52 protein-coding genes, 1 tRNA gene and 1 pseudogene are annotated in these 47,276 nt (G+C 68.7%); 38 read left to right on the top strand and 16 right to left on the bottom strand.

The window, feature by feature from the left end; all coding sequences use genetic code 11:
* The first annotated feature begins 49 nt into the window (after positions 1–49).
* Positions 50–511 (top strand): type VI secretion system amidase immunity protein Tai4, encoded by a 462-nt coding sequence (locus tag U4Z31_RS32460; protein ID WP_044846305.1) that lies wholly within the window; start codon positions 50–52, stop codon positions 509–511.
* Between the two features lie 20 nt (positions 512–531).
* Here the strand turns inward: U4Z31_RS32460 and U4Z31_RS32455 are convergent, their stop codons facing one another.
* Positions 532–1,749: a Bcr/CflA family multidrug efflux MFS transporter gene (locus U4Z31_RS32455; RefSeq protein WP_044846218.1), complete on the bottom strand. Its 1,218-nt coding sequence runs from the start codon at positions 1,747–1,749 to the stop codon at positions 532–534.
* 247 nt (positions 1,750–1,996) lie between these two features.
* On the opposite strand from U4Z31_RS32455, the gene U4Z31_RS32450 reads away from it, so the two are divergent.
* The 9 genes from U4Z31_RS32450 (at position 1,997) to U4Z31_RS32410 (ending at position 9,989) form a co-directional block, all read left to right on the top strand.
* Positions 1,997–2,449, top strand: coding sequence for a hypothetical protein (locus U4Z31_RS32450; RefSeq protein ID WP_257768111.1), 453 nt, complete (start codon positions 1,997–1,999; stop codon positions 2,447–2,449).
* A 174-nt stretch (positions 2,450–2,623) separates the two neighbouring features.
* On the top strand, positions 2,624–3,907 hold the full coding sequence (gene hemL, locus U4Z31_RS32445; protein WP_044846220.1) for a glutamate-1-semialdehyde 2,1-aminomutase: 1,284 nt from the start codon (positions 2,624–2,626) through the stop codon (positions 3,905–3,907).
* A 15-nt stretch (positions 3,908–3,922) separates the two neighbouring features.
* Entirely contained in the window at positions 3,923–5,044 is a 1,122-nt protein-coding gene (gene ribD / locus U4Z31_RS32440) for a bifunctional diaminohydroxyphosphoribosylaminopyrimidine deaminase/5-amino-6-(5-phosphoribosylamino)uracil reductase RibD (protein ID WP_321812491.1), read from the top strand.
* Positions 5,045–5,058: 14 nt separating this feature from the next.
* On the top strand, positions 5,059–5,688 hold the full coding sequence (locus U4Z31_RS32435) for a riboflavin synthase (RefSeq protein WP_044846222.1): 630 nt from the start codon (positions 5,059–5,061) through the stop codon (positions 5,686–5,688).
* A 182-nt stretch (positions 5,689–5,870) separates the two neighbouring features.
* Positions 5,871–6,389: a DUF1993 family protein gene (locus tag U4Z31_RS32430; protein ID WP_044846223.1), complete on the top strand. Its 519-nt coding sequence runs from the start codon at positions 5,871–5,873 to the stop codon at positions 6,387–6,389.
* 187 nt (positions 6,390–6,576) lie between these two features.
* Entirely contained in the window at positions 6,577–7,719 is a 1,143-nt protein-coding gene (ribBA, locus tag U4Z31_RS32425; RefSeq protein WP_044846224.1) for a bifunctional 3,4-dihydroxy-2-butanone-4-phosphate synthase/GTP cyclohydrolase II, read from the top strand.
* Positions 7,720–7,772: 53 nt separating this feature from the next.
* Positions 7,773–8,288 carry a 6,7-dimethyl-8-ribityllumazine synthase gene (gene ribH / locus U4Z31_RS32420; protein ID WP_040143614.1) on the top strand — a complete coding sequence of 172 codons (516 nt, stop codon included), beginning with the start codon at positions 7,773–7,775 and terminating at the stop codon, positions 8,286–8,288.
* On the top strand, positions 8,285–8,722 hold the full coding sequence (nusB, locus tag U4Z31_RS32415) for a transcription antitermination factor NusB (protein WP_044846225.1): 438 nt from the start codon (positions 8,285–8,287) through the stop codon (positions 8,720–8,722). Before ribH ends, nusB begins: the two co-directional genes overlap by 4 nt.
* 70 nt (positions 8,723–8,792) lie before the next feature.
* Positions 8,793–9,989 carry a pyridoxal phosphate-dependent aminotransferase gene (locus U4Z31_RS32410; RefSeq protein ID WP_124487764.1) on the top strand — a complete coding sequence of 399 codons (1,197 nt, stop codon included), beginning with the start codon at positions 8,793–8,795 and terminating at the stop codon, positions 9,987–9,989.
* 119 nt (positions 9,990–10,108) lie between these two features.
* Here U4Z31_RS32410 and U4Z31_RS32405 read toward each other — a convergent pair whose 3' ends face one another.
* The gene (locus U4Z31_RS32405) at positions 10,109–11,236 is read right to left on the bottom strand and encodes a transglycosylase SLT domain-containing protein (protein WP_321812490.1); all 1,128 of its coding nucleotides are present in this window, start codon (positions 11,234–11,236) and stop codon (positions 10,109–10,111) included.
* 596 nt (positions 11,237–11,832) lie between these two features.
* On the opposite strand from U4Z31_RS32405, the gene U4Z31_RS32400 reads away from it, so the two are divergent.
* Together U4Z31_RS32400 and U4Z31_RS32395 are read left to right on the top strand one after the other, a co-directional pair.
* A complete protein-coding gene (locus U4Z31_RS32400; protein WP_124487762.1) occupies positions 11,833–13,389 on the top strand; it encodes a UbiD family decarboxylase in 1,557 nt (518 codons plus the stop codon).
* A 34-nt stretch (positions 13,390–13,423) separates the two neighbouring features.
* Positions 13,424–14,098, top strand: a complete 675-nt coding sequence (locus U4Z31_RS32395; protein WP_321798206.1) for a LysE family translocator — start codon at positions 13,424–13,426, stop codon at positions 14,096–14,098.
* Between the two features lie 103 nt (positions 14,099–14,201).
* On the opposite strand, the gene U4Z31_RS32390 is transcribed toward U4Z31_RS32395, so the two are convergent.
* Positions 14,202–14,495 carry a hypothetical protein gene (locus U4Z31_RS32390; RefSeq protein ID WP_044846230.1) on the bottom strand — a complete coding sequence of 98 codons (294 nt, stop codon included), beginning with the start codon at positions 14,493–14,495 and terminating at the stop codon, positions 14,202–14,204.
* Positions 14,496–15,007: 512 nt separating this feature from the next.
* Here U4Z31_RS32390 and U4Z31_RS32385 point away from each other — a divergent pair.
* Positions 15,008–15,937, top strand: a complete 930-nt coding sequence (locus tag U4Z31_RS32385; protein ID WP_321812489.1) for a Rossmann-like and DUF2520 domain-containing protein — start codon at positions 15,008–15,010, stop codon at positions 15,935–15,937.
* A 76-nt stretch (positions 15,938–16,013) separates the two neighbouring features.
* A complete protein-coding gene (locus U4Z31_RS32380) occupies positions 16,014–16,577 on the top strand; it encodes a YggT family protein (protein ID WP_044846232.1) in 564 nt (187 codons plus the stop codon).
* Positions 16,578–16,591: 14 nt separating this feature from the next.
* Here the strand turns inward: U4Z31_RS32380 and U4Z31_RS32375 are convergent, their stop codons facing one another.
* Together U4Z31_RS32375 and crcB are read right to left on the bottom strand one after the other, a co-directional pair.
* On the bottom strand, positions 16,592–16,942 hold the full coding sequence (locus U4Z31_RS32375) for a DUF190 domain-containing protein (RefSeq protein ID WP_044846233.1): 351 nt from the start codon (positions 16,940–16,942) through the stop codon (positions 16,592–16,594).
* A 24-nt stretch (positions 16,943–16,966) separates the two neighbouring features.
* Positions 16,967–17,353: a fluoride efflux transporter CrcB gene (gene crcB, locus U4Z31_RS32370; protein WP_044846234.1), complete on the bottom strand. Its 387-nt coding sequence runs from the start codon at positions 17,351–17,353 to the stop codon at positions 16,967–16,969.
* A gap of 54 nt (positions 17,354–17,407) precedes the next feature.
* Between crcB and U4Z31_RS32365 the strand changes: the two genes are divergently transcribed.
* The gene (locus tag U4Z31_RS32365; protein ID WP_321812488.1) at positions 17,408–17,626 is read left to right on the top strand and encodes a hypothetical protein; all 219 of its coding nucleotides are present in this window, start codon (positions 17,408–17,410) and stop codon (positions 17,624–17,626) included.
* Between the two features lie 137 nt (positions 17,627–17,763).
* Positions 17,764–18,975: a S53 family peptidase gene (locus U4Z31_RS32360; protein WP_321812487.1), complete on the top strand. Its 1,212-nt coding sequence runs from the start codon at positions 17,764–17,766 to the stop codon at positions 18,973–18,975.
* Positions 18,976–19,103: 128 nt separating this feature from the next.
* Here U4Z31_RS32360 and U4Z31_RS32355 read toward each other — a convergent pair whose 3' ends face one another.
* On the bottom strand, positions 19,104–19,988 hold the full coding sequence (locus tag U4Z31_RS32355) for an SIR2 family NAD-dependent protein deacylase (RefSeq protein ID WP_321812486.1): 885 nt from the start codon (positions 19,986–19,988) through the stop codon (positions 19,104–19,106).
* 79 nt (positions 19,989–20,067) lie between these two features.
* Positions 20,068–20,673 carry an NUDIX domain-containing protein gene (locus U4Z31_RS32350; RefSeq protein ID WP_044846237.1) on the bottom strand — a complete coding sequence of 202 codons (606 nt, stop codon included), beginning with the start codon at positions 20,671–20,673 and terminating at the stop codon, positions 20,068–20,070.
* A gap of 81 nt (positions 20,674–20,754) precedes the next feature.
* On the opposite strand from U4Z31_RS32350, the gene U4Z31_RS32345 reads away from it, so the two are divergent.
* The 3 genes from U4Z31_RS32345 (at position 20,755) to U4Z31_RS32335 (ending at position 22,784) form a co-directional block, all read left to right on the top strand.
* Positions 20,755–21,510, top strand: a complete 756-nt coding sequence (locus U4Z31_RS32345; protein WP_044846306.1) for a DeoR/GlpR family DNA-binding transcription regulator — start codon at positions 20,755–20,757, stop codon at positions 21,508–21,510.
* 129 nt (positions 21,511–21,639) lie between these two features.
* Entirely contained in the window at positions 21,640–22,251 is a 612-nt protein-coding gene (locus U4Z31_RS32340; RefSeq protein ID WP_124892506.1) for a chromate transporter, read from the top strand.
* Positions 22,248–22,784, top strand: coding sequence for a chromate transporter (locus U4Z31_RS32335; RefSeq protein ID WP_124892507.1), 537 nt, complete (start codon positions 22,248–22,250; stop codon positions 22,782–22,784). Before U4Z31_RS32340 ends, U4Z31_RS32335 begins: the two co-directional genes overlap by 4 nt.
* 83 nt (positions 22,785–22,867) lie before the next feature.
* Here the strand turns inward: U4Z31_RS32335 and U4Z31_RS32330 are convergent, their stop codons facing one another.
* Entirely contained in the window at positions 22,868–24,028 is a 1,161-nt protein-coding gene (locus tag U4Z31_RS32330) for an enolase C-terminal domain-like protein (protein ID WP_321812485.1), read from the bottom strand.
* A 339-nt stretch (positions 24,029–24,367) separates the two neighbouring features.
* Between U4Z31_RS32330 and U4Z31_RS32325 the strand changes: the two genes are divergently transcribed.
* Positions 24,368–24,556, top strand: a complete 189-nt coding sequence (locus U4Z31_RS32325) for a hypothetical protein (RefSeq protein ID WP_321812484.1) — start codon at positions 24,368–24,370, stop codon at positions 24,554–24,556.
* 62 nt (positions 24,557–24,618) lie between these two features.
* Here the strand turns inward: U4Z31_RS32325 and U4Z31_RS32320 are convergent, their stop codons facing one another.
* Complete coding sequence (locus U4Z31_RS32320) at positions 24,619–24,963, bottom strand: cupin domain-containing protein (RefSeq protein ID WP_027783759.1); 345 nt, start codon at positions 24,961–24,963, stop codon at positions 24,619–24,621.
* A 304-nt stretch (positions 24,964–25,267) separates the two neighbouring features.
* On the opposite strand from U4Z31_RS32320, the gene U4Z31_RS32315 reads away from it, so the two are divergent.
* Together U4Z31_RS32315 and trmB are read left to right on the top strand one after the other, a co-directional pair.
* Positions 25,268–25,342, top strand: a tRNA-Gly gene (locus U4Z31_RS32315).
* A gap of 133 nt (positions 25,343–25,475) precedes the next feature.
* Positions 25,476–26,243 carry a tRNA (guanosine(46)-N7)-methyltransferase TrmB gene (trmB, locus tag U4Z31_RS32310; RefSeq protein ID WP_321812483.1) on the top strand — a complete coding sequence of 256 codons (768 nt, stop codon included), beginning with the start codon at positions 25,476–25,478 and terminating at the stop codon, positions 26,241–26,243.
* Positions 26,244–26,361: 118 nt separating this feature from the next.
* On the opposite strand, the gene U4Z31_RS32305 is transcribed toward trmB, so the two are convergent.
* The 3 genes from U4Z31_RS32305 to U4Z31_RS32295 all read right to left on the bottom strand — a co-directional run bounded on the left by U4Z31_RS32305 (position 26,362) and on the right by U4Z31_RS32295 (position 28,314).
* Positions 26,362–27,192, bottom strand: a complete 831-nt coding sequence (locus tag U4Z31_RS32305) for an undecaprenyl-diphosphate phosphatase (protein ID WP_044846253.1) — start codon at positions 27,190–27,192, stop codon at positions 26,362–26,364.
* A 78-nt stretch (positions 27,193–27,270) separates the two neighbouring features.
* Positions 27,271–27,852 (bottom strand): DUF1439 domain-containing protein, encoded by a 582-nt coding sequence (locus U4Z31_RS32300; RefSeq protein WP_044846254.1) that lies wholly within the window; start codon positions 27,850–27,852, stop codon positions 27,271–27,273.
* Positions 27,853–28,002: 150 nt separating this feature from the next.
* Positions 28,003–28,314 (bottom strand): YkgJ family cysteine cluster protein, encoded by a 312-nt coding sequence (locus U4Z31_RS32295; RefSeq protein WP_044846310.1) that lies wholly within the window; start codon positions 28,312–28,314, stop codon positions 28,003–28,005.
* Positions 28,315–28,484: 170 nt separating this feature from the next.
* Between U4Z31_RS32295 and hemN the strand changes: the two genes are divergently transcribed.
* From hemN to ureG, 16 genes are all read left to right on the top strand, one after another.
* Positions 28,485–29,876 (top strand): oxygen-independent coproporphyrinogen III oxidase, encoded by a 1,392-nt coding sequence (gene hemN, locus U4Z31_RS32290; protein WP_321812482.1) that lies wholly within the window; start codon positions 28,485–28,487, stop codon positions 29,874–29,876.
* A gap of 72 nt (positions 29,877–29,948) precedes the next feature.
* On the top strand, positions 29,949–30,206 hold the full coding sequence (locus tag U4Z31_RS32285) for a hypothetical protein (protein ID WP_044846256.1): 258 nt from the start codon (positions 29,949–29,951) through the stop codon (positions 30,204–30,206).
* 104 nt (positions 30,207–30,310) lie between these two features.
* Positions 30,311–30,967: a protein-L-isoaspartate O-methyltransferase family protein gene (locus U4Z31_RS32280; protein ID WP_124487749.1), complete on the top strand. Its 657-nt coding sequence runs from the start codon at positions 30,311–30,313 to the stop codon at positions 30,965–30,967.
* A gap of 11 nt (positions 30,968–30,978) precedes the next feature.
* A complete protein-coding gene (locus U4Z31_RS32275) occupies positions 30,979–31,302 on the top strand; it encodes a rhodanese-like domain-containing protein (RefSeq protein WP_006758748.1) in 324 nt (107 codons plus the stop codon).
* 549 nt (positions 31,303–31,851) lie between these two features.
* Positions 31,852–33,159: an urea ABC transporter substrate-binding protein gene (gene urtA / locus U4Z31_RS32270; RefSeq protein ID WP_124522153.1), complete on the top strand. Its 1,308-nt coding sequence runs from the start codon at positions 31,852–31,854 to the stop codon at positions 33,157–33,159.
* Positions 33,160–33,292: 133 nt separating this feature from the next.
* Positions 33,293–34,912 (top strand): urea ABC transporter permease subunit UrtB, encoded by a 1,620-nt coding sequence (gene urtB / locus U4Z31_RS32265; RefSeq protein ID WP_321812481.1) that lies wholly within the window; start codon positions 33,293–33,295, stop codon positions 34,910–34,912.
* Position 34,913: 1 nt separating this feature from the next.
* Complete coding sequence (gene urtC, locus U4Z31_RS32260; protein WP_321812480.1) at positions 34,914–36,101, top strand: urea ABC transporter permease subunit UrtC; 1,188 nt, start codon at positions 34,914–34,916, stop codon at positions 36,099–36,101.
* Positions 36,098–36,955 carry an urea ABC transporter ATP-binding protein UrtD gene (gene urtD, locus U4Z31_RS32255; RefSeq protein WP_321812479.1) on the top strand — a complete coding sequence of 286 codons (858 nt, stop codon included), beginning with the start codon at positions 36,098–36,100 and terminating at the stop codon, positions 36,953–36,955. Before urtC ends, urtD begins: the two co-directional genes overlap by 4 nt.
* A gap of 4 nt (positions 36,956–36,959) precedes the next feature.
* Entirely contained in the window at positions 36,960–37,652 is a 693-nt protein-coding gene (gene urtE, locus U4Z31_RS32250) for an urea ABC transporter ATP-binding subunit UrtE (protein ID WP_124521600.1), read from the top strand.
* Positions 37,653–37,825: 173 nt separating this feature from the next.
* A complete protein-coding gene (locus U4Z31_RS32245; protein ID WP_321812478.1) occupies positions 37,826–38,701 on the top strand; it encodes an urease accessory protein UreD in 876 nt (291 codons plus the stop codon).
* A 237-nt stretch (positions 38,702–38,938) separates the two neighbouring features.
* Positions 38,939–39,241, top strand: coding sequence for an urease subunit gamma (ureA, locus tag U4Z31_RS32240; protein WP_006406310.1), 303 nt, complete (start codon positions 38,939–38,941; stop codon positions 39,239–39,241).
* Between the two features lie 14 nt (positions 39,242–39,255).
* Positions 39,256–39,561: an urease subunit beta gene (locus tag U4Z31_RS32235; protein WP_321812477.1), complete on the top strand. Its 306-nt coding sequence runs from the start codon at positions 39,256–39,258 to the stop codon at positions 39,559–39,561.
* A gap of 28 nt (positions 39,562–39,589) precedes the next feature.
* Positions 39,590–41,296, top strand: coding sequence for an urease subunit alpha (ureC, locus tag U4Z31_RS32230; RefSeq protein ID WP_044846265.1), 1,707 nt, complete (start codon positions 39,590–39,592; stop codon positions 41,294–41,296).
* A gap of 18 nt (positions 41,297–41,314) precedes the next feature.
* Entirely contained in the window at positions 41,315–41,941 is a 627-nt protein-coding gene (gene ureE / locus U4Z31_RS32225; protein ID WP_321812476.1) for an urease accessory protein UreE, read from the top strand.
* Complete coding sequence (locus tag U4Z31_RS32220; protein WP_321812475.1) at positions 41,928–42,608, top strand: urease accessory protein UreF; 681 nt, start codon at positions 41,928–41,930, stop codon at positions 42,606–42,608. Before ureE ends, U4Z31_RS32220 begins: the two co-directional genes overlap by 14 nt.
* A 14-nt stretch (positions 42,609–42,622) precedes the next feature.
* Positions 42,623–43,270, top strand: coding sequence for an urease accessory protein UreG (gene ureG, locus U4Z31_RS32215; RefSeq protein ID WP_044846268.1), 648 nt, complete (start codon positions 42,623–42,625; stop codon positions 43,268–43,270).
* Positions 43,271–43,331: 61 nt separating this feature from the next.
* Here the strand turns inward: ureG and waaA are convergent, their stop codons facing one another.
* The 4 genes and pseudogenes from waaA to U4Z31_RS32195 form a co-directional block, all read right to left on the bottom strand.
* Positions 43,332–44,666: a lipid IV(A) 3-deoxy-D-manno-octulosonic acid transferase gene (gene waaA / locus U4Z31_RS32210; protein WP_321812474.1), complete on the bottom strand. Its 1,335-nt coding sequence runs from the start codon at positions 44,664–44,666 to the stop codon at positions 43,332–43,334.
* Positions 44,667–44,703: 37 nt separating this feature from the next.
* A complete protein-coding gene (locus tag U4Z31_RS32205) occupies positions 44,704–45,588 on the bottom strand; it encodes a Kdo hydroxylase family protein (protein ID WP_321812473.1) in 885 nt (294 codons plus the stop codon).
* A 52-nt stretch (positions 45,589–45,640) separates the two neighbouring features.
* On the bottom strand, positions 45,641–46,636 hold the full coding sequence (gene waaC / locus U4Z31_RS32200; RefSeq protein WP_124487740.1) for a lipopolysaccharide heptosyltransferase I: 996 nt from the start codon (positions 46,634–46,636) through the stop codon (positions 45,641–45,643).
* Positions 46,637–46,813: 177 nt separating this feature from the next.
* Positions 46,814–47,276: pseudogene (locus U4Z31_RS32195) on the bottom strand (phosphomannomutase/phosphoglucomutase); the annotation flags it as partial.

Genomic DNA, 47,276 nt, shown 5'->3' with positions numbered 1-47,276 from the left:
TTATTTTTTAGGCGATGTGTTGGATCTGTGCACGCCTCTGGAGGCCGCCATGAGACAAAATCCGCTGCTCCGGCGTGTGATATTTTCGGCACTGACGCTGGCGGCACAATCGGGCCATGCAACGGATACGACATCGTCGCCACAAGCCGGCGCCCGAACCTACGCGCAGAACTACAAGGACATGGTGCTCGCCGAATGTATCGCGACCGCTTATCGGAATGCACCATCCGCTGCGATGGACGCGGGAAGCAGCGCCAGTGCATTAATGGATTGGACCAGCTTCGATCTGGAACGGAACCCCGACGCGGGCAAATCGCTGGTCAATCGTTTTCTTGCACGCGACTATCGCAATCCGATCGTCGAATCCGAAATCAAAGGCATGAGGTTTGATTTTCTGAAATGCCTGGACCTGTACCACAGCAAGGAACTCGACGCTCAGGTCAAACGGTTTGTCATCAACCCGAAGCGCAGCTATCGACTCGATAATCGCTCGTCAGACCGCTCCAGGTGAGGCCGATCCTCCCGCACCGCTCAAGCCCCCGCTTTCACCGGCCGGCCATGCCAGCGCAGCACGAGGTAACGCCCGACGAAACACAGCACACCGCAGACGCCGATCGTCACGCCCATCGCGAACGGCGTGCCGTCGGCGAGTGCGCCGATCGCGACGCTCGCGAGCGCGCCGAGCGCGAGCTGCATCGCGCCGAACACGGCCGCCGACGCGCCCGCGTTGTGCGGATAGCGATGCATCAGGTCGGTCGTGCAGTTCGCGGACAGGATCCCGACCACGCCGACGACGAAGAACAGGCACACGACGATCGACCACAACCCGCCCCACCCCGTCAGCGCGACCAGCGCGACCGCGAGCGACGCGACGCAGCTCACGAGCGACGCGGTCGCGATGAGGCGCAGCGAGCCGACGCGGCCGACGAGCCGCGTGTTCGCGAAGTTGCCGATCATGATCCCGACGACGTTCAGGCCGAACAGCAGCCCGTAATGCTGCGGCGACACGTGGAAATACTCGATGTACACGAACGGCGTCGCGGTGATGTACGAGAACATCGACGCGAACGCCATCCCGCCGCACAGCATGTGCCCCCACGCGACCGGATCGGACAGGATGCGCCCGTACGACGCGAACGACGCGAGCACGGCCGTGCTCTTGCGCCGCTCCTTCGGCCAGGTTTCGGGCACGCGCAGGTACGCGGTCGCCGCGCACAGCGCACCGAACGCGGCCAGCACGACGAACACGCCGCGCCAGCCGGCGAAGCGCAGGATCTGGCCGCCGATCAGCGGCGCGAGCAGCGGCCCGACCGCGGTGACGATCGCGACCATCGACAGTACCTTCGCCGCATCGGTAGGCTCGTGCGCGTCGCGCGCGATCGCGCGGGCGAGCACCGACGCGGCGCCCGCGCCGAGCGCCTGCAGGAAGCGCACGAGGATCAGCATGTCGATCGAGCCCGACACGAAGCAGCCGACACTCGCGAGCGTGAACAGCGCGATGCCGCCGAGCAGCACGGGCCGGCGGCCCCACGTGTCGGACAGCGGACCGTACAGCAGCATGCCGATCGAGAAGCCGGCCATGAAGCTCGTCAGCGTGCGCTGCGCTGCGCCGGGGCTCACCGAGAAGCCGTCGGCGATCGACGGCAGGCTCGGCAGGTACATGTCGGTGGCAATCGGCCCGCAGGCGGCGAGCGCGCCGAGCAACAGGATCAGCCGGGCATCGGGCCGGCGCCGGACGACGTGGGACATGGGTATCCGCAATGGAGGCCCGCGCGCATCTGGGCACGCGTGGCGGTGAAGACGGGAGGCTACGCCGCAAGCGGCGCGTTCAAGCACATGATTGTACGCGCAACTTTTTCGCGTGCCGCGCGCGGTCTGCCGCGCCAGGCTGGAACACGCGCGAATGACCGGCGTCGCGGCAGACCGCGCGCGGATTCGATTAAGCTTGCTGCTCCCCGCCTCTCTTGTCTGATCAATCAGACGCACGACCGACCCGATGACCGCCTTCCTGCTGATCTGGAGCCCCAAGAAATGGCCGTGGCCCGAGCTGCCCGACGTCGCCGCGCGCGTGAAGGCCGGCGAGGCCGTGCACGACGTGTGGGGCTGCGGCTTCGCGCGCGGCATCCTGCCGGGCGACCGTGTGTTCCTGCACCGCGTCGCGCAGGAGCCGAAGGGCGTGTTCGGCTCGGGCTACGTGACGCGCGCGCCCTACGAGGTCCCCGACCCGGCGACGAAACGCGGCTACCGGCTGTGCATCGATTTCGTCTACGACTGGCTGGTCGACGCCCACCAGGACGTCGTGATCCCGCGCGACGCGCTGCGCGCGCATCCGTACTCGGTGCAGACCTGGGACGCGCAGTCTTCCGGCACGTCGATCAAGCCGATGGTCGAAGGCCCGCTCGAGAAGCGCTGGGCCGAGCTGACCGGCAAGCGCCGGTCGCCACGATAAGCGGGCCGGATCGGCCGCGCGCCGTTCGCGCCGGCCAATCTCCCACGCGCGCAAAGGCCGCAGACCGGGCCGCCGGCCCGCCGCGCGCGTCTCCGGTACAATCAGACGATCGTTCCGCTCAGGCGCCGCGGCCCGTGCACAGGCCCCCGCGCCCTTCTCTCGCAGGTTTCGCACATGTCCAACAATCAGATCCTCTTCGAACGCGCCCAGAAGACCATCCCGGGCGGCGTCAACTCGCCGGTGCGCGCCTTCCGTTCGGTCGGCGGCACGCCGCGCTTCGTGTCGCGCGCGCAAGGCCCGTACTTCTGGGATGCCGACGGCAAGCAGTACATCGACTACATCGGCTCGTGGGGCCCGATGATCGTCGGCCATGTCCATCCGGAAGTGCTGTCGGCCGTGCAGAGCGTGCTCGCCGACGGCTTCTCGTTCGGCGCGCCGACCGAAGCGGAAATCGAGATCGCCGAGGAAATCTGCAAGCTGGTGCCGTCGATCGAGCAGGTGCGGATGGTGTCGAGCGGCACCGAGGCCACGATGAGCGCGCTGCGTCTCGCGCGCGGCTTCACGGGCCGCAGCCGCATCGTCAAGTTCGAGGGCTGCTACCACGGCCACGCGGACAGCCTGCTGGTCAAGGCCGGCTCGGGCCTGCTGACGTTCGGCAACCCGACGTCGGCCGGCGTGCCCGCCGACATCGCGAAGCACACGACCGTCCTCGAATACAACAACGTCGCCGCGCTGGAAGAAGCGTTCGGCGCGTTCGGCGACGAGATCGCCGCGGTGATCGTCGAGCCCGTCGCGGGCAACATGAACCTCGTGCGCGGCACGCCCGAATTCCTGAACGCGCTGCGCGCGCTGTGCACGAAGCACGGCGCCGTGCTGATCTTCGACGAGGTGATGTGCGGGTTCCGCGTCGCGCTCGGCGGCGCGCAGGCGTACTACGGGATCGCGGCCGACCTCACCTGCCTCGGCAAGGTGATCGGCGGCGGGATGCCGGCTGCCGCGTTCGGCGGCCGCCGCGACATCATGGCCCACCTCGCGCCGCTCGGCGGCGTGTACCAGGCCGGCACGCTGTCGGGCAACCCGATCGCGGTCGCCGCGGGCCTGAAGACGCTGCAGCTGATCCAGGCGCCCGGCTTCTACGACGCGCTCACCGCGCAGACGAAGCGCCTCGCCGACGGCCTCGCGGCCGAAGCGCGCGCGGCCGGCGTGCCGTTCGCGGCCGACTCGATCGGCGCGATGTTCGGCCTGTACTTCGCCGAGCGCGTGCCGACGAGCTTCGCGGAAGTCACGAAGAGCGACACCGAGCGCTTCAACCGCTTCTTCCACCTGATGCTGGACGAAGGCGTGTACTTCGCGCCGTCCGCGTACGAGGCCGGCTTCGTGTCGAGCACGCACGACGACGCGGTGATCGACGCGACGCTCGCGGCCGCGCGCCGCGCGTTCGCGGCGCTGGCCGCCTGACCCGGGTCCGCACGCATGTTCTCGGATACCGATTTCGCCCACATGCAGCGCGCGCTGACGCTCGCGGCGCGCGGCATGTATACGACCGCGCCGAACCCGCGCGTCGGCTGCGTGATCGTCAAGGACGGCGACGTGATCGGCGAAGGCTTCACGCAGCCGGCCGGCCAGGACCACGCGGAAGTGCAGGCGCTGAAGGACGCGCGCGCGCGCGGCCACGACGTCGCCGGCGCCACCGTGTACGTGACGCTCGAGCCGTGCAGCCACTTCGGCCGCACGCCGCCGTGCGCGAACGCGCTGATCGAAGCGCGCGTCGCGAAGGTCGTCGCGGCGATGGAAGACCCGAATCCGCAGGTGTCCGGGCGCGGCCTCGGAATGCTGCGCGACGCGGGCGTCGACGTGCGCTGCGGGCTGCTCGCGCATGAAGCGGGCGAACTGAACATCGGCTTCGTGTCGCGGATGACGCGCGGCCGCCCGTGGGTGCGGATGAAGACGGCCGCGTCGCTCGATGCACGCACCGCGCTGCCGTCCGGCGAAAGCCAGTGGATCACCGGCGAGGCCGCGCGCCTCGACGGCCACGCATGGCGCGCGCGCGCGTGCGCGATCCTCACCGGGATCGGCACCGTACGCGAGGACAACCCGCTCCTGACCGTGCGCGGCATCGACACGCCGCGCCAGCCGCAGCGCGTGCTGGTCGACAGCCGCCTCGACCTGCCGCTCGACGCGCGCCTGCTCGAAGGCGCGCCGCTGCTGATCTTCTGCGGCCGGCTCGATGCCGCCGGCGAAGTGCGCGCGAACGTGCTGAAGTCGCGCGGCGCGGAAATCGTGCCGCTCGCGAATGCACACGGCAAGGTCGACCTGCCCGCGATGCTGGCGGCGCTCGGCGCGCGCGGCGTCAACGAGCTGCACGTCGAGGCCGGCCACAAGCTGAACGGCTCGCTGCTGCGCGAGCAGTGCGTCGACGAGCTGCTGGTCTATCTCGCGCCGAGCCTGCTCGGCAGCGACGCGGCCGGCATGTTCGACCTCGCCGCACCGGCGAGCCTCGACGCCCGCACGCGGCTCGCGTTCCACAGCGTCGAGCGGATCGGCGACGATCTGCGGATCCTGGCGCGTGTCGCGCCGCCCCCTGCCACGCATTGAACGGAGCCGTCACGATGTTTACCGGAATTGTCGCGGCCGTCGGCCGCATCGAATCGATCACCCCGCTCGGCGCGTCGCCCGACGCGGGCGTGCGGCTGACCGTACAGGCCGGCGGGCTCGACCTCGCCGATGTCGCGCTCGGCGACAGCATCGCGATCCAGGGTGCGTGCATGACGGTGATCGCCAAGACCGGCACCGGATTCGACGTCGACGTGTCGCGCGAAAGCCTGAACCGCACGGTCGGGCTCGCGCAACCCGGCGAAGTGAACCTCGAGAAGGCGCTGCGCGCGCACGACCGCCTCGGCGGGCACATCGTGTCGGGCCACGTCGACGGCCTCGGTACCGTGACGCGCTTCGCGCCGGTCGGCGAGTCGCACGAGCTGCGCATCGTCGCACCGCGCGAGCTCGGCCGCTATCTGGCGTACAAGGGCTCGATCACGGTCAACGGCGTGAGCCTGACCGTCAACACGGTCGACGATCGCGCCGACGGCTGCGAATTCTCGATCAACCTGATCCCGCATACGGTCGATGTCACGACGCTGCGTCACGTGAAGGCCGGCGACAAGGTCAATCTCGAAATCGACATGATCGCGCGGTATGTCGAGCGGATGATGTCGGCATCACAGGGCGTGCATCAGGACTGATCCGGCGGTTCCGCCCCTGGGCAGGGATTGGCGGCTGGCGGCTCGGCGCGGCACCTGGCCTGATGGCCAACGACGCGCACGCGCCATCCCGTCGCGCTAAGATGCAACGGCAGCGTTTTCGGCGCCGCGACGCACGGTGCGCCGCGTCCCGGCTGCCCCCTTTTCCTCCAGGAGTCGTCCCCATGTCCATCTCGATGTACCAGGCTTCGCTGCCCGTCCTGATCCGCGGCCTGACCAACCTGCAGCACATCCTCGGCAAGGCGCAGGCGCACGCGGCCGAGAAGCAGATCGACCCGTCGGTGTTCATCGGCGCACGCCTCTATCCGGACATGCTGCCGCTCGTCCGCCAGGTGTACATCGCGACCGACACGGCCAAGGGTTGCGCCGCGCGGCTCGCCGGCGTCGACATCCCGAGCTTCCCCGACGTCGAGCAGACGTTCGACGAACTGCATGCGCGCATCCAGAAGACGATCGACTATCTGAAAGGCTTCGACGCCGCGCAGATCGACGGCAGCGAAGCACGCCAGGTCGTGCTCAAGATGCGTGTCGGTCCGATCGAGTTCACCGGGCAGTCGTACCTGCTGAACTTCGTGCTGCCCAACTTCTTCTTCCACGTGACGACGGCGTACGACATCCTGCGTCACAGCGGCGTCGAACTCGGCAAGCTCGACTACCTCGGCGGCCGCAACGACCACGCGTGACGCACGGCCGGGTCCCGGCCAGCCTGCGGCTGCCTGACATCGGGCGGGCCGCGGCGGCCCGGGCAGGCCCGCCTCGCAGGCCGGTCGCACCGCGTTTCGGCGCGCTCGCCGGCCGCGCGCAGCCGGTGCCAGCCGAAACGCGGTCCGGCTGGCGTAAAATACGCACTTTCCTCTTTCTCGCCCCCTTATGACGCTCGCCTCCACGCTCGACATCATCGCGGAGTTGAAAGCCGGCCGGATGGTGATCCTGGTCGACGAAGAAGACCGCGAAAACGAAGGCGACCTCGTGATCGCCGCCGAATTCGTCACGCCGGAAGCGATCAACTTCATGGCCAAGTACGGCCGCGGCCTGATTTGTCTGACGTTGACGCAGGAACGCTGCAAGCAGCTGCACCTGCCGCTGATGACCTACCGCAACGGCACCCAGTACGGCACCGCGTTCACGGTCAGCATCGAAGCGGCCGAAGGCGTGACGACCGGCATCTCGGCCGCCGACCGCGCGCACACGATCGCCACGGCGGTCGCGCACGACGTCCGTCCCGAACACATCGTGCAGCCCGGCCACGTGTTCCCGATCATGGCGCAGCCGGGCGGCGTGCTGGTGCGCGCCGGCCACACCGAGGCCGGCTGCGACTTCACCGCGCTCGCCGGGCTCACGCCGGCCGCGGTGATCTGCGAGGTCATCAAGGACGACGGCACGATGGCGCGCCTGCCCGACCTGCTCGAGTTCGCGAAGGAGCACGGCCTGAAGATCGGCACGATCGCCGACCTGATCCAGTACCGCAGCCGCACCGAATCGATCATCGAGCGGATCGCCGAGCGCACGATGCAGACCGCGCACGGCACGTTCCGCGCGGTGCTGTACCGCGACCAGCCGAGCGGCTCGCCGCACATCGCGCTGGTGCGCGGCACGCCGTCGCCCGACGTCGATACGCCCGTGCGCGTGCACGAGCCGCTGTCGGTCCTCGACCTGCTCGAGACGGGCGTCTCGACGCACTCGTGGACGCTCGACGCGGCGATGCGCGACATCGCGGAACGCGACCTCGGCGTGATCGTGCTGCTCAACTGCGGCGACACGAAGGAACATCTGATCGACGTCTTCAAGGCGTTCGACGAGGAAGAAAAGGCCGCTGCGCTGAAGCGCCGGCCGGTCGATTTCAAGACGTTCGGCATCGGCGCGCAGATCCTGCGCGATGTCGGCGTCGCCAGGATGCAGGTGCTGTCGAATCCGCGCAAGCTGGGCAGCATGTCCGGCTACGGCCTCGAAGTCACGGGCTTCATTCCGATGCCCGGCGGCGAAGCCAAGTCCTGCCCGGCGTCCCACGCGTAACCCGCCACGACGCTTTCGCCCTATAACCGTTCATCCACACCACGGACCAGATCATGGAAATCGGACAATACCAACCGAATCTCGAAGGCGACGGCCTGCGTATCGGCATCGTGCAATCCCGCTTCAACGAACCCGTCTGCAACGGCCTCGCCGATGCGTGCGTCGAAGAACTCGAGCGCCTCGGCGTCTCCGGTGAAGACGTGCTGCTCGTGTCGGTGCCCGGCGCGCTGGAAATCCCGCTCGCGCTGCAGAAGCTCGCGGAAAGCGGCCAGTTCGACGCACTGATCGCGCTCGGCGCGGTGATCCGCGGCGAGACGTACCATTTCGAACTCGTGTCGAACGAAAGCGGCGCGGGCATCACCCGCATCGGCCTCGACTTCAACCTGCCGATCGCGAACGCGGTCCTGACGACCGAAAACGACGAGCAGGCCGTCGCGCGCATGACCGAAAAGGGTCGTGACGCCGCACGCGTCGCGGTCGAGATGGCCAACCTGACGATGGCACTCGACCAGCTCGGCGACGACGAGGACGAAGAAGAAGACGAAGACGACGAAGAGGAGCGCGCATGAAGAAGAGCGCCCGCCGACAATCGCGCGAGCTGGCGACGCAGGGCCTGTATCAGTGGCTGCTGTCGAACGCGGCCCCCGGCGAGATCGACGCGCAACTGCGCGGCGCGCTCGGTTACGACAAGGCCGACAAGGAACTGCTCGATGCGATCCTGCACGGCGTGATTCGCGAGCATGCGACGCTCGTCGAAGCCCTCACGCCGTCGCTGGACCGTCCGGTCGACCAGCTGTCGCCGGTCGAACGCGCCGTGCTGCTGATCGCGACGTTCGAGCTCACGCATCATGTCGAAACGCCGTACCGCGTGATCATCAACGAAGCAGTCGAACTCGCGAAGACGTTCGGCGGCTCCGACGGCTACAAGTACGTCAACGGCGTGCTCGACAAGCTCGCCGCGAAGCTGCGCCCCGCCGAAACGCAGGCGCGCCGCAACGGCTGATTCCGCAGGTGGACGGGCGCGCGAGCGCCCGTTTTTCGTTCTCCCTCCCCCTCCCCGCTCTGCCCGACCGATGAATACCACCGCCGATTCGCTCGTCACGCTCGCCGCACGCGTCGACGCGATCCAGCCCTTCTACGTGATGGAACTGATGAAGGAGGCACAGCGGCTCGAGTCCTCCGGGCGCGACGTTATCCACATGGGCATCGGCGAGCCGGACTTCACCGCACCGGAGCCCGTCGTCGAGGCGGCGGCGGCCGCGTTGCGCCGCGGCGTCACGCAGTACACGAGCGCGCTCGGCATCGCGCCGCTGCGCGAAGCGATCGCCGCGCACTACGCGCGCGCGTACGGCCTCACGATCAGCCCCGAGCGGATCGTCGTGACGGCCGGCGCGTCGGCCGCGCTGCTGCTCGCGTGCCTCGCGCTCGTCGGCCGCGACGACGAGGTGCTGATGCCCGACCCGTCGTACCCGTGCAACCGACACTTCGTCGCGGCGGCCGAAGGCCGCCCGGTGCTCGTGCCGAGCGGCCCGGAAGCGCGCTTCCAGCTCACCGCGGACGACGTCCGCACGCGCTGGGGCAGCCGCACGCGCGGCGTGCTGCTCGCGTCGCCGTCGAACCCGACCGGCACGTCGCTCGAGCCGGACGAACTGAAGCGGATCGTCGAAGCCGTGCGCGCACGCGGCGGCTTCACGATCGTCGACGAGATCTACCAGGGGCTCAGCTATGACGCGGCGCCCGTGTCGGCGCTGTCGTACGGCGACGATGTCGTCACCGTCAACAGCTTCTCGAAGTACTTCAGCATGACCGGCTGGCGGCTCGGCTGGCTGGTCGTACCGCCCGCGCTCGTGAGCACGTTCGAAAAGCTGTCGCAGAACCTGTTCATCTGCCCGTCCACGCTCGCGCAGCACGCGGCGCTCGCGTGCTTCGAACCGGCGGCGCTCGACATCTACGAGGCGCGCCGCCTCGAATTCAAGCGTCGCCGCGACTTCATCGCGCCGGCGCTCGAACGGCTCGGCTTCACGGTGCCCGTGATGCCCGACGGCGCGTTCTACGTCTATGCGCATTGCGGCGGCGTCGCCCATCCGGCGGCCGGCGACAGCGCGGCGCTCACGCAGGCGATGCTGCACGACGCGGGCGTCGTGCTGGTGCCGGGCATGGATTTCGGTGTGCATGCGCCGCGCGACTATATCCGGCTGTCCTATGCGACCGCCTATTCGCGCCTCGAAGAGGCCGTCGAGCGGCTCGCGACGCTGTTCGGCCAGCACTGAGGTCCGAGCGGCCCTCCCGGCCGGCGTGCCGGGCGCTACCGTCCGCGCCAAAACGAAAAGGCACCCGAACGGGTGCCTTTTTGCGTGGGTCCTGCCGGAACCGCGGGGCGTTGCGTGACTTACGCGCCGAGTTCCGAATGATCGCCGTGCGCCTGCTTCGCGGTGTCGACGCTCGCGTCGTCCTGCTGCGGCGCGCCCTTCGGCGCCGCGGCGGCCTTCGCGGCGATCGGCTGCGCGGTGTCGAGCGTCGCGTGCACGCGCTTCGTGCTGCCTGCCGCTGCCGTCACGGCCGCGGTGACGATCGGCTTCGACGGCTGGGCCGGCGCCTGCGGCGCATTGACCGGCACGCTGCGGCCGTGCGCGACGTCGCGCAAGCGGCCGCGCTCGGCCATGACCTTCGAGCCGTACACGGTGTCGTCCGGGTTGGTCGAGCCGTTGTACAGACGCAGGCCGTTCGCAAGCGAGCCGCCGCGGGCGATGCAGTCCTTCAGCACGAGCGCGCCGACCTGCAGGTTCGCGAGCGGCTGCAGCGCGGTGTCGGTACCGCCGAAATATTCGAACTTGTCGGAATGGACCTTCGACATGACCTGCATCAGGCCTTGCGCGCCGACGCCGCTTTCCGCGTACGGGTTGAAGCCCGATTCGATCGCCATCACGGACAGCAGCAGCAGCGGATCGAGGCCGACGTCGTGGCCGGTCTGGAACGCGGCCTTGACGAGCTGGCCGAGCGGCTCCTGGGCGACCCGGTAACGGCGCGACAGGTAGGTGGCGACGAGCGCCTGCTGGCGGTTCGACGCGAGCGCACGGTCGTCGCGCGCATCGGCCGGGACCCGCTGGGACGGAATCAGTTTCGCGAGCGCGACAGGTGACGGGCCGTTGCGGGCCGCATCGGACGCATCGCTCTGCGCGGCGGTTTCCGGTGCCACGTCGAGACCGACGGCGAGCGCATCCGTTTCGGGGGCGTCTTCCTGCTGCGGCTGCGCGCCCGCGGGCGCGAAGTTCGGCAGCGGATGGCCGGTCAGCAGACGGGCCGGACCGGCCTGCACGGCCGCGGATACGACCGGCATCAGCTTCGCGGCGAGGTTCCCGCGCACGGTCGGCAGCAGCCACAGGGCCAGTGCGATCGCGACGGCAAAACAGCCGACAACGCTGAATAAATGGTGACTGACACGCGTCCCGCGACGCAGCATATTGCGCACGATCTGTGCATGCTGCTCACTGGGACGCCACGATAACCAAGCGTTCATTCAGATCATCTCCCATGAACATGACTCGTGCGGCTCGCTCGGCTCGATGGCGAGACAGAAAACGCGCCGCGGAATCACGACGCCGCACGCCTTGGTCGGACGTGCGGGCATCGGGGAAACGGTATAAGTACCGTTCGAGGCCACGGTATAAGACGGCCGGCACCTTCGCACACTGGGCGAGGCGGGCATACGCGGTGGCACCCACGCAAAAAACCAGCGTCTGGTGGCGCTGGCTGGGACTACGACAAAGGCCGTCGAATACGCCGTGCAGGTTTCGGCGGACGGTGACGCGCTGCGTCAAAGATCGGTGATTGGCGGCTCGAAGCCTTTTACCCTGCAGCCAATGTGAGCGGATTCTAGCAGGGTTTTATAGATCGTCAACACTATAAAACCTCCAAATTATAACAAAAAGTAATTTTGAACCGCCCTTCAGATCGCGAGCCCCCTGCCGTAGGGGCTCTGCGCCCGGTCCACTTTTTTCTCCGCCCGGGCGTGCGCGCGGCGGCCCGGGTAAAATCGGCGGTCGATTCGGGGCCGCAGCCGGCCGCTGCGCCCGCCCATCGCTGCCCGCCTTGCGGGTGGCCCGGACCTTGTTCATGAAATACAAAGACTTACGCGATTTCATCCAGCGCCTCGAGGCGCTCGGCGAACTGCGGCGCGTCACGCAACCCGTGTCGCCCGTGCTCGAAATGACCGAGCTGTGCGACCGCGTGCTGCGCGCCGGCGGCCCGGCGCTGCTGTTCGCCGCGCCGCCCGGCAATGCGTTCCCGGTGCTCGGCAACCTGTTCGGCACACCGCGCCGCGTCGCGCTCGGGATGGGCGTCGATGCCGGCGACGACGCCGCGCTCGGCTCGCTGCGCGACCTCGGGCGGCTGCTGTCCGCGCTGAAGGAGCCGGATCCGCCGAAGAGCCTGAAGGACGCCGGCAAGCTGCTGTCGCTCGCGAAGGCCGTATGGGACATGGCGCCGAAATCGGTGTCGTCGCCGCCGTGCCAGGAGATCGTCTGGGAAGGTGCCGACGTCGACCTGCACAAGCTGCCGATCCAGACCTGCTGGCCCGGCGACGCGGGACCGCTCGTCACGTGGGGCCTCACGGTCACGCGCGGGCCGAACAAGCCGCGCCAGAACCTCGGCATCTATCGCCAGCAGCTGATCGGCCGCAACAAGCTGATCATGCGCTGGCTCGCGCATCGCGGCGGTGCGCTCGACTTCCGCGAATTCGCGCTGAAGAACCCCGGCAAGCCGTATCCGGTCGCGGTCGTGCTCGGCGCGGATCCAGCCACGACGCTCGGCGCGGTGACGCCGGTGCCCGATTCGCTGTCCGAGTATCAGTTCGCCGGCCTGCTGCGCGGCAGCCGCACCGAGCTCGCGAAGTGCCTGACGCCCGGCGTCGACACGCTGCAGGTGCCCGCCCGCGCGGAGATCGTGCTCGAAGGTTTCATTTATCCGCAGGAAGGCGCGCCCGCCCCCGCCCCGGCCGGCGCACCGCCGCGGCCGGCCGGCAACGCGTCGGCCGCTTATGAGCACGCGCTCGAAGGCCCGTACGGCGACCACACCGGCTACTACAACGAACAGGAGTGGTTCCCGGTGTTCACCGTCGAGCGCATCACGATGCGCCGCGACGCGATCTATCACTCGACCTATACCGGCAAGCCGCCCGACGAGCCGGCCGTGCTCGGCGTCGCGCTCAACGAGGTGTTCGTGCCGCTGCTGCAGAAGCAGTTCACCGAGATCACCGACTTCTACCTGCCGCCGGAAGGCTGCAGCTACCGGATGGCGATCGTCCAGATGAAGAAGAGCTACGCCGGCCATGCGAAGCGCGTGATGTTCGGCGTGTGGAGCTTCCTGCGGCAGTTCATGTACACGAAGTTCATCGTGGTCGTCGACGAGGACGTGAACATCCGCGACTGGAACGAGGTGATCTGGGCGATCACGACGCGCGTCGATCCCGTGCGCGACACCGTGATGGTCGACAGCACGCCGATCGACTATCTCGATTTCGCGTCGCCCGTCGCGGGCCTCGGCTCGAAGATGGGGCTCGACGCGACCAACAAGTGGCCTGGCGAGACGAACCGCGAATGGGGCCGCCCGATCGAGATGGACGCCGCCGTGAAGGCGCGCGTCGACCGCCTCTGGCAGGAGATCGGACTGTAAGTCCGCGCGTTGAACGCACCCGACAAGAACGACGATGAGCTTTCCTCCCGCCTCGATGCTGTCCGACGGATTCTTCCTGTCGCTGTCGCTGTGTCTCGACATCGGCCTCGTCAACGTCGCGATGCTGTCGCTGACGCTGTCGCACGGCTTCCGGCCCGGCTTCTGGCTCGGCGTCGGCTCGTGCGTCGGCGATCTCGTCTATGCGGCGCTCGCGCTCGCGGGCATGGCCGTGCTTCTGCAGTTCGAGGCCGTGCGCTGGATCGTCTGGATCGGCGGCGGTGCGGTGCTGCTGTTCCTCACGTGGAAAATGACGCGTGAAGCGCTCGCGCCGGCCGGCGGCACCGACGACGGCGATGCGGACGACACGCCGCAGCCGCGTGCCAGTGCGCGGCGCAGCTTCATGCGCGGGATGCTGCTCGCGATGTCGTCGCCGAGCGCGATCCTGTGGTTCGCGGCGGTCGGCGGCGCGCTGATCGCGAAAGCCGGCGCGACCACGCCGGCCACGGCGTCGGTGTTCCTGTCCGGCTTCTTCCTCGGCGGCCTCGCGTGGACGCTCTTCATGTGCACGCTCGCGAGCCAGGGCCGCAAGCGCGCGGGCGCGGGGCTGATGCGCGCGTGCCACGTCGCGTCGGCGCTGCTGTTCGCGTATTTCTCGTACAGCGTGATCGTCGGCGGCTATCGCGACCTGATTGCGCACGCCGTGGCGTAACCGGCGCGCACAGGATCGCGCGCCCAATGAAAAACGGCGCAACGCCCCACGCGGGACGTTGCGCCGTTTTGCCGCGCGCGGTCAGGCCGCCGCGCGGAATGCGTCAACGACGCCAGTAGCCGTGGTGGCCCCAGCCGCCGTAACCGTGACGCCAGTACGGACGGCCGTAGTAGCCGCCGACGACCACGGGGGGCGGTGCATAGTAGGCCGGCGCCGGCGCGTAATACACGGGCGGGGGCGGCGGTGCGTAGTACACGGGCGGCGGCGCCGCATACACGGGATACGCAGGTGCGATCGGAACCCCGATGCCGACCCCGATCGACACGTGGGCCTGCGCGGCGCTCGCGGCACCCAGGCCCAGCGCGGCGGCGGCGATGAACGGAATGAGCTTTTTCACTTCGATTCTCCTGCTGGAGCGGTAATTTGTGCGCCCCTGTCGGCAACGGCGGGCATGCACGTCGCATGGATGCAATGTAGCGAAAACCCGCCGCGCGCGTATCGCGCATTTGTTGCAAATTGCAATTCCACCCGGCTGCAAACACCGTGCGGCGTGGCCTTGCGGATCCTCGACATCGCTTGCCGGTCGCGTGATTCCGTCCGACCAGTGAAAGCGCGACACATTGTCCGGTCAGTCTTACCGGATCCGGCAAGCACGTCGGGCACGCTTCGGTAATGAACGATTACAAATTTGAGACAAGACTCCGACAATTCAACGGGGATCTGGCCCCCGCGTGATTCGGGGCCGAATCACGTGATCGTCGCGGGCGGCGAAAACGGCCGCGCGAATTTACCGCTACCCCGTGTCGCACGCCGACGTCCAGGTCGTTCTCGCCCGGCGCCGCCCTTGCGCGGCCGCCCCGTCATTCCTGCGATACTGGCGGCTGCTCCGTTTCCGCTTCGTCACCCACCATGTCCCTTCCCGACACGCCCCGCCTCGGCTTCATCGGCGCCGGCCGCCTGGCGCGCTGCCTCGCCCTGCGTTTCGCGGCGGCCGGCTTTCCGGTCGTCGCGATCGCGAGCCGCACGGCGGAATCGGCCACGGCACTCGCCGCGCGCATCGACGGCTGCCGCGCGGTCGACACGCCGCAGCAGGTCGTCGACGCCGCCGACCTGATCTTCCTCACCGTGCCCGACGACCATCTCGCGTCGACCGCCGCGGCGCTGCGGTTCGACGCGGCGCGCGCGGCGAGCCAGGCGCTCGTCCACTGCAGCGGCGCGTCGGCGGTCGAGCTGCTCGATCCGGCCAAGCGGCAAGGCGCGGCCACGGGCGGCTTCCATCCGCTCTACCTGTTCGGCGGCACCGACGCCGATCTCGCCCGCATCGACGGCTGCTCGGTCACGCTCGAAGCCGACGGCGCGCTGCACGCGACGCTGCTGCGGCTTGCTGACGCACTCGGCTGCCATCCGCTGTCGATTCCGGCCGGCGGCCGGATGCTCTATCACGCGGCCGCCCATTACGCGGCGAGCTTCGCGCTGTGCGGGCTGTCGGAGGCGGTCGAGCTGTGGCGCGGCCTCGGCTTCGACGAGGAAGCGGCGCTGCGCGCGCTGCTGCCGATGCTCGCCGGCACGATCGAGACCGCGCGCGACAAGGGCCTCGCGAACGCACTCGCGGGCCCGGTATCGCGCGGCGACACCGGCATCGTCGAGCGTCAGCTCGCGCTGCTCGAGGCGCGCGGCGGCGATCACGCGACGCTGTACGCGCTGATGACCCGCCGCGCGGTCGCGCTCGCGGCGAAGCGCGCCGCGCCGCCGGCCGCGCTGCCGGCGCTCGCGCAGGCCGTCGAAACGTCGCTCGCGCGCACGACCGGGCACCCCTCCCCGCCGCGGGACGAGGCGTGATAAGGTGTCGGCCGATGCGCCGCCATCCGGCGTTGGCGGCCGCACGCTACTCGACTGTATAAAAAGGATGCCAACGATGTTCGGCGAGATCGCCCGTTTTCTGCTCAATACCGTCTTCACGCTGTTCGGCGCCGCGCTGATCCTGCGCGTCTGGATGCAGGCCGTCCGCGTGCCGCCGTACAACCCCGTCACGCAGGCCGTGCTGCAGGCGACCAACTGGCTCGTGCTGCCGCTGCGCCGCGTGATCGCGGGCGTGCGCGGCATCGACTGGGCAAGCGTCGTCGCAGCGCTGCTCACCGCGCTCGTCTATGTGGTGCTGATGGTCGTGATGGCCGGCTTCGACCCGGCCTCGGTGATCGCGACGCTCGTCGTGGTCGCGCTGCTCACCGTCGTGAAGTGGGCGCTCAATCTCGTGATCTGGATGACGATCCTGATGGCGCTGCTGTCGTGGCTCAATCCGCGCTCGCCGGCGATGCCGATCCTCTACCAGCTCACCGCACCGTTCCTGAACCCGCTGCGCCGCGTGATCCCGAACCTCGGCGGCATCGACCTGTCGCCGATCCTGCTGTTCGTGATCGTGCAGGTGCTGCTGATGATCGTCACGCGCGCCGCCGTGTCGCTCACGATCTTCGGCATCTGATCCGACGTGTCGCGCTACGCTGCCGGCCCCTGCGCCGGCGGCGCCTCGAGCGTGTCGATCACGCCGAAATTCGCCGGAATCATCGCGTAGCACACGCGCACTTTCTCGCGCGACACGCGCTCGAGCAGCCGCTGCGCCTCGTCCTCGGTGACGATGAACTCGACCTCGACCGCGAGCGAACCCTGCAGTTCGAAAAAGCGGTCCTCGTGCAGCACCCGATGCCGGCCGAAGCCTGCCATCGCGCGAAACGCCGAACCGCCCGCGACCCCCATCCGGTTTCCCTCCTCCAGCAACCACTCCCACAGCGGCTTCCAGTGCAGCCGGTGCTGCTCGTGCACGTAGAAGCGCAAGAAGACCCTGTCCATCGCGTCCTCCCGGTGCCGGCGCGCTCAGGCCGCCGCGAACCACGCGCGCGCGGTCCACATGCCGAGCGCCGTCAGCGTGAACGATCCAGTCAAGTGTAGGGCAGCCACCGCGAACGCCCATCCGAATTCGCCCTGCACCGCGTGCGTCATCACTTCGACCGAATAGGTCGAGAACGTCGTGAGGCCGCCGAGGAAGCCGGTGATCACGAACAGCCGCCACTCGGGCGGCAGCCCGACGCGGGTGGTAAAAACGACGGCGGCAACGCCGATCACGTAGCCGCCGATCAGGTTCGCGGCGAGCGTGCCGAGCGGCACTGCGGGAAAGAACGCGTTGAGCGCAAGGCTCAGGAACCAGCGCAGCAATGCGCCGAGTCCGGCGCCGACGAAGATCGCGACCATCGAATAGAACAAGGGAACTCCTCGCTGACGAGCCCGCATCGCCGGATGCGGTCTACGCCGAACTGTATGCGCAATCGCGCCGCGACGGCAATGCCGGAGGACCGGCGGACGGGGCCCGGATCGCGTCGCACCGGCATCACGCATTTCGTTATTCCGGCATCCGTGCCGCAATCGATTTTTTCCAATCGATTACGCCGGACATTACAAATCAAACCGGCGTCGATTATTTATCAGATTTTTAATACCGGAAAGATCAGCTTCATCGGGCGGCACGCCAGCGCTTGAACGCCGCATTCCATTGGTATTTCACGTATTTACCCTCATCAGATATTCCCGTATTCGTTCGATATCCGATGCAATTTACGCAGCCGATTTCGTAGAATTGTTTCGCCCCCTACTCCATCGACATGGAGATTCGAAGAATGAACAATATCCGCCTGTCTTCCATGTTGATACCGGCGCTGTGCGCGTCGCTGCTCGCGTCGAGCGTCGCGCTCGCCGGGGACAACGGGCCGCCGCCCTACGTCGAGGGCGCCCGTGCACCCAAGGGATTCGCCCGTCCGCCGTTCCATACGAAACCGCGCGCAAGCACGGCCACGGTGGCCGGCCTCACGCCGGCGCTCACCCGGCACGCGTACGGATTCGACACGATCGCCAACCAGGGCGACGGGATGGTCGTTGCGATCGTCGACGCGTACGACGACCCGAGGATCGAGTCCGATCTCGGCGTGTTCAGCAACGCGTTCTCGTTGCCGGCCTGCACCACGGCGAACGGTTGCTTCACCAAGGTATATGCACGCGGCGCGCGGCCCAGGGCCGATTCGGGCTGGGCGCTCGAGATATCGCTCGACGTCGAATGGGTGCATGCGATCGCGCCGAAGGCGAGAATCGTGCTCGTCGAGGCCGCGTCGGCCAGCTTCAACGACCTGATGGCCGCGGTCGACGTCGCGGTCAAGCGCGGCGCGTCGGTCGTGTCGATGAGCTTCGGCGGCAACGAGTTCAACAGCGAAACCGGCTTCGACAGCCACTTCAACGTATCGGGTGTCACGTTCGTCGCGTCGTCCGGCGACAGCGGCACCGGCACCGAGTACCCGGCGGCGTCGCCGTACGTGGTGGCGGTGGGCGGCACGACGTTGTCCACCGACGCGTCCGGCGCCTACGTCGGCGAGGCCGCGTGGAGCGGCAGCGGCGGCGGCGTGAGTTCCGTCGAGGGCGAACCGGCCGGCCAGACCGCCTGGCCGGCGCCGGTCGCCGGCAAGCGCGGCGTGCCCGACGTCAGCTACGACGCGAACCCGTCCAGCGGTTTCGCGGTGTACGACTCGGTCACCTACCAGGGGCAGGCGGGCTGGTTCCAGGTCGGCGGCACCAGCGCGGGCGCGCCGCAATGGTCGGCACTCGTCGCGATCGCGAATTCGCTGCGCGCGGCGGCCGGCAAAAGCCCGTTGAGCGGTACCTACAACACGCTCTATACGGTCGGGAAAAACGCCTACGGCAGCGACTATCACGACGTCACGACCGGGTCCAACGGCAGCTGCGGCAGCATCTGCAACGCCGCGGGCGGCTACGACTACGTGACCGGCCTCGGTTCGCCGCAAGCACCGGCACTCGTGCAGGCGCTCGTCGGCCAGCCGTAACGGGTGAACGCAGGCCGTGCCGGGGTGCGGCGTTCAATCGCCGAGCCATGCGACAAGCCCCGGCGCTCGTGCAGGCGCTCGTCGGCCAACCGCAACGGGCGAACGCAGGCCGTGCCGGGGTGCGGCGTTCAAACGCCGTGCCACGCGCGGTCGAGCGCGGCGAGCGTCGCGAGCGCGCCGCCCTTCAGCCCGATCACGTCCGCGCGGCGCGCATGGGCTTCGCGTGCGTTGATGCGGATCACGTCGGCGCCGAGCCGTTCGCTCAGCAGCCGCACGGTCGGAATCGCGGTGCCCGCGCCGATCTCGACGACGCTCACCCGTCCTGCCTGCGCGATCCAGTCGTGCAGCGCCCGCTCCTGCGCGTCGTAGCGCTCGCCGAGCCAGCCGTGGTCGCCGAACATCAGGATGTTCGGCCGCGCGAGGCCGCCGCACCGCGGGCAGCGCGGCAGCTCGCCGACCAGCCGGCACGCGGCCGCATCGACGTCGGGCGTAAACGGCGCGGCGTCCCACGTGTCGTCCGAGCAGGGTCGCAGGCATTGCATCGAATGAATCGAACCGTGAATCTCGACGACACGCGCCGGATCGAAGCCGGCCTTCTGGAACTGGCCGTCGACATTGCTCGTCAGCACGAAGCCGCCATTCGGCATCGCGTCCATCCAGCGCCGCAGGATCGCGAAGCCCGCGTGCGGCACCGTCCGACGGTAGAGTTCGAGACGGTGCCCATAGAAGCCCCACGCAAGCTGCGGATGCGCGCGGAACGCCTGCGGCGACGCGATCTCGTGGAATTCGATACGCGCTTGGCGCAGCGCCGGATACGCGCGCCAGAAGCCGTCCGTGCCGCGGAAATCGGGCAGCCCCGAATCGACGCCGATGCCGGCGCCGGCCGTCACGAGCAGCGCATCGGCCCGCGCGAGCGCCTCGACGGCGGACGCGACCAGATGCGCCGGCAGTGGCGCGGCAGCGGCGTTGGAATCGGCGGAACCGGTGGAGTCGGGCGAATCGGAAATCGGCATGATGGCGCAGCGGTAGCGTCGAACGGTGTACGAATGGCGTCGCGCGATCATACGCCCGTTCGAGTGCCGCGCCGCGGCCTCATCCCGTCGTTGCGCGCCCGCCCGCTGGTTCACGCAGCGCGACGTACTGCAGCAGCATGATCGTCTTCGCGTCGACGATCTCGCCGCGCTCGACGGCATCCAGCGCCGCGTGCAGCGGCATCTCGACGACCTCGAGATCCTCGCCCTCCTCCGCGATCCCGCCGCCATCGCCCGTGCGCAGCGACGCATCGTATTCGCCGACGAAGAAATGCAGCTTCTCCGTCACCGAGCCCGGGCTCATGAACGCCTCGAACACCTTGCGCACGCCGCGCACGCGATAGCCGGTTTCCTCTTCGGCCTCGGCACGGATGCGTGCGTCGGGCGTCGCGTCGTCGAGCAGGCCCGCGGCGGCTTCGAGCAGCATCCCGTCGTGTCCGTTGACGAACGCCGGCATCCGGAACTGCCGCGTGAGCAGCACGTCGCCCGTCGCCGCGTTGCGCAGCAGGATGGTCGCGCCGTTGCCGCGATCGTAGGTTTCGCGGCTAAGGCGCTGCCACGTGCCGTCGCGGCGCAGGAAATCGAACGTGACTTTCTTCAGCACATACCAGTCATCGGACAGCACCGTCGTATCGACGATGCGGACGCGGTCCCGCGTTGCGGCCATGGCGGCCTCCCATTCGACAAGTGATGGCTCTCATGGTAACGTGCATATTCGTGCAATTTCAAGAAATTTCGTGCAAACACGATGCTGACGACCCAACGCAAGAAAGCGATCCTCGACGCGCTCGCCCGCGACGGCCAGGTGCTGGCTGTCGAACTGAGCGCGCAATTCGGCGTGTCCGAGGACACCGTGCGCCGCGACCTGCGCGAGCTGGCGGCCGAAGGGCTGCTGCAACGCGTGCACGGCGGCGCGCTGCCGGCGTCGCCGGCCGTCGCGCCGTTCGCGCAGCGCGAGACGCTCGACACGGCGGAAAAGCGGCGTATCGCACGCCGGGCCGCGCAGATGATCGCGCCCGGACAGGTCGTGATCGTCGACGGCGGCACGACGTCGGCCTTGCTCGTCAGCCAGTTGCCGCCCGACCTGCGCGCGACGATCGTCACGCACAGCCCGAGCGTCGCCGTCGCGCTGGCCGCGCATCCGTCGATCGACGTGATCCTGATCGGCGGACGGTTGTACAAGCATTCGATCGTCGCGGTGGGTGCCGCGGCGATGGAAGGCATCGCGCGCATCCACGCCGACCTGTATTTCATGGGCGTCACGGGCGTTCATCCGGTCGCGGGGCTCAGCACCGGCGACTTCGAGGAAGCGGCAATCAAGCGCGCGCTGGCCGCGCGAGCCGGCGAGACGATCGTGCTGGCGTCGCAATCCAAGCTGCGTGCGGCGTCGCAGTTCGTGATCGGCGAGCTCGCGCTCGCACAGGCCATCGTGGTCGAACGGGAAACCGATGCGGCGCTGACCGAGCCGATCGAGGCCGCGGGCGTGACGGTCGTGCGGGCCTAGCCGCGCGCCGGTTTCGGCGGGCGCGCCGACGTCGTTGCGCAAGCATCCTCGCCGGCCCGATGTCAGCGTGCTGACAGGCACCGCTTGCTACCATGGGCGACTGCCCACCCGCCGCGCCTGGTCCGTCCGATGTCTTCGCCCGCCACCCCGATCGCACCCGCGCCGCCCGACGGCGCTGCCCCGCCCCCCGGCGTCCTCGCCCTGTTCATCGCGTTCGCGCAAATCGGCCTCACCAGCTTCGGCGGCGGGCTGAGCGGGCGCATGATGCGCGACTTCGTGCACGAGCGGCGCTGGCTCGACGAAGAGGCGTTCCTCAACGGCCTCGCGCTGTCGCAGGCGCTGCCGGGCGTCAACGTGAAGAATCTCGCGATCTGGATCGGCTACCGGCTGGCCGGATGGCGCGGCGCGGTGGCCGGCTTCACCGGCATCATCGCGCCGCCGGCCGTGCTGATCGTGCTGTTCGGCGTCGCGTTCTCGACGCTCACGCGCTTTCCACTCACGCATGTCGCACTCGCGGGCGCGGCCGCTGCGGCAATCGGGCTGTCGATCTCGATGGCGATCACCGCGGTGCGCCGGCTGCCGCGCCGCGCGCTGCCGTTCGCGGTGACGACGCTCACGTTCGTGTCGGTGGCGGTGCTGCACTGGCCGCTCGTCTGGACCGTGCTGATCGGCGGCACGCTGAGCGTCGCGCTCGAATACCGCCGTGCGGGCGCCGTCGCGGCCAGGAGCGCCGAACGATGACGACCCCGTCACGCTATGCCGCCCTGCTCGGCGTATTCGCACCGCTGTCGATCGCGACGATCGGCGGCGGACAGGCGATCATCGCCGACATCCAGCGGCAGGTCGTCGACGTGCATCACTGGATGACGGCCACGCAGTTCGTGAACGACTTCGCGATCGCGCGGATGGCGCCCGGCCCCGGCTCGCTGCTCGCGACGCTGATCGGCTGGCAGGTGGCGGGCTTCTGGGGCGCGGTGATCGCGACGCTCGCGCTGTTCGGGCCGACCGCGTTCCTGATCTACGGCGTCGCGCATCTGTGGCGGCGGCACCAGGGCGCACGCTGGCAGATCGCACTCGAAGCCGGCCTGCGCCCGGTCGCGGCCGGCATGATCCTCGCGTCGGTCTGGGTGCTGCTGCGCGCGCTCGACGGCGGCTGGGCCGCGCGGGCGATCGCGGTCGGGTCGACCGTGTGCGTGATGGGCACGCGCATTCATGCGTTGCTGCTGATCGTCGTCGGCGCATTGCTGCTGGTCGGCGTGCACGCGATCGGCTGACGGCGGCATCGACGCCAAGCCGGCCCGCCAAAGCATGCACGGCCCGCTTCGCGATCGACGCGCGCCGACACCGGCGGCGCCGGTCAGCGGCCCGCGACCGAGCGAAACGCGCGACAGGCATCGGCATGCAGCTCGAAACCGATGCCCGGCGCCTGCGGCACGGGCGTGTAGCCGGCGTCGACCGTTGCGCCGTCCGCCAGCCCGCTGAACGGATGGAACGCGAACGGGCTGACTTCCGCGCCGCCGAGCCCGAGCGCCGACACGACGTGCAGCGAGAACAGATGACCGCCATGCGGCCAGAACGCATCGCGCCGCCAACCATTCGACACGAAATGGTCGACGATCTGCAGGTAGCCCGGCAGGCCATAGCAATGCACCGGATCGAACACGAGGACGTCGCGGTCCGGGCGCAGGCCGCCGTAGCGCTCGAGCAGCTTCGCTTCCGCGAGCGAGAACAACGCCTCGCCGGCCGCGACCGGCGGCGCGTATTGCGCAGTCAGGTCCGCATGAAGCGGCAGGTCGAGCGGGTCGCACAGATCCTCGAACCACCAGAGTTCGAACGGGGCCAGCCGCGCGGCGGCAGCGGGGCCGCTCGTCGCGTCGTACGCGTTCATCGCGTCGACCGCGAGATGCGAGCTGTCGGCAAGGCAGGCCGCGGCGGCTTCGATGCGGCGTATGTCCTGGTCGATATCCGGGCCGCCGATCTTGATCTTCGCGTGCGTGTAGCCGAGATCGGCGATGCGGCGCATCTCGTCCGACAGGTGCGCGAGATCGTCGTGCGGATAACGGTAGCCGCCGCCCGCGTAGACGCGCACGCGGGGCGCCGCGTCGCGCGCGAGCCGGTCGGCGACGAAGCGATGGAGCGGCAGGCCCGCGATCTTCGCGGCGGCATCCCAGATCGCCATGTCGAGCACGCCGACCGCGACGCAGCGTTCGCCGTGCCCGCCGGGCTTCTCGCCCGCCATCATCGCGCGCCATGCGCGAAACGGATCGAGATTCGTGTCGGCGTCGTCGGCGATGGCGTGCGCGGCGGCCAGCAGACGCGGCGCGAACCGTTCACGAATCAGCCCGCCTTGCGCATGGCGGCCGACCGACGCGTAGCCATAGCCCGTGACCGGCCGGCCATCGCGCACGACATCGGTGACGATCGCGACGACGCTCGTCGTCAGGCCGCCCGACGGAATCGCCGGATCGGCATAGCGGGAAACCGGGATCGCCTGCTCGCGGATGTCGGTGATGCGCATGGTCGGGGTTCCGGGAAAACGTTCGGCGTTCGCGGGCCATGCACGCGCGGCAGCCGGCGTGACGGGCGGATCGCTGCATCATAGGCGCTTGCGCGATGCCCTGCAGGCTCGCGATCGTCGCGACGCGGTGAACTCATGCGACTCGATCGACAGCGTCCGAATCGCGCCGTACCGCATCGGTGTGTGAACGCGTGCTCCGTCATGCGCGAGGCGCGTGACACGTGCACTTGCGCGTCGGCCATGCGCGCACTCGGCAACGCGCGCCGAGATCCAATGGCGCCCCCGCGATTTGCGCTTGTACCGCGGCACCGCCGCGCCGATCGGCATCGCATGCGAAACATGTCGCTGCCGGTGAACAGGCGGGTGAACAGCGCGTCACCCGGCACGATCCGCGCGATAGTGGAACCGGCCGAGCGTGCGACCACGCTCGGCGAGCTGTTTCCGAACCGGAACGCGTTTTATTTCATTGGGCCGGAGTCCGCTGCTGGCGATCCCCGGCTGATTCCGCTGTTCGTCGGTATCGGCTGAAGGTGCGGCTCAACGCGTCGGTGCGACCAGCGCGTTGGCGCAACCAGAGCCGATCCACACGCTCACGCGAAGACGAAGTACTTGCGCACCGTCTCCACCACTTCCCACGTTCCTTTCATGCCGGGTTCGATCACGAACACGTCGCCGGCCTTCAGGTGCACAGGCTCCTCGCCTTCGGGCGTGATGATGCAGTAGCCGTCGAGGAAGTGGCAGTACTCCCATTTCTCGTAGTTCACCTCGAACTTGCCCGGCGTGCAGATCCAGGTGCCCATGATCTTGCTGCCGTCCTTGGACACGTAGGCGTTGAGGTTCACGGTGTGCGGATCGCCGCCGATGCGCTTCCACTTGGTCGCGTCGAGGACCGGGGTCGGGCAGGTTTTGCGCAGAACGGTGATGAAATCGGACATGTCAGCTCCAGACTAACGATCGGGTAAGAGGTCTGTCACGTTAGTTCGAAAGCTGCGCCGCAGCTTGTATGGGTCCGACACCGACTCGTCCATTTTCGACACGGGCCCGCATGCGGGCGCGCCGCCAGCGCATTTTCCGGACGGCCTTGCGTTGACGGACCGCTGCAGACCGATCCTTGACGCTCATTACGGGCGATCAATCGCACCGCCACCGGGCCATGCCGGTTTCAAGGCCGGCGGCCAAAACGCCTCAAAACGCCTTGCTTGCAACATCCGCGCCAAACCCTGTAGAATTACGCGTTCTGCGGGCGTCGTATAATGGCCATTACCTCAGCTTCCCAAGCTGATGACGTGGGTTCGATTCCCATCGCCCGCTCCACCTTCGGCTGCTCGGCAGCCTGCGCAAGAGCCGCCTCGTCGAAGGCGGCTTTTTTGTACCATCTGCCTGTCCATCCGGCAGCACCGCTGCGCGTAACGGGCCCGCGCCCGAACCAAGCCTTTCTCTGTCACCGATGATGCACGACGATCCGAACGAAGCCGGCCTGCCGCCGGACGCCGCCGCCCTTCCCGACGAAGCCGCCGACGGCGCCGACGAAGTCAATCCGCTGCACCGACGCCGCATCCGCAGCTTCGTGACGCGCGCCGGCCGCGTGTCGACCGGCCAGCGCCGCGCGCTCGACGATCTGGGCCCGCGCTTCGTCGTGCCGTACGCCGCTGAAATCCCCGACTGGGACGCCGTGTTCGGCCGCCGCGCGCCGCGCATCCTGGAAATCGGCTTCGGGATGGGCGCGTCGACCGCGGAAATCGCCGCGCATCGCCCGGGCGACGACTTCCTCGGCGTCGAGGTGCACGAGCCGGGCGTCGGCGCGCTGCTGAAGCTGATCGGCGAGCAGGACCTGCCGAACATCCGCATCATCCAGCACGACGCGGTCGAAGTGCTCGAGCACATGCTCGCGCCGGAAAGCCTCGACGGCGTGCACATTTTCTTCCCGGATCCGTGGCACAAGGCGCGTCACCACAAGCGCCGGCTGATCCAGCCGCCGCTCGTCGCGCACCTCGCATCGCGCCTGAAACCGGGTGCGTACCTGCATTGCGCGACCGACTGGCAGAACTACGCGGAACAGATGCTGGAAGTGCTCGGCGCCGAACCGACGCTCGAAAACACGGCCGCCGACTACGCGCCGCGCCCCGACTACCGCCCCGTCACGAAGTTCGAACGACGCGGGCTGCGGCTCGGCCACGGCGTGTGGGACCTGGTGTTCCGCAAGCGCGCCGGCTGAACACGACGCGCAGCGGCACGACGCACGCTGCGCGCCGCGCAATGACAAACGGCCCGACCGGCATCTGCTGCCGATCGGGCCGTTTGTCATTGGAAGCGCCCTCGCCCCCGCACCGGCATCACGCCCAGTTCAGCCACCCGCTGTAGCCCACCAGCAGCACGAACAGGCCGAACGCGATCCGGTACCACGCGAACACGGTGAAGTCGTGCGTCGCGACGAAGCGCAGCAGCCAGCGCACGCACACGAACGCGCTGACGAACGCGGCAACCAGCCCGAGCGCGAACAGGCCGAGCGAGTCGACCGTGAATGCCTGCCAGTCCTTGACGGTTTCATAGAGCGTCGCGCCGAAGATGATCGGAATCGCGAGGAAGAACGAGAATTCGGTCGCGACGCGCCGGTCGAGGCCGAACAGCATCCCGCCGATGATCGTCGAGCCGGAGCGCGACATGCCCGGCACCAGCGCGAAGCATTGCGCGAGGCCGACCTTCAGCGCATCGAGCGGCGTGAGCGCATCGACCGACTGCACGCGCGGCGGCTCGCTGCGTTCGCGCTGCCGCGCCTCGGCCCACAGGATGATCGCGCCGCCGACGACGAGCGCGAATGCGACCGGCACCGGCGAGAACAGCACGGCCTTGATCTTCTTCTCGAACAGCAGGCCGAGTGCGATCGCGGGAATGGTCGCGATCACGACGTTCAGCGTGAAGCGCTGCGCGTCGGGCCGGCTCGGCAGCCCGGACACGATGGACACGATCCGCTGCCGGTATTCCCAGCAGACCGCGAGAATCGCGCCGAACTGGATCACGACGTCGAAGGTCTTCGCGTGCGCATCGTTGAAATTCAGGAAGCTGCCCGCGACGATCAGGTGGCCGGTGCTCGACACCGGGAGGAATTCCGTCAGCCCCTCGACGACGCCGAGGATCAATGCCTTGCAGATCAGGATCCAGTCCATCCGTGGCCCAACTCCGAAGTAGTCGAAAGAAAGGGCCGCGTCACCGCCGCGGCCCGCCCGGCCGCGCGCGGTGCGCCGTCACTTTTCGACGATCGCCACGCGTATGCCGTTTGTAAGAATCGTAATTGTACCGGGTTCGTAGTTCACGCCGGCAAATTGCAGTTGCTCGGGCTTGAACGTATAGATCGGATAGTTGGTCAGCACCTGCGTCGCGAGCAGGCCGGCGGCCGCGCCGACCTGTTGCGCGTACATCTGCGCGTTGCCGTCGAGCACGAGGCTGTCGACGGCCGGCGCCTTCAGCACGACCGAGCGGCTCGGCGCGTCGTAGGCCAGTTGGCCCGACACGGTGAACTTGCCGCTCACCGGTTCGCTCAGGAACGGACTCGCGAAATGCGCATCGAGCTGCACCGCGACGCGGTTCTGGTCGGGCAGCAGGTTGACGGCCGGATTCGCCAGCGACACGTCGACGACCTGCGCGACCGTCTTCTGGTACGGAAACTTGCGCGCGACGGCCTTCTGCACGTCGCCGCGCGAGAACGTGTAGTGATCGGGAATGAACGGAAACGTCGACGCACAGGCGGCGAGCGATACCGACACGCCGATGGCGCCGGCGCAAGCGGCGAGGAAGCGGCGCCGGCCGGGCGTGCAAGATGCGGTCATGCTGAACAATCTCCTGTATCGGGCGAAGCGGCAGTCCGGTTATCGGCTCCGCCCCATGTGGCGCCGGGGACCCAAGTTAGTGCTTCGACGCGCGTCGCCGGTTCCATGCGCGTGCCGGCAAACGACGGCGAGGACAGCGCGGGCTGCGCGTCAGCGGGCCGCACCGGGCGACGGCTGCGTCGCGATCTCGAGGCGCGTCAGCCACGCGAGCGCGTCGTCGCGCGACGCACCGCACATTTCGGCGGACGGCTGCAGCCCGGAACAGCACGCGGGCCGCTCGGGCCGGCCGAAGATCCGGCAGCGCAGGTCGTCGCCGAGCTGCACGCAGCGCACGCCGGCCGGCTTGCCGTCGGGCATCCCCGGAATCGGCGAGGAAATCGACGGCGCGATGCAGCATGCGCCGCACCCCTCGCGGCACGCATGCGGCGGCGGGACCTCGGCGGGCGCCGGACGGACAGGCATTTCGACGGACACTCGACTCTCTCACGAACAACAAAAAACGGTGCGGCAACCGGACGCAGCGTGCGGCAGGCCACCGCGCATTGTGCCACCGCCGGCTGCGACGTTATTACACAATGCAGCCGAAACGCGCGTTCATATACTCCAGAGCATCCAAAAAGCGCGAGACCATCATGAGTTCCGGTTCTGCCGACACACTGTTCCGTCCCGATTTGCTCGCGAAGTACGGCGCGAACGGGCCGCGCTATACGTCCTACCCCACCGCGCTGCAGTTCCGCGACGAATTCGACCCGGCCGACTACGTGCGCGCCGCGGGCGATCCCGGCGCGTCGGCGAGCGACCTGTCGCTGTACTTCCACATCCCGTTCTGCAACACGGCCTGCTTCTATTGCGGCTGCAACAAGATCGCGACCAACAACCGCCGCCGCGCGCGCCCGTATCTCGAGCAACTGAAGCGCGAACTGGCGCTGCAGGCCGCGCTGTTCGATCCCGCGCGCCCGGTCACGCAGCTTCACTGGGGCGGCGGCACGCCGACCTTCCTGTCCGACGACGAAACCGCCGAGCTGATGGCGGCCACCCGCGAACATTTCGCGCTCGCGCCGGACGCCGACGCCGAGTTCTCGATCGAGATCGACCCGCGCACGGTCACGCCCGCGACGCTCGTCCACCTGCGCAACATCGGCTTCAACCGGTTGAGCCTCGGCGTGCAGGATTTCGATCCGGTCGTGCAGCAGGCGATTAACCGGGTCCAGCCGCTCGCGATGACGGCCGACCTGCTGTCGGCCGCGCGCACGACGGGCTTCCAATCGGTCAGCGTCGACCTGATCTACGGGCTGCCGCACCAGACGGTCGCCGTGTTCGCGCGCACGCTCGAGACGATCATCGAGCTCGCGCCGGACCGCCTGTCGGTATTCGGCTACGCGCACATGCCGCACCTGTTCAAGATGCAGCGGCAGATCGACGACGCGACGCTGCCGCCGCCCGCAACGCGCATCGCACTGCTCGGCCTCGCGATCGACATGCTGACGCAGGCCGGCTACGTGTACATCGGGATGGATCACTTCGCGCGGCCGTCCGACGAACTCGTGCGCGCGCAACGCAACGGCACGCTGCAACGCAATTTCCAGGGCTACAGCACGCGCGCGGATACGGACCTGGTCGGCTTCGGCGTGTCGTCGATCGGCAAGGTCGGCGACGTCTACGCACAGAACGCGAAGGACCTGCCGGCCTATGGCACCGCGCTCGACGCGGGCCGGCTGCCGATCGCGCGCGGCGTGCGGCTCACGCCCGACGACCGGCTGCGCCGCGACGTGATCACGCAGCTGATGTGCAACCTCGAACTGCCGTTCTCGCATATCGAGGCGGCGCACGGGATCCGCTTCGCCGATCACTTCGCGCGCGAGCTCGACGCGCTGCGCGGGTTCGAGCAGGACGGCCTGCTGACCGTCGCCGGCGACCGCCTGACGATCCATCCGGCCGGCCGGATGGTCGTGCGCAACATCGCGATGGCGTTCGACGCGTACCTCGGCCAGACGCCGCATCAGCGCTACTCGCGCACCGTCTGACACCGCACGGCCGCATGCGGGCGGCCGGTTTGATAAAGTAAGGGGCTCCACGCCCCTGCAAGAACCCGCACGATGCGCACCACCAAAGCAACCCACGCGGTCGAACGCCTGAAGACCCGTTCCGGCAACCCGCAGTTCGCCGCCGTCGCGATGGCGGGCGGCCTGTTCTACCTGGTCGACCGCTCCGGCGGCACCGCCGAGAAACGCAGCGAGCCGCTGCCGCTCGACGAATTCGTCAGGTTCGTCGACGAATTCGGCCCCAAAAAGCCGCGCAAGGCGAGCAAGCTCGACCTCGCGTTCGAGGCGCAGATCAAGAAGAGCAAGGCGTAAAGGTCTGTTGCAGGCCGTCTGAAGGCTTCGCCGCCGCCCCGTTTGGTACAATCACGAAGTTTCTCTATCCCCGCTGATGGCCGACCTGGCTGCGTGACCACACCATGAATATCGAAAACGCGCGTTTCAACATGATCGAACAACAGATCCGGCCGTGGGACGTGCTGGATCTGGACGTCCTGGGCCTGCTGTCGATCGTCAAGCGTGAACACTACGTGTCGCCCGAACACCGCGATCTCGCGTTCGCCGACCTCGAGCTGCCGCTGCCCGGCGGCCGCAGCAAGATGCTGTTCCCGCGCGTCGAAGCGCGCGTGCTGCAGGAACTGGCGGTCAAGAAGCACGAGAACGTGCTCGTGATCGGCGCGGGTTCGGGCTACCTGGCCGCGCTGTTCGCGCATCGCGCGCAGCACGTGACGGCCGTCGAGATCGATCCGGCCATCGCGAAGTTCGCGGCCGACAACCTGCGCAACGACGGCGTGACGAACGCGGAAGTCGCGCTCGGCGACGGCTCGCTCGGCTGGCCCGACAAGGCGCCGTACGACGTGATCTGCGTCGCGGGCGGCCTGCCGGTCGTGCCGCAGCAGATGCTCGAACAGCTGAAGATCGGCGGCCGCCTGTCGGCGTTCGTCGGCGGCCGTCCGGTGATGAAGGCGCAGGTCATCACGCGCATCGACGAGAAGCAGTACCGCGTCGCCGACGTATTCGAAACCTACGTCGACCACCTCGTCAACGCGATCGAACCGTCGCGTTTCAAGTTCTGAGCGGCGGCCCCATGCAGATCCTGACGCCCGCGATGCTTGCGGAATGGCTTCGCGATCCGGCGCGCCCCGCGCCGGTCGTGCTCGACGTGCGCGAGCCGTGGGAAATCTCGACCGCGCAGATCGCCGGCAGCGTGTCGATCCCGATGCAGCAGATCCCCGCGCGCAGCGAGGAGCTCGACGACGAAGCGGAAATCGTCTGCGTGTGCCATCACGGGATGCGCAGCGCGCAAGTCGCGATGTTCCTCGAATCGCGCGGCTTCACGAAGCTGTACAACCTGCAGGGCGGCATCGACGCGTGGTCGCGTGACGTCGATCCGTCCGTACCGCGTTACTGACCTTCCCGGCGGCGCATCGCGCGCCGCCACGGCGACCGGCGAGTAATAGCCGATCGCTCCAGTCCCGCCGAACGGGCGCGCATCGCGCGCCCGTTTGCGTTTCTGCTGCACCGTTCCATCCTCTTTCGTTTGTTTCCGCACGCCGGCCATCCGCGTCCGCTCGATGACGCGAGGCGGCGAGAACCCGGGCAACGCACCCGTCGAGCGGAGCGCCTCGCCCTTCCCCTGGCACTTCATGACCAAGCCGTGTGCACGCGACGCCGACACGACACGGCCGGATGCGTGCGCATCGATCCCGCGCCGCACCTCCTTCGACGTGCGGCGCACGCGCTCGAACCCGGGCCCCGCCGTGCACCATTTGCGCCCGCGCGAGCGCACCGCAACGGATCGCGCATGCTGCACGACGCGTCATGCGCACCGCGCCGGCGCCCCGCGCCGCCCCGCACAGGCACGCCTGGCGTGCATCGGCGCGACTGGCACATGCCTTGCGTTACTCCGATGCCGGCGCCGCCACGGCGCACGCACATCCAACATGACAAGGGGATCCCGATGAAACGTCGCAGTCTGTTGAAGTTCGGTTCGATGGCCGGTGCACTCGCGCTGGCAGGCAAGAGTCCGTTCGCTCACGCGGCCGATGCGGGCACGGGCCCGATCAAGGTCGGCATCCTGCATTCGCTGTCGGGCACGATGGCGATCTCCGAAACGTCGCTGAAGGACACGGCGCTGATGACGATCGCCGAGATCAACAAGAACGGCGGCGTGATGGGCCGCAAGCTCGAGCCGGTGGTCGTCGATCCCGCATCGAACTGGCCGCTGTTCGCGGAGAAGGCGCGCCAGCTGCTCACGCAGGACAAGGTCGCGTGCGTGTTCGGCTGCTGGACGTCGGTGTCGCGCAAGTCGGTGCTGCCGGTGTTCGAGGAACTGAACGGCCTGCTCTACTACCCGGTGCAATACGAAGGCGAGGAAATGTCGCGCAACGTGTTCTACACGGGCGCCGCGCCGAACCAGCAGGCGATCCCCGCCGTCGAGTACCTGATGAGCGCGGAAGGCGGCGGCGCGAAGCGCTTCTTCCTGCTCGGCACCGACTACGTGTATCCGCGCACGACCAACAAGATCCTGCGCGCGTTCCTGAAATCGAAGGGCGTGAAGGACGCCGACATTCAGGAGGTCTACACGCCGTTCGGCCACAGCGATTACCAGACGATCGTCGCGAACATCAAGAACTTCGCCCAGGGCGGCAAGACGACCGTGGTCTCGACGATCAACGGCGATTCGAACGTGCCGTTCTACAAGGAACTCGGCAACCAGGGGATCAAGGCGACCGACGTGCCGGTGGTCGCGTTCTCGGTCGGCGAGGAAGAGCTGCGCGGGATCGACACGAAGCCGCTCGTCGGCCATCTCGCCGCGTGGAACTACTTCATGTCGGTGAAGAACCCGACCAACACGAAGTTCAAGGACCAGTTCGCCGCGTGGGTAAAGGCGAACAACCTGCCGGGTGGCGCGAAGCGCGTGACGAACGATCCGATGGAGGCGACCTACGTGGGCATCCACATGTGGAAGCAGGCCGTCGAAAAGGCGAAGAGCACCGACGTCGACAAGGTGCGCGTCGCGATGATCGGCCAGACGGTTGCCGGCCCCTCGGGCTTCACGCTCACGATGGACGGCAACCATCACCTGCACAAGCCGGTGATGATCGGCGAGATCCGCGGCGACGGGCAATTCAACGTCGTGTGGAAGACGAAGACCGCGGTGCGCGCGCAGCCGTGGAGCCCGTTCATCGCAGGCAACCAGGGCAAGCCGGACATCGTCAGCTCGATCCCGGCGTTCCTGCGCCGGCAGCGCGCGGCGCTGGCCTGATGCGATGCGGGGCGCGGCGCACCGGCGTGGCGCTCCGCTTGCAGGTCGGTGCGCGAATGCCGATACTCACCGTAACGCATCGCACGCGCACCGCCGCACGAACCCGCTTTCCCACGCCCGACAGGATCTCCCGATGCCTACACGCTTTCGCCGCGCCGCCGTCGCGGTCGTCGCCTGTGCCGCGCTGGCGGGCGCACTGCCGCGCGCCGCGTTCGCCCTGACGGCCGCCGATACCGCCGCGCTCGCCGGCGACGACTTCGACGCGAAGACGGCCGCGGTCGACCGTCTCGCCGCCGATGCCGACCCGCGCGCCGTCGCGTTGCTCAATGCGCTGTCGAGCGGCGACGCGCTCGCGACCGGCGACGGCCGCCTGCTGATCCAGACCGGCGACACCGCGCACGACGCGCTCACGCAAGCCGCGACGCAGGCCGGCGACGCGCAGCCCGTGATGCTGAACAACCTGCTGCGCACGAAGATCGCCGGCGCGCTGTCGGGCCTCGCACTCGCGTCGCCCGACGTGGCCGCGCGCCGCGACGCGATCGATGCGCTGCTGAAGTCGCCCGACCCGGCGCTCAAGCCGATGATCGATCGCGCGCGCGCGAAGGAAACCGATCCCGCGCTGAAGCGCCGCCTCGACGCACTGTGGGCCATCGCCGCGCTGCACGACGCCGATCCGGCGAAGCGTCTGGAAGCCGTGCAGGTGGTGGCCGCGCGCCGCGACCTCGACATGATCGAGCAGTTGCGCCCGCTCGTCGCGAAGAATGCCGACGGCAGCTACACGGAACCCGACGCGCGCGTGCGCGACGCCGCGCAGCAAGGCCTCGACGCATTGCACGCGCTGCAGCGCCGCGGCGAAATCGCCGGCACCGTGTTCGCGGGCCTGTCGCTCGGCAGCGTGCTGCTGCTCGCGGCGCTCGGCCTCGCGATCACGTACGGGCTGATCGGCGTGATCAACATGGCGCACGGTGAATTCCTGATGATCGGTGCGTACGCAACCTATGTCGTGCAGACGCTGATCCAGCGCTACGCGCCGGCCGCGTTCGACTGGTATCCGCTCGTCGCGGTGCCCGTCTCGTTCGCGGCGGCCGCACTGGTCGGCGTCGTGCTGGAGCGGCTCGTGCTGCGGCACCTGTACGGCCGCCCGCTCGAGACGCTGCTCGCGACCTTCGGCGTGAGCCTGATCCTGATCCAGGCGACGCGCATGCTGTTCGGCGCGCAGAACGTGCAGGTCGTGAACCCGTCGTGGATGAGCGGCGGCGTCACCGTGATGCAGAACCTGATCCTGCCGTACAACCGGCTCGCGATCCTCGCGTTCGCGCTCGCGGTCGTGTGCGTCGCGTGGGGCGTGCTGACGAAGACGCGGCTCGGCCTGTTCGTGCGCGCGGTCACGCAGAACCGGCGGATGGCCGCGTGCGTCGGCGTGAAGACCGCGCGCGTCGACGCGTATGCGTTCGCGTTCGGCGCGGGCATCGCGGGCCTCGGCGGCTGCGCGCTGTCGCAGATCGGCAACGTGGGCCCCGACCTCGGGCAGAACTACATCATCGATTCGTTCATGGCGGTCGTGCTCGGCGGGGTCGGCCAGATCGCCGGCACCGTGCTCGGCGGCTTCGGGCTCGGCCTCGTCAGCAAGGCAATCGAGCCGTTCTGGGGCGCCGTGCTCGCGAAGATCGCGGTGCTCGTGATGATCGTGCTGTTCATCCAGAAACGTCCGCAGGGCATGTTCGCCCCGAAGGGACGCAGCGCGGAGGCCTGACATGACTTCAATCACCGATTCGTTGTCGAAGCCGATCGCCGACGCGCCGAAGCCCGCTGCCGCCGCGCGTGCGGAAGAAAAATTCGCGCTCGGCCTGCCGCCCCGCCCCGCGCAGCTGTCGCGTCGCGCATGGCTCGCGCTCGTCGCGCTGTGCGTCGCGATCGGCATCGGCGTGCCGCTCGCCGCGCTGGTCGCGCCCGAGTCGAGCGCGTTCCATCTGTCCGCGTATGCGATGACACTCGCCGGCAAGCTGATGTGCTACGCGATCGCCGCGCTCGCGCTCGATCTCGTGTGGGGCTACTGCGGCATTCTCAGCCTCGGCCACGGCCTCTTCTTCGCGCTCGGCGGTTATGCGATCGGCATGTACCTGATGCGCGAGATCGGCCGCGACGGCAAGTACGGCAGCGACCTGCCCGACTTCATGGTGTTTCTCGACTGGCATCAACTGCCGTGGTACTGGAGCGGCACGCAGCATCTCGCGTGGGCGCTCGCGCTGGTCGTGCTCGTGCCGGCCGTGCTCGCGTGGGTGTTCGGCTTCTTCACGTTCCGCTCGCGCGTGAAGGGCGTGTACCTGTCGATCATCACGCAGGCGCTGACGTTCGCGGCGATGCTGCTGTTCTTTCGCAACGAGACGGGCTTCGGCGGCAACAACGGCTTCACCGACTTCAAGCGCATCGCCGGGTTTCCGATCACGTCGCCCGGCACGCGCACGGTGCTGTTGCTGCTGACCTTCGCGACGCTCGTGCTCGCGTTCATCGTTGCGCGCGCAATCGTCACCAGCAAGCTCGGGCGGGTGGTCACCGCGGTGCGCGACGGCGAGACGCGGCTGATGTTCCTCGGCTACAGCCCGCTAGCGTACAAGCTGTTCGTGTGGACGCTGTCGGCCATGCTGTGCGGGATCGCGGGCGCGTTGTACGTGCCGCAGGTCGGCATCATCAACCCCGGCGAGATGTCGCCCGGCAACTCGATCGAAATGGCGATCTGGGTCGCGGTGGGCGGGCGCGGTACGCTGATCGGGCCGATCGTCGGCGCGTTCGCGGTGAACGGCGCGAAGAGCCTCTTTACCGCGTACTTCGCCGAATACTGGCTGTTCTTTCTCGGCCTGATCTTCGTGCTCGTGCCGCTCCTGCTGCCGCGCGGCATCATGGGCCTCGTCGACACGCTGCTCGCAAAGGGGAAACGCGGATGAATGGCACCGCCCTCTACCAGTTCACGCCGCCGCCCGAGGACGAGCTGCTGGCCGTCAGCGGCAGCGCATCGATGGGCCGCGTGGCGCCGCCCGGCATCGACACGTCGCACGGCACGATCCTCTACCTCGAGGACATCGAGGTGAGCTTCGACGGCTTTCGCGCGCTGAACAAGCTGTCGCTCGCGATCGACGCGGGCGAGCTGCGCTGCGTGATCGGCCCGAACGGCGCGGGCAAGACGACGATGATGGACGTGATCACCGGCAAGACGCGGCCCGATGCGGGCAAGGTGTTTCTCGGCCAGACCATCGACCTCGCGCGAATGAACGAACCCGGGATCGCGCGCGCGGGGATCGGCCGCAAGTTCCAGAAGCCGACCGTGTTCGAACAGCATCCGGTGTGGGAAAACCTCGAACTGGCGATGCAGACCGACAAGGGCTGGCTCGCGTCGCTGCGCGCGCGGCTCGACCGCACGGCGCAGGCGAAGATCGAGGAGACGCTCGCGCTGATCGGCCTCGAAAGCGACGCGTACCGCGCGGCCGGCGAGCTGTCGCACGGGCAGAAGCAGCGGCTCGAGATCGGCATGCTGCTGATGCAGCGCCCCGCCCTGCTGCTGCTCGACGAGCCGGCGGCCGGGATGACCGACCACGAGACGATGGAACTCGCGAAACTGCTGAACACGCTGCGCGGCACCTGCTCGATGATGGTCGTCGAGCACGACATGGAGTTCGTCGCGGCGCTCGCGGGCGACACGGGCCGCGTGACGGTGATGGCCGAAGGCGCGGTGCTCGCGCAAGGCACGCTCGACCAGGTCAAGCGCGACGACGCGGTGATCGAGTCTTACCTCGGACGGTGACGCAATGCTGAAGATCGATGCACTGAACCAGTACTACGGCGGCAGCCACATCCTGCGCAACGTGACGCTGGCCGCCGACGACGGCAAGCTCACCGTGCTGCTCGGCCGCAACGGCGTCGGCAAGAGCACGCTGCTGCGCTGCCTGATGGGCGTCGTCGCCGCGAAGAGCGGCAGCGTGTCGTGGCGCGGCACCGCGCTCGGCGCACTGCCGCCGTATGCGCGCGTCGCGGCCGGGCTCGCGTACGTGCCGCAGGGCCGCGACATCTTTCCGCGGCTCACCGTCGAGGAGAACCTGCTCGTCGGCGCGGCAAGCCGCAAGGCGCCATCGAAAGTGCCCGACCGCATCTACGACCTGTTCCCGGTGCTGAAGGACATGCGCGCCCGGCGCGGCGGCGACCTGTCGGGCGGCCAGCAGCAGCAGCTCGCGATCGGCCGCGCGCTGATGAGCGAGCCGCAGTTGCTGATCCTCGACGAGCCGACCGAGGGCATCCAGCCGTCGATCATCCAGGACATCGGCCGCACGCTGCGCCAGCTCGTCGACGAATCGAAGATGACCGTGCTGCTCGTCGAACAGTATTACGACTTCGCGCGCTCGATCGCGGACCATTACTGGGTGATGAGCCGCGGCGAGGTCATCGCCGGCGGCGATGCGCGGGACATGGAGACGAACGGCGTGCGCGAGCTGATCGCGGTGTAGCGCGCCACGCAGCGCATGATTGCGCCCACGCGTGGCGCCGACGGTCGACGCATGTCACGCGATGGCCGGCGCCGTCGCCGCTCCCCTTCGCCACGTTCGGCAACCCGAACACCCAAGCGTATAGTGTTGCGGTAGCATCCTCGATCACCGCGCCCGTTCCCTGCTTCCCGCCGATGTCCGCCCTCGATTCCCACGCCCCGCTGTCCCGCCCCGCCGTCGCCAAGTCATGGCGCGGCCGTCTCGAACTCGGCTTCGAACGGCACGGCGCGCGCACGACGCTCGTCCATCGGCTGCACGACGGCCCGCTGCGCGTGCAGCGGCCGCTGTATCCGGAAGGCGACGCGATCTGCCACGCGGTCATCGTCCACCCGCCGGGCGGTGTCGCGGGCGGCGACCGGCTCGACATCGACATCGCGCTCGGCGACGGCACGCACGCGGTGCTGACGACGCCCGGCGCGACCAAGTGGTACAAGTCGAACGGCCTCGACGCGACGCAACGCATCGGCATCACGGTCGGCGCGCACGCGAAGCTCGACTGGCTGCCGCAGAACAACCTGTTCTTCGACGCGGCCCACGCCGCACTGGACTTCACGGTGACGCTCGGCGCGGGCGCGAGCGCGATCGGCTGGGACGCGACGCAGCTCGGCCGGCAGGCGGCCGGCGAAACGTGGTCGGCGGGCCGCATCGTGTCGGGTTCGGCACTCGTCGACGCCGACGGCCGGCCGCTGTGGACCGAGCGCGCGCTGCTCGACGCGCACGATCCGCTGCGCGGCGCGCTGCAGGGCCTCGCCGGCTTTCCCGTGTACGGCACGCTGTGGGCGGCCGGCGCCGCGTGCGATGCCGCGCTCGCCGAAACGCTTGCCGCGCGGATGCCGTTCGACGACACGCTGCGTGCGGGCGCGACCTGCGTGACGCCGGGCGTCGTGCTGGTGCGCGCGGTGTCGACGTCGATGGAAGCGCTGCAGCGTCACTTCACCGACTGCTGGCTCCACCTGCGCCCGCTCGTGCACGGCGCCGACGCGCGACCGCTGCGCCTCTGGCAGACCTGAGCGCGCGGCCCGGCACGCACCGTTTCGGCGCAGCAGCGCCGCCCGCGCTGCCCACGATCCATGCATCGCGCACCACGATCGCGCATCGCCGCGCGCTGCACCGACATGGCACGCACCTTGCTGCTTACATATCGGATACACGACGCAGTAACAACGGCGCGGTGCTACGATGAACCGCGCCCCTGGCCGGCATTCCGCGCACCGATAAAAATTACGTTTTCCTGAACGACTGCCTTCATGAAACTGACTCCCCGAGAAAAGGACAAGCTGCTGATCTTCACGGCAGCGCTGCTGGCCGAGCGCCGCCGCGCGCGCGGGCTGAAGCTCAACTATCCGGAAGCGGTCGCGTTCATCACCGCCGCGCTGATGGAAGCGGCGCGCGACGGCAAGACCGTCGCCGAGGTGATGCACTACGGCACGACGCTGCTCACGCGCGACGACGTGATGGATGGCGTGCCGGAGATGATCCCCGACATCCAGGTCGAGGCGACCTTCCCGGACGGCACCAAGCTCGTCACCGTCCACCACCCGATTCCGTGACCGAGGTAGCACGCATGATCCCCGGCGAAATCCTCACCGACGACGGCGAGCACGAACTGAACGCGGGCCGCGCGACGATCTCGCTCGTCGTCGCGAACACCGGCGACCGCCCGGTGCAGGTCGGCTCGCACTACCACTTCTTCGAAGTCAACGACGCGCTGTCGTTCGATCGCGCGGCCGCGCGCGGCTTCCGGCTCAACATCGCGGCCGGCACGGCCGTGCGCTTCGAGCCGGGCCAGGCGCGCACCGTCGAGCTCGTCGAGCTGGCCGGCGAACGCGCCGTCTATGGTTTTCAGGGCAAGGTGATGGGGCCGCTGTAAGCCGCGCCCCGCTCTTCAGGAACAGCACATGACACTACGCTTGAGCCGCCGCGCGTACGCGGAAATGTTCGGGCCGACGACGGGCGACCGCGTGCGGCTCGCCGATACCGAACTGCTGATCGAGATCGAACGCGACTTCACGACCTACGGCGAGGAGGTGAAATTCGGCGGCGGGAAGGTGATTCGCGACGGGATGGGCCAGTCGCAGCGCGTGGCCGCCGACGTGCCCGACACGATCATCACGAACGCGGTGATCCTCGATCACTGGGGCATCGTGAAGGCCGACATCGCGATCAAGCACGGCCGCATCGCCGCGATCGGCAAGGCCGGCAATCCCGACATCCAGCCCGGCGTGACGATCGCGATCGGCGCGGCGACCGAAGTGATCGCCGGCGAAGGGCTGATCGTGACGGCCGGCGGCATCGACACGCACATCCACTTCATCAGCCCGCAGCAGATCGACGAAGCGCTCGCGTCGGGCGTCACGACGATGCTCGGCGGCGGCACGGGGCCGGCGACCGGCACCAACGCGACGACCTGCACGCCGGGCCCGTGGCACATGGAGCGCATGCTGCAGGCCGCCGACGGCTGGCCAATCAACCTCGGCTTCCTCGGCAAGGGCAACGCGAGCCTGCCGCAGCCGCTCGTCGAGCAGATCGCGGCCGGCGCGATCGGCCTGAAGCTGCATGAAGACTGGGGCACGACGCCCGCCGCGATCGACAACTGCCTGTCGGTCGCCGACGATACCGACACGCAGGTCGCGATCCACACCGACACGCTGAACGAAGGCGGCTTCGTCGAATCGACCGTCGCCGCGTTCAAGGGCCGCACGATCCACACGTACCACACCGAAGGCGCGGGCGGCGGCCATGCGCCCGACATCCTGAAGGTGTGCGGCGAAGCGAACGTGCTGCCGTCGTCGACCAACCCGACGCGCCCGTACACGATCAACACGCTCGACGAGCATCTCGACATGCTGATGGTGTGTCACCACCTCGATCCGTCGATCGCCGAGGATCTCGCGTTCGCCGAATCGCGGATCCGCCGCGAGACGATCGCGGCCGAAGATATCCTGCACGATCTCGGCGCGCTGTCGATGCTGTCGTCCGACTCGCAGGCGATGGGCCGCGTCGGCGAAGTGATCATTCGCACCTGGCAGACCGCGCACAAGATGAAGGTGCAGCGCGGCGCGCTGCCCGAGGACGGCGCGCGCAACGACAACTTCCGCGCGAAACGCTACGTCGCGAAGTACACGATCAACCCGGCGATCACGCACGGCATCGCGCACGAAGTCGGTTCGATCGAACCCGGCAAGTGGGCCGACCTCGTGTTGTGGGAGCCCGCATTCTTCGGGATCAAGCCGTCGATGATCCTGAAGGGCGGGATGATCGCGATGGCGCAGATGGGCGACCCGAACGCGTCGATCCCGACGCCGCAGCCGGTCCACTACCGCGAGATGTTCGCCACGCGCGGCGGTGCGCTCGCGCGCACGTCGCTGACCTTCGTGTCGCAGATGGCGGCCGACGCGGGCATCGCCGAACGCTACGGGCTCGCGAAGCGCGTCGTGCCCGTGCGCAACTGCCGCAACGTGACGAAGGCCGACATGATCCACAACGCATGGCGCCCGTCGATCAGCGTCGATCCCGAAACCTACGACGTGATCGCCGACGGCCAGCTGCTCACCTGCGAGCCGGCGACGGTGCTGCCGATGGCGCAGCGCTATTTCCTGTTCTGATTTCCGGTTTTCCGTTCCATGCGCACCCTCGACAAACGCATTGCCCCGAACGTGAAGCTCGCCGCGTCGCTCGTCGCGCGCGCGCCGACGCTCACGCTCGCCTATGACGCCCGCTGCAAGAGCCGCCTCGCGGCCACGCTCGACACCGGCGAGGACGTCGCGGTCCTGCTGCCGCGCGGCACCGTGCTGCGCGACGGCGACGTGCTCGTCGCCGACGACGGCGCGCTCGTGCGCGTCGCAGCTGCCTCCGAGACCGTGCTGCTCGTGCGCGCGGCCGACCCGCTCACGCTGATGCGCGCCGCGTATCACCTCGGCAACCGTCACACGCCGGTCGAGATCGGCGACGGTTACCTGAAGCTCGAAGCCGATCCGGTGCTCGCTGACATGCTGCACCGGCTCGACACGCAGGTCGAAGAAACGAGCGCACCGTTCCAGCCGGAAGCCGGCGCATATGGTGGCGGCCACAAGCACGGGCACGATGCGACGTTCGCCGAGGACTACGCGCTCGCGCAGCAGGTCTTCGGCGAACACCACGGCCACTCGCACTCGCACTCGCACGATCACGATCACGATCACGATCACGATCACGATCATCAGCATGGTCCCGGCTGCTCGCACGGCCACCACGGTCATGACCACCACTGAGCTCGTCGCGCTGCTGCATCTCGCGTCGCCCGCATTGCCGATCGGCGCGTTCAGCTATTCGCAGGGACTCGAAGCCGCGCTCGACGCGAACCTGATCCGCGACGCCGACACCGCGCGCGACTGGATCGCGAGCGGCCTGACCGACGTGCTCGCACACGGCGAGCTGCCGTTCCTCGCGCACCAGCTCGCGCGCTGGCACGCGCACGACGCCGACGCGCTGGCGCGCGAGAACGCATGGTTCGTCGCGAGCCGCGAATCGGCGGAGCTGCGCCGCGAGACCGAGCAGATGGGCTGGTCGCTCGCGCAACTGTGCGCGTCGCTCGAATGGGGCGATGCCGCACGCCGCGCGACGCTCGCATCGCTCACGCCGATCGCGCTGCCGACCGCATTCGCATACGCGGCCGCCGCACACGGTGCCGGCGCCGAAGCCACACTCGCCGCATACGCGTTCGGCTGGGTCGAGAACCAGACGTCGGCCGCGCTGAAAGCGGTGCCGCTTGGCCAGCTCGCCGGCCAGCGCATCATCGTCGCGCTGCGCGGCGCGATCGACGCGGCCGTGCGCCGCGCGCTCGCGACGCCGCCCGACGCCATCAACACGTTCGCGCCGCAGCTCGGCATCCTGTCCGCGCGGCACGAAACCCAGTATTCGCGGTTGTTCCGCTCCTGAACCCGATCCACGCCATGAACGCACCCGCAACCTCCTCCGCCCGCCGCACCAAGAAACTGCCGCCGCTGCGCGTCGGCATCGGCGGCCCGGTCGGCTCCGGCAAGACCACGCTGCTCGAAATGCTGTGCAAGGCGATGCGCGAGCGCTACGACCTCGTCGCGATCACGAACGACATCTATACGAAGGAAGACCAGCGCCTGCTGACGGTCGCGGGCGCGCTGCCCGAGGAACGCATCATGGGCGTCGAGACGGGTGGCTGCCCGCACACGGCGATCCGCGAGGATGCGTCGATCAACCTGGAGGCCGTCGACCGCATGCTGTCGCGCTTCCCCGACGCCGACATCGTGTTCATCGAATCGGGCGGCGACAATCTCGCGGCGACCTTCAGCCCCGAGCTGTCTGACCTGACGATCTACGTGATCGACGTGGCCGGCGGCGAGAAGATTCCGCGCAAGGGCGGGCCCGGCATCACGAAGTCCGACCTGCTCGTGATCAACAAGACGGATCTCGCGCCGCTCGTCGGCGCGAACCTCGACGTGATGGCGTCCGACACGAAGAAGATGCGCGGCGAGCGGCCTTACGTGATGACGAACCTGAAAGCGCTCGAGGGCGTCGCCGATGTCGTCGCGTTCATCGAAAGGAAAGGATTGCTGACGGTGTGAGCGACGCGGCGGCGACATGCCGCCGCCACGTCGGCCCGGGGGACGGCCTTGCGCCGCCCGCTCAGTCGTCGGATGCGTCGGCCGCGCCGTGCATCGCACGCCCGCCGCGCTCGACGGGCGGCAGCAGCGCCGCGAGCACGTCCACCGAGCGCGCGGTCGCGCCGCGATGGCGCGACGCGAACGCGGCGCCGGCCGCGCCCATCGCGACGCGCCGCGCGTGGTCGGCGAACAGCGCATCGAGCACGTGCGCGAGATCGAGCGGATCCGCGACCTGCATCGCCGCGCCGGCCGCGACCGCATCGGCGGTCGCCTGCGTGAAGTTGAACACGTGCGGGCCGATCAGCACCGGCACGCCGACCGCACACGCCTCGATCAGGTTCTGCCCGCCGAGCGGCAGCAGGCTGCCGCCGATGAACGCGACGTCGGCGGCCGCATAGTACGCGCCGAGTTCCCCCATCGAATCGCCGAGCAGCACCGTCACGTCGGCCGGCAACGGTTCGGCGGCCGGTCGGTCGGCGGCCCACACCGAACGCCGCACGCACTTGAGCCCATTGCGCGCGACCAGCGCTTCCACTTCGGCGAAGCGCTGCGGATGACGCGGCACGAGAATCAGCAGCGCACCGGCCGTCTTCATCGCGGCGAACGCCTGCAGCACCAGCGCCTCCTCGTTCTCGCGCGTGCTGGCCGCGACCCACACTGGCCGCGTGCCGATCGCGTCGCGCCATGCGTGGCCGCGCGCCGCCAGCTCCGGCGGCGTCGTCATGTCGAACTTCAGGTTGCCGAGCACCGCCACGTTGCGTGCACCGAGCGACGTCAGCCGCTCCGCGTCGGCCGGGCTCTGCGCGAGCACGCGCGAGAATCCGCCGAACACGTCGCGCGTCGCCGCGCCGAACTTCGCCGCGCGCCGATGCGAGCGCGCGGACATCCGCGCATTGGTCAGCACGAGCGGCACGTCCGCGCGGCGGCACTCGTCGATCAGCGTCGGCCACACCTCGGTTTCCATCACGAGGCCGAGCGTCGGCCGCCAGGCGCGCAGGAAGCGCCGCACCGCGCCCGGCATGTCGTACGGAAGATAGCAGCGCAGCACGCGATCGCCGAAGATCTGCTCGCCGGTCGCGCGGCCGCTCGGCGTCATGTGCGTGAGCAGGATGCGCGCGTCGGGCCGCGCGCACATCAGCGCGTCGATCAGCGGCTGCGCGGCGCGCGTCTCGCCGACCGACACCGCATGCACCCAGATCAGCGGCGCGCGATCGTCCGGCGAACGGCCGGCGACGTGGCCGAAGCGCTCGCCGATGTGCTCGCGATAGCCGCGCTCCTTGCGCGAGCGCACGAGGAGCCGGATCACCGCGATCGGCGCGACGAGCCACCACAGCGCGCGATAGATCGCCCTCAGCATGCAGCAGCCCTCGTATTGCGTCGGTGAAAAGTCGCGCTCAAACCAGCGCCCTGCCCTGCAGGCGCTCGAGAATCCCGAGCGGCGCGCATTCGCGACGCACCATCGCGTCGACCGGCAGGAAGAAGGTCTGCTCGAGCATGAACTGGCCGGACATCACAGCGTGCGAAGTCTGATCGGAGAAACATATCCACACGCTGCCCGGCGGAAACGGCATCGTCTGCTGTGGACAAGTCTTCTGGTAGTCGAGGTCGGCCTTCATCCCGTCGTGCAGGTTCAGCATCAGGTGGTCGTACGCGCTGCGCGGCGACTTCGTCACGTGCAGCAGGTTCAACAGCCACGCCGAGCCCGGCAACTGCGGCCGGATCTTCGGCAGGAAGCGTTTCGCGACGTCCTCGAACGGCTCGCCGACACGCCACACGCGCGGCACGCCGGCCGGGTTCACGTTCGTGAACACGCGCAGGATCCGCTCGCCGTAGTTCGGCCGCGACGGGAACGCGTCGACGTGCAGCCGGCTGTCGTCCTTGCGCCAGGATGTCTGGCGCGTCTCGACCTGCATCAGCCGCAGGCTCGTCGGCGCGACGCGCAGCTTGCCGCGGTATTCGGGAAACAGGCCGTCGACGAGCGTGCCGGCCTGCTGCTGGAAGCGCGCGACCAGCGCGCGCACGGCCGATTGCGTGACGCTGTCGCCGAGCACGCCGACGAGCGCGCCGCCGTTCGGCGCGAGGCTGATGTTCTTGCGTTTCGGGTCGGCGAGCGCCGGATCGAGCAACGCTTCCTCGCCGCCTTCGATCGCGAAGCGCAGGTGCCGGAAATACAGCACCTTGCCTTCCTCGACCGCGGCGAGCAGCTGCTCGCGCGGCGTCGACAGGTTGTGTCCGCTCCAGTCGGCGGACGGGACTTCGATGATCTGGGATTCGCTCATGATCGGTTCGCGTGCGTGACAGGCAAGGCAGGCAGGACAGGCATGACGGGCATCACAGCAGGCCGAAGCCCGCGAGTGCCGCCTTCACCTGCGCGATCGACGGCGGCTGCCCCGCCGTGCCGAGATTGACGACGTTCGGCGACCAGTATCCGCCGGTGCGCCAGGCCGTCGCGAAATTGTACAGTTCGACCGTCGGACGCTTCAGCGCGGCCGCGATGTGAACCAGACCTGTATCAACCCCGACCGTCGCGGCCGCGCCGTCGATCAGGCCGACGACGGCCGGCAGCGACAGCTTCGGCGGCACGATCGCCGCCGCGCCGAACGACTGAGCGAGCCGCTCGCTGGTCGCGCGCTCCGCGTCGTTGCCCCACGGCAGCACGAGCGACGCGCCGCGCCGCACGAGCGCCTGGCCGAGCTCGATCCAAGCGGCATCCGGCCACTGCTTGTCGGCGCGCGACGTCGCATGCACGAACACCACGTACGGCACCGGCAGGTTCAGGCCGAGCGTCGCGACCGCGCGCGCCGCCGCACGCGTATCGAGGCCGAAGTCGACCGGATCGGCCGGCGTCGGCGCCGGGTCGCCCAGCGCGGCCGCGACCAGCTGGCGCGAACGCTCGACCACGTGCGTGCGCGGCGCGATCGGCACGCGCTTGCGATAGAAGAAGCGCACCGGCCATTCGTAGCCGGCGCCGTCGGTGCGATTGCCGAGGCCGGCGAGCGGGCCGCGCGCCCAGCTCGCGACCCAGGCTGTCTTGATGAGCCCCTGGCAGTCGATCACGAGGTCGTACTGCTCGGCCGCGAGGCGCTTGCGGAACGCGCGGATCTCGCGCCACGTCGCGCCCGAGAACGGCTTCTTGCGCCAGCGGCGCAACGAGAACGGCAGCACGTCGCGCACGCCGTCGACGAGCCGCACGAGGTCGACGAAGCTCTCCTCGACGAGCCAGTCGATCTGCGCGTCGGGATGGCGACGCCGGATATCGGCGATCACCGGCATGTTGTGCACGACGTCGCCCAGCGACGACACGCGCACGATCAGGATCTTTTGCACGCTGAAAAAACGCCGGCGGACAGCCGGCGACAGGCATAAAGACGCGATTTTATCGCGCCCGGGGAGGCACACAGGCAAAAAGCGGCCGCACGCCGTCAGCGTGCGCCGCTTTTCGGGAATGGCGCGACGATCCTTCTACCGTCGTCGCACCGGGGGCGGCCCGCAGGCCGCCGGGGTTCAGAACGGCAGCTCGACGTCCGGCTTCGCGGCCGTCAGCACGCGGCGGAAGTCCGCCTGGATGCGCTCGAGCCCTTCCTTGGTCTCCGCTTCAAAGCGCAGCACGACCACCGGCGTCGTGTTCGACGAACGCGCGAGGCCGAAGCCGTCCGGGTACTCGACGCGCAGGCCGTCGATCGTCACGACTTCGTCGGCGCCGTCGAACTTCGCTTCCTGCTGCAGCTTCTCGATCAGGCGGAAGTTCTCGCCCTCCTCGAGCTTGAGCTGCAGCTCCGGCGTGCTCATCGCGTCCGGCAGCGCATTGAGCAGCGCGCTCGGATCGGCCGTCTTCGCGAGGATCTCGAGCAGGCGCGCGCCCGTGTAGAGGCCGTCGTCGAAGCCGTACCAGCGATCCTTGAAGAACACGTGGCCGCTCATCTCGCCCGCGAGCGGTGCGCCCGTCTCGCGCAGCTTCGCCTTGACC

Source organism: Burkholderia sp. BCC1985, from assembly GCF_905339915.1.
GTDB lineage: Bacteria > Pseudomonadota > Gammaproteobacteria > Burkholderiales > Burkholderiaceae > Burkholderia.
Note: the sequence above shows the minus strand (reverse complement) of the source record. Positions and strands in the feature narration are given on the sequence as shown.

What these genes read in the sequence shown, in the direction of transcription:
- U4Z31_RS32460 (WP_044846305.1), top strand. Translation starts at nt 50, where the DNA reads ATGAGACAAAATCCGCTGCTCCGGCGTGTGATATTTTCGGCACTGACG.
- U4Z31_RS32455 (WP_044846218.1), bottom strand. Translation starts at nt 1,749, where the DNA reads ATGTCCCACGTCGTCCGGCGCCGGCCCGATGCCCGGCTGATCCTGTTG.
- U4Z31_RS32450 (WP_257768111.1), top strand. Translation starts at nt 1,997, where the DNA reads ATGACCGCCTTCCTGCTGATCTGGAGCCCCAAGAAATGGCCGTGGCCC.
- hemL (WP_044846220.1), top strand. Translation starts at nt 2,624, where the DNA reads ATGTCCAACAATCAGATCCTCTTCGAACGCGCCCAGAAGACCATCCCG.
- ribD (WP_321812491.1), top strand. Translation starts at nt 3,923, where the DNA reads ATGTTCTCGGATACCGATTTCGCCCACATGCAGCGCGCGCTGACGCTC.
- U4Z31_RS32435 (WP_044846222.1), top strand. Translation starts at nt 5,059, where the DNA reads ATGTTTACCGGAATTGTCGCGGCCGTCGGCCGCATCGAATCGATCACC.
- U4Z31_RS32430 (WP_044846223.1), top strand. Translation starts at nt 5,871, where the DNA reads ATGTCCATCTCGATGTACCAGGCTTCGCTGCCCGTCCTGATCCGCGGC.
- ribBA (WP_044846224.1), top strand. Translation starts at nt 6,577, where the DNA reads ATGACGCTCGCCTCCACGCTCGACATCATCGCGGAGTTGAAAGCCGGC.
- ribH (WP_040143614.1), top strand. Translation starts at nt 7,773, where the DNA reads ATGGAAATCGGACAATACCAACCGAATCTCGAAGGCGACGGCCTGCGT.
- nusB (WP_044846225.1), top strand. Translation starts at nt 8,285, where the DNA reads ATGAAGAAGAGCGCCCGCCGACAATCGCGCGAGCTGGCGACGCAGGGC.
- U4Z31_RS32410 (WP_124487764.1), top strand. Translation starts at nt 8,793, where the DNA reads ATGAATACCACCGCCGATTCGCTCGTCACGCTCGCCGCACGCGTCGAC.
- U4Z31_RS32405 (WP_321812490.1), bottom strand. Translation starts at nt 11,236, where the DNA reads ATGAACGCTTGGTTATCGTGGCGTCCCAGTGAGCAGCATGCACAGATC.
- U4Z31_RS32400 (WP_124487762.1), top strand. Translation starts at nt 11,833, where the DNA reads ATGAAATACAAAGACTTACGCGATTTCATCCAGCGCCTCGAGGCGCTC.
- U4Z31_RS32395 (WP_321798206.1), top strand. Translation starts at nt 13,424, where the DNA reads ATGAGCTTTCCTCCCGCCTCGATGCTGTCCGACGGATTCTTCCTGTCG.
- U4Z31_RS32385 (WP_321812489.1), top strand. Translation starts at nt 15,008, where the DNA reads ATGTCCCTTCCCGACACGCCCCGCCTCGGCTTCATCGGCGCCGGCCGC.
- U4Z31_RS32380 (WP_044846232.1), top strand. Translation starts at nt 16,014, where the DNA reads ATGTTCGGCGAGATCGCCCGTTTTCTGCTCAATACCGTCTTCACGCTG.
- U4Z31_RS32375 (WP_044846233.1), bottom strand. Translation starts at nt 16,942, where the DNA reads ATGGACAGGGTCTTCTTGCGCTTCTACGTGCACGAGCAGCACCGGCTG.
- U4Z31_RS32365 (WP_321812488.1), top strand. Translation starts at nt 17,408, where the DNA reads ATGCGCAATCGCGCCGCGACGGCAATGCCGGAGGACCGGCGGACGGGG.
- U4Z31_RS32360 (WP_321812487.1), top strand. Translation starts at nt 17,764, where the DNA reads ATGAACAATATCCGCCTGTCTTCCATGTTGATACCGGCGCTGTGCGCG.
- U4Z31_RS32355 (WP_321812486.1), bottom strand. Translation starts at nt 19,988, where the DNA reads ATGCCGATTTCCGATTCGCCCGACTCCACCGGTTCCGCCGATTCCAAC.
- U4Z31_RS32350 (WP_044846237.1), bottom strand. Translation starts at nt 20,673, where the DNA reads ATGGCCGCAACGCGGGACCGCGTCCGCATCGTCGATACGACGGTGCTG.
- U4Z31_RS32345 (WP_044846306.1), top strand. Translation starts at nt 20,755, where the DNA reads ATGCTGACGACCCAACGCAAGAAAGCGATCCTCGACGCGCTCGCCCGC.
- U4Z31_RS32340 (WP_124892506.1), top strand. Translation starts at nt 21,640, where the DNA reads ATGTCTTCGCCCGCCACCCCGATCGCACCCGCGCCGCCCGACGGCGCT.
- U4Z31_RS32335 (WP_124892507.1), top strand. Translation starts at nt 22,248, where the DNA reads ATGACGACCCCGTCACGCTATGCCGCCCTGCTCGGCGTATTCGCACCG.
- U4Z31_RS32330 (WP_321812485.1), bottom strand. Translation starts at nt 24,028, where the DNA reads ATGCGCATCACCGACATCCGCGAGCAGGCGATCCCGGTTTCCCGCTAT.
- U4Z31_RS32325 (WP_321812484.1), top strand. Translation starts at nt 24,368, where the DNA reads ATGTCGCTGCCGGTGAACAGGCGGGTGAACAGCGCGTCACCCGGCACG.
- U4Z31_RS32320 (WP_027783759.1), bottom strand. Translation starts at nt 24,963, where the DNA reads ATGTCCGATTTCATCACCGTTCTGCGCAAAACCTGCCCGACCCCGGTC.
- trmB (WP_321812483.1), top strand. Translation starts at nt 25,476, where the DNA reads ATGATGCACGACGATCCGAACGAAGCCGGCCTGCCGCCGGACGCCGCC.
- U4Z31_RS32305 (WP_044846253.1), bottom strand. Translation starts at nt 27,192, where the DNA reads ATGGACTGGATCCTGATCTGCAAGGCATTGATCCTCGGCGTCGTCGAG.
- U4Z31_RS32300 (WP_044846254.1), bottom strand. Translation starts at nt 27,852, where the DNA reads ATGACCGCATCTTGCACGCCCGGCCGGCGCCGCTTCCTCGCCGCTTGC.
- U4Z31_RS32295 (WP_044846310.1), bottom strand. Translation starts at nt 28,314, where the DNA reads ATGCCTGTCCGTCCGGCGCCCGCCGAGGTCCCGCCGCCGCATGCGTGC.
- hemN (WP_321812482.1), top strand. Translation starts at nt 28,485, where the DNA reads ATGAGTTCCGGTTCTGCCGACACACTGTTCCGTCCCGATTTGCTCGCG.
- U4Z31_RS32285 (WP_044846256.1), top strand. Translation starts at nt 29,949, where the DNA reads ATGCGCACCACCAAAGCAACCCACGCGGTCGAACGCCTGAAGACCCGT.
- U4Z31_RS32280 (WP_124487749.1), top strand. Translation starts at nt 30,311, where the DNA reads ATGAATATCGAAAACGCGCGTTTCAACATGATCGAACAACAGATCCGG.
- U4Z31_RS32275 (WP_006758748.1), top strand. Translation starts at nt 30,979, where the DNA reads ATGCAGATCCTGACGCCCGCGATGCTTGCGGAATGGCTTCGCGATCCG.
- urtA (WP_124522153.1), top strand. Translation starts at nt 31,852, where the DNA reads ATGAAACGTCGCAGTCTGTTGAAGTTCGGTTCGATGGCCGGTGCACTC.
- urtB (WP_321812481.1), top strand. Translation starts at nt 33,293, where the DNA reads ATGCCTACACGCTTTCGCCGCGCCGCCGTCGCGGTCGTCGCCTGTGCC.
- urtC (WP_321812480.1), top strand. Translation starts at nt 34,914, where the DNA reads ATGACTTCAATCACCGATTCGTTGTCGAAGCCGATCGCCGACGCGCCG.
- urtD (WP_321812479.1), top strand. Translation starts at nt 36,098, where the DNA reads ATGAATGGCACCGCCCTCTACCAGTTCACGCCGCCGCCCGAGGACGAG.
- urtE (WP_124521600.1), top strand. Translation starts at nt 36,960, where the DNA reads ATGCTGAAGATCGATGCACTGAACCAGTACTACGGCGGCAGCCACATC.
- U4Z31_RS32245 (WP_321812478.1), top strand. Translation starts at nt 37,826, where the DNA reads ATGTCCGCCCTCGATTCCCACGCCCCGCTGTCCCGCCCCGCCGTCGCC.
- ureA (WP_006406310.1), top strand. Translation starts at nt 38,939, where the DNA reads ATGAAACTGACTCCCCGAGAAAAGGACAAGCTGCTGATCTTCACGGCA.
- U4Z31_RS32235 (WP_321812477.1), top strand. Translation starts at nt 39,256, where the DNA reads ATGATCCCCGGCGAAATCCTCACCGACGACGGCGAGCACGAACTGAAC.
- ureC (WP_044846265.1), top strand. Translation starts at nt 39,590, where the DNA reads ATGACACTACGCTTGAGCCGCCGCGCGTACGCGGAAATGTTCGGGCCG.
- ureE (WP_321812476.1), top strand. Translation starts at nt 41,315, where the DNA reads ATGCGCACCCTCGACAAACGCATTGCCCCGAACGTGAAGCTCGCCGCG.
- U4Z31_RS32220 (WP_321812475.1), top strand. Translation starts at nt 41,928, where the DNA reads ATGACCACCACTGAGCTCGTCGCGCTGCTGCATCTCGCGTCGCCCGCA.
- ureG (WP_044846268.1), top strand. Translation starts at nt 42,623, where the DNA reads ATGAACGCACCCGCAACCTCCTCCGCCCGCCGCACCAAGAAACTGCCG.
- waaA (WP_321812474.1), bottom strand. Translation starts at nt 44,666, where the DNA reads ATGCTGAGGGCGATCTATCGCGCGCTGTGGTGGCTCGTCGCGCCGATC.
- U4Z31_RS32205 (WP_321812473.1), bottom strand. Translation starts at nt 45,588, where the DNA reads ATGAGCGAATCCCAGATCATCGAAGTCCCGTCCGCCGACTGGAGCGGA.